The organism is Ferrimonas sediminum, from assembly GCF_900100175.1.
GTDB lineage: Bacteria > Pseudomonadota > Gammaproteobacteria > Enterobacterales > Shewanellaceae > Ferrimonas > Ferrimonas sediminum.
Map to the genome: position 1 here is coordinate 288,357 of NZ_FNEM01000002.1, position 56,695 is coordinate 345,051.

Annotated in this window: 52 protein-coding genes (1 of these 52 running past the window's edge); 37 read left to right on the forward strand and 15 right to left on the reverse strand. The window is 59.7% G+C overall.

The window, feature by feature from the left end; genetic code table 11:
* The 6 genes from gltB to BLT77_RS03585 all read left to right on the forward strand — a co-directional run.
* A protein-coding gene (gene gltB, locus BLT77_RS03560) for a glutamate synthase large subunit (protein WP_090362162.1) crosses the window boundary here: on the forward strand, positions 1 to 77 show its end. The gene continues 4,375 nt to the left of window position 1, outside the view; the window shows 77 of its 4,452 coding nt (coding positions 4,376–4,452); its start codon lies beyond the left edge, outside the window; its stop codon occupies positions 75 to 77.
* Between the two features lie 9 nt (positions 78 to 86).
* Positions 87 to 1,505 carry an FAD-dependent oxidoreductase gene (locus BLT77_RS03565; protein WP_090362166.1) on the forward strand — a complete coding sequence of 473 codons (1,419 nt, stop codon included), beginning with the start codon at positions 87 to 89 and terminating at the stop codon, positions 1,503 to 1,505.
* A 97-nt stretch (positions 1,506 to 1,602) separates the two neighbouring features.
* Positions 1,603 to 2,301, forward strand: a complete 699-nt coding sequence (gene mtnN, locus BLT77_RS03570) for a 5'-methylthioadenosine/S-adenosylhomocysteine nucleosidase (protein ID WP_090362170.1) — start codon at positions 1,603 to 1,605, stop codon at positions 2,299 to 2,301.
* Positions 2,301 to 3,263 (forward strand): cobalamin biosynthesis protein CobD/CbiB, encoded by a 963-nt coding sequence (locus tag BLT77_RS03575; RefSeq protein ID WP_090362177.1) that lies wholly within the window; start codon positions 2,301 to 2,303, stop codon positions 3,261 to 3,263. The genes mtnN and BLT77_RS03575 overlap by 1 nt, the downstream gene beginning before the upstream one ends.
* Before the next feature lie 138 nt (positions 3,264 to 3,401).
* Positions 3,402 to 4,031, forward strand: a complete 630-nt coding sequence (locus tag BLT77_RS03580) for a trimeric intracellular cation channel family protein (RefSeq protein ID WP_218126893.1) — start codon at positions 3,402 to 3,404, stop codon at positions 4,029 to 4,031.
* A 22-nt stretch (positions 4,032 to 4,053) separates the two neighbouring features.
* On the forward strand, positions 4,054 to 4,575 hold the full coding sequence (locus BLT77_RS03585; protein ID WP_245709852.1) for a nuclear transport factor 2 family protein: 522 nt from the start codon (positions 4,054 to 4,056) through the stop codon (positions 4,573 to 4,575).
* Between the two features lies 1 nt (position 4,576).
* Here the strand turns inward: BLT77_RS03585 and BLT77_RS03590 are convergent, their stop codons facing one another.
* Positions 4,577 to 4,963: a hypothetical protein gene (locus tag BLT77_RS03590; RefSeq protein ID WP_143026548.1), complete on the reverse strand. Its 387-nt coding sequence runs from the start codon at positions 4,961 to 4,963 to the stop codon at positions 4,577 to 4,579.
* A gap of 103 nt (positions 4,964 to 5,066) precedes the next feature.
* Positions 5,067 to 6,254, reverse strand: coding sequence for a tyrosine--tRNA ligase (gene tyrS, locus BLT77_RS03595; RefSeq protein WP_090362194.1), 1,188 nt, complete (start codon positions 6,252 to 6,254; stop codon positions 5,067 to 5,069).
* A gap of 183 nt (positions 6,255 to 6,437) precedes the next feature.
* On the opposite strand from tyrS, the gene BLT77_RS03600 reads away from it, so the two are divergent.
* The 5 genes from BLT77_RS03600 to BLT77_RS03620 all read left to right on the forward strand — a co-directional run bounded on the left by BLT77_RS03600 (position 6,438) and on the right by BLT77_RS03620 (position 12,625).
* Positions 6,438 to 7,724: a peptidoglycan DD-metalloendopeptidase family protein gene (locus BLT77_RS03600; protein WP_425431714.1), complete on the forward strand. Its 1,287-nt coding sequence runs from the start codon at positions 6,438 to 6,440 to the stop codon at positions 7,722 to 7,724.
* The gene (locus tag BLT77_RS03605; RefSeq protein WP_090362201.1) at positions 7,721 to 8,821 is read left to right on the forward strand and encodes an anhydro-N-acetylmuramic acid kinase; all 1,101 of its coding nucleotides are present in this window, start codon (positions 7,721 to 7,723) and stop codon (positions 8,819 to 8,821) included. Before BLT77_RS03600 ends, BLT77_RS03605 begins: the two co-directional genes overlap by 4 nt.
* A 41-nt stretch (positions 8,822 to 8,862) precedes the next feature.
* Entirely contained in the window at positions 8,863 to 9,258 is a 396-nt protein-coding gene (locus BLT77_RS03610; protein WP_090362205.1) for a hypothetical protein, read from the forward strand.
* 280 nt (positions 9,259 to 9,538) lie between these two features.
* Entirely contained in the window at positions 9,539 to 9,802 is a 264-nt protein-coding gene (locus tag BLT77_RS03615; RefSeq protein ID WP_090362208.1) for a hypothetical protein, read from the forward strand.
* 15 nt (positions 9,803 to 9,817) lie between these two features.
* Positions 9,818 to 12,625, forward strand: coding sequence for an immune inhibitor A domain-containing protein (locus BLT77_RS03620; RefSeq protein ID WP_090362212.1), 2,808 nt, complete (start codon positions 9,818 to 9,820; stop codon positions 12,623 to 12,625).
* A 198-nt stretch (positions 12,626 to 12,823) separates the two neighbouring features.
* Here the strand turns inward: BLT77_RS03620 and BLT77_RS03625 are convergent, their stop codons facing one another.
* The 4 genes from BLT77_RS03625 to BLT77_RS03640 all read right to left on the reverse strand — a co-directional run bounded on the left by BLT77_RS03625 (position 12,824) and on the right by BLT77_RS03640 (position 18,354).
* Positions 12,824 to 15,952, reverse strand: a complete 3,129-nt coding sequence (locus BLT77_RS03625; RefSeq protein WP_090362216.1) for an efflux RND transporter permease subunit — start codon at positions 15,950 to 15,952, stop codon at positions 12,824 to 12,826.
* Positions 15,949 to 17,055, reverse strand: coding sequence for an efflux RND transporter periplasmic adaptor subunit (locus BLT77_RS03630; protein WP_245709853.1), 1,107 nt, complete (start codon positions 17,053 to 17,055; stop codon positions 15,949 to 15,951). Before BLT77_RS03630 ends, BLT77_RS03625 begins: the two co-directional genes overlap by 4 nt.
* A gap of 129 nt (positions 17,056 to 17,184) precedes the next feature.
* A complete protein-coding gene (gene erpA, locus BLT77_RS03635; RefSeq protein WP_028114507.1) occupies positions 17,185 to 17,535 on the reverse strand; it encodes an iron-sulfur cluster insertion protein ErpA in 351 nt (116 codons plus the stop codon).
* Between the two features lie 54 nt (positions 17,536 to 17,589).
* On the reverse strand, positions 17,590 to 18,354 hold the full coding sequence (locus BLT77_RS03640; protein WP_090362221.1) for a DUF6776 family protein: 765 nt from the start codon (positions 18,352 to 18,354) through the stop codon (positions 17,590 to 17,592).
* Between the two features lie 56 nt (positions 18,355 to 18,410).
* Between BLT77_RS03640 and BLT77_RS03645 the strand changes: the two genes are divergently transcribed.
* Complete coding sequence (locus BLT77_RS03645) at positions 18,411 to 20,075, forward strand: chloride channel protein (RefSeq protein ID WP_090362226.1); 1,665 nt, start codon at positions 18,411 to 18,413, stop codon at positions 20,073 to 20,075.
* Between the two features lie 231 nt (positions 20,076 to 20,306).
* Positions 20,307 to 21,593 carry a glutamate-1-semialdehyde 2,1-aminomutase gene (gene hemL, locus BLT77_RS03655; RefSeq protein ID WP_090362233.1) on the forward strand — a complete coding sequence of 429 codons (1,287 nt, stop codon included), beginning with the start codon at positions 20,307 to 20,309 and terminating at the stop codon, positions 21,591 to 21,593.
* Positions 21,594 to 21,667: 74 nt separating this feature from the next.
* Here the strand turns inward: hemL and dbpA are convergent, their stop codons facing one another.
* On the reverse strand, positions 21,668 to 23,047 hold the full coding sequence (gene dbpA, locus BLT77_RS03660; RefSeq protein WP_090362236.1) for an ATP-dependent RNA helicase DbpA: 1,380 nt from the start codon (positions 23,045 to 23,047) through the stop codon (positions 21,668 to 21,670).
* 175 nt (positions 23,048 to 23,222) lie between these two features.
* Here dbpA and BLT77_RS20165 point away from each other — a divergent pair, with 175 nt between their 5' ends.
* The 5 genes from BLT77_RS20165 (at position 23,223) to BLT77_RS03680 (ending at position 28,322) form a co-directional block, all read left to right on the forward strand.
* Entirely contained in the window at positions 23,223 to 23,360 is a 138-nt protein-coding gene (locus tag BLT77_RS20165; RefSeq protein WP_176819171.1) for a hypothetical protein, read from the forward strand.
* 72 nt (positions 23,361 to 23,432) lie between these two features.
* Positions 23,433 to 24,356 carry an aspartate carbamoyltransferase gene (gene pyrB, locus BLT77_RS03665; RefSeq protein ID WP_090362240.1) on the forward strand — a complete coding sequence of 308 codons (924 nt, stop codon included), beginning with the start codon at positions 23,433 to 23,435 and terminating at the stop codon, positions 24,354 to 24,356.
* A 2-nt stretch (positions 24,357 to 24,358) separates the two neighbouring features.
* Positions 24,359 to 24,820 carry an aspartate carbamoyltransferase regulatory subunit gene (pyrI, locus tag BLT77_RS03670; RefSeq protein WP_090362245.1) on the forward strand — a complete coding sequence of 154 codons (462 nt, stop codon included), beginning with the start codon at positions 24,359 to 24,361 and terminating at the stop codon, positions 24,818 to 24,820.
* Between the two features lie 292 nt (positions 24,821 to 25,112).
* Positions 25,113 to 25,490 (forward strand): hypothetical protein, encoded by a 378-nt coding sequence (locus BLT77_RS03675; protein WP_090362249.1) that lies wholly within the window; start codon positions 25,113 to 25,115, stop codon positions 25,488 to 25,490.
* A gap of 1,233 nt (positions 25,491 to 26,723) precedes the next feature.
* Positions 26,724 to 28,322, forward strand: a complete 1,599-nt coding sequence (locus BLT77_RS03680) for an Ig-like domain-containing protein (RefSeq protein ID WP_090362252.1) — start codon at positions 26,724 to 26,726, stop codon at positions 28,320 to 28,322.
* A 419-nt stretch (positions 28,323 to 28,741) separates the two neighbouring features.
* Here BLT77_RS03680 and BLT77_RS03690 read toward each other — a convergent pair whose 3' ends face one another.
* The 3 genes from BLT77_RS03690 to gshA form a co-directional block, all read right to left on the reverse strand.
* Entirely contained in the window at positions 28,742 to 29,554 is an 813-nt protein-coding gene (locus BLT77_RS03690; protein WP_090362255.1) for a DUF2797 domain-containing protein, read from the reverse strand.
* Positions 29,555 to 29,662: 108 nt separating this feature from the next.
* Positions 29,663 to 29,938, reverse strand: a complete 276-nt coding sequence (locus tag BLT77_RS03695; RefSeq protein ID WP_090362258.1) for a YihD family protein — start codon at positions 29,936 to 29,938, stop codon at positions 29,663 to 29,665.
* Between the two features lie 162 nt (positions 29,939 to 30,100).
* Positions 30,101 to 31,699 carry a glutamate--cysteine ligase gene (gene gshA / locus BLT77_RS03700; RefSeq protein ID WP_090362262.1) on the reverse strand — a complete coding sequence of 533 codons (1,599 nt, stop codon included), beginning with the start codon at positions 31,697 to 31,699 and terminating at the stop codon, positions 30,101 to 30,103.
* Positions 31,700 to 32,234: 535 nt separating this feature from the next.
* On the opposite strand from gshA, the gene BLT77_RS03705 reads away from it, so the two are divergent.
* Positions 32,235 to 33,524 (forward strand): NAD(P)/FAD-dependent oxidoreductase, encoded by a 1,290-nt coding sequence (locus BLT77_RS03705; protein WP_090362266.1) that lies wholly within the window; start codon positions 32,235 to 32,237, stop codon positions 33,522 to 33,524.
* A 15-nt stretch (positions 33,525 to 33,539) separates the two neighbouring features.
* Here the strand turns inward: BLT77_RS03705 and BLT77_RS03710 are convergent, their stop codons facing one another.
* On the reverse strand, positions 33,540 to 34,409 hold the full coding sequence (locus tag BLT77_RS03710) for a LysR family transcriptional regulator (protein WP_090362271.1): 870 nt from the start codon (positions 34,407 to 34,409) through the stop codon (positions 33,540 to 33,542).
* Positions 34,410 to 34,655: 246 nt separating this feature from the next.
* Here BLT77_RS03710 and BLT77_RS03715 point away from each other — a divergent pair, with 246 nt between their 5' ends.
* From BLT77_RS03715 to rsmS, 7 genes are all read left to right on the forward strand, one after another.
* Complete coding sequence (locus tag BLT77_RS03715; protein WP_090362278.1) at positions 34,656 to 35,786, forward strand: S-(hydroxymethyl)glutathione dehydrogenase/class III alcohol dehydrogenase; 1,131 nt, start codon at positions 34,656 to 34,658, stop codon at positions 35,784 to 35,786.
* Between the two features lie 48 nt (positions 35,787 to 35,834).
* Positions 35,835 to 36,674 carry an S-formylglutathione hydrolase gene (fghA, locus tag BLT77_RS03720; RefSeq protein WP_090362282.1) on the forward strand — a complete coding sequence of 280 codons (840 nt, stop codon included), beginning with the start codon at positions 35,835 to 35,837 and terminating at the stop codon, positions 36,672 to 36,674.
* Positions 36,675 to 36,790: 116 nt separating this feature from the next.
* On the forward strand, positions 36,791 to 37,195 hold the full coding sequence (locus BLT77_RS03725; protein ID WP_090362284.1) for a thiol-disulfide oxidoreductase DCC family protein: 405 nt from the start codon (positions 36,791 to 36,793) through the stop codon (positions 37,193 to 37,195).
* The gene (locus BLT77_RS03730) at positions 37,192 to 37,917 is read left to right on the forward strand and encodes an SDR family NAD(P)-dependent oxidoreductase (protein WP_090362287.1); all 726 of its coding nucleotides are present in this window, start codon (positions 37,192 to 37,194) and stop codon (positions 37,915 to 37,917) included. Before BLT77_RS03725 ends, BLT77_RS03730 begins: the two co-directional genes overlap by 4 nt.
* A gap of 260 nt (positions 37,918 to 38,177) precedes the next feature.
* Complete coding sequence (locus tag BLT77_RS03735) at positions 38,178 to 39,476, forward strand: BamA/TamA family outer membrane protein (RefSeq protein WP_090362290.1); 1,299 nt, start codon at positions 38,178 to 38,180, stop codon at positions 39,474 to 39,476.
* A 159-nt stretch (positions 39,477 to 39,635) separates the two neighbouring features.
* A complete protein-coding gene (locus BLT77_RS03740) occupies positions 39,636 to 40,025 on the forward strand; it encodes a hypothetical protein (protein ID WP_090362293.1) in 390 nt (129 codons plus the stop codon).
* A 202-nt stretch (positions 40,026 to 40,227) separates the two neighbouring features.
* Positions 40,228 to 40,377, forward strand: a complete 150-nt coding sequence (gene rsmS / locus BLT77_RS03745) for a pleiotropic regulatory protein RsmS (protein WP_090362296.1) — start codon at positions 40,228 to 40,230, stop codon at positions 40,375 to 40,377.
* Here the strand turns inward: rsmS and mrcB are convergent.
* Positions 40,374 to 42,773 (reverse strand): penicillin-binding protein 1B, encoded by a 2,400-nt coding sequence (mrcB, locus tag BLT77_RS03750; RefSeq protein ID WP_090362300.1) that lies wholly within the window; start codon positions 42,771 to 42,773, stop codon positions 40,374 to 40,376. The two genes, rsmS and mrcB, sit on opposite strands and share 4 nt — an antisense overlap.
* On the reverse strand, positions 42,774 to 45,236 hold the full coding sequence (hrpB, locus tag BLT77_RS03755; protein ID WP_245709855.1) for an ATP-dependent helicase HrpB: 2,463 nt from the start codon (positions 45,234 to 45,236) through the stop codon (positions 42,774 to 42,776).
* A gap of 135 nt (positions 45,237 to 45,371) precedes the next feature.
* On the opposite strand from hrpB, the gene thpR reads away from it, so the two are divergent.
* Positions 45,372 to 45,896, forward strand: coding sequence for an RNA 2',3'-cyclic phosphodiesterase (gene thpR, locus BLT77_RS03760; protein ID WP_090362671.1), 525 nt, complete (start codon positions 45,372 to 45,374; stop codon positions 45,894 to 45,896).
* A 123-nt stretch (positions 45,897 to 46,019) separates the two neighbouring features.
* The gene (locus BLT77_RS03765; protein WP_090362303.1) at positions 46,020 to 46,886 is read left to right on the forward strand and encodes a GGDEF domain-containing protein; all 867 of its coding nucleotides are present in this window, start codon (positions 46,020 to 46,022) and stop codon (positions 46,884 to 46,886) included.
* Between the two features lie 59 nt (positions 46,887 to 46,945).
* Here the strand turns inward: BLT77_RS03765 and pepB are convergent, their stop codons facing one another.
* Entirely contained in the window at positions 46,946 to 48,217 is a 1,272-nt protein-coding gene (pepB, locus tag BLT77_RS03770) for an aminopeptidase PepB (RefSeq protein ID WP_090362306.1), read from the reverse strand.
* A 94-nt stretch (positions 48,218 to 48,311) separates the two neighbouring features.
* Here pepB and BLT77_RS20170 point away from each other — a divergent pair, with 94 nt between their 5' ends.
* The 9 genes from BLT77_RS20170 (at position 48,312) to panD (ending at position 55,631) form a co-directional block, all read left to right on the forward strand.
* Positions 48,312 to 48,956 (forward strand): NAD(P)H-binding protein, encoded by a 645-nt coding sequence (locus BLT77_RS20170; protein WP_090362309.1) that lies wholly within the window; start codon positions 48,312 to 48,314, stop codon positions 48,954 to 48,956.
* Positions 48,957 to 48,981: 25 nt separating this feature from the next.
* Entirely contained in the window at positions 48,982 to 49,692 is a 711-nt protein-coding gene (gene sfsA, locus BLT77_RS03780) for a DNA/RNA nuclease SfsA (protein WP_090362312.1), read from the forward strand.
* Positions 49,693 to 49,852: 160 nt separating this feature from the next.
* Positions 49,853 to 50,299: an RNA polymerase-binding protein DksA gene (gene dksA, locus BLT77_RS03785; RefSeq protein WP_090362317.1), complete on the forward strand. Its 447-nt coding sequence runs from the start codon at positions 49,853 to 49,855 to the stop codon at positions 50,297 to 50,299.
* A gap of 120 nt (positions 50,300 to 50,419) precedes the next feature.
* Positions 50,420 to 51,307, forward strand: coding sequence for a tRNA glutamyl-Q(34) synthetase GluQRS (gluQRS, locus tag BLT77_RS03790; protein ID WP_090362323.1), 888 nt, complete (start codon positions 50,420 to 50,422; stop codon positions 51,305 to 51,307).
* A 48-nt stretch (positions 51,308 to 51,355) separates the two neighbouring features.
* Positions 51,356 to 52,816, forward strand: a complete 1,461-nt coding sequence (gene pcnB, locus BLT77_RS03795) for a polynucleotide adenylyltransferase PcnB (RefSeq protein ID WP_090362326.1) — start codon at positions 51,356 to 51,358, stop codon at positions 52,814 to 52,816.
* On the forward strand, positions 52,816 to 53,334 hold the full coding sequence (gene folK / locus BLT77_RS03800; RefSeq protein ID WP_090362329.1) for a 2-amino-4-hydroxy-6-hydroxymethyldihydropteridine diphosphokinase: 519 nt from the start codon (positions 52,816 to 52,818) through the stop codon (positions 53,332 to 53,334). The genes pcnB and folK overlap by 1 nt, the downstream gene beginning before the upstream one ends.
* A 78-nt stretch (positions 53,335 to 53,412) precedes the next feature.
* A complete protein-coding gene (panB, locus tag BLT77_RS03805; RefSeq protein ID WP_090362331.1) occupies positions 53,413 to 54,207 on the forward strand; it encodes a 3-methyl-2-oxobutanoate hydroxymethyltransferase in 795 nt (264 codons plus the stop codon).
* 11 nt (positions 54,208 to 54,218) lie between these two features.
* Entirely contained in the window at positions 54,219 to 55,070 is an 852-nt protein-coding gene (gene panC / locus BLT77_RS03810; RefSeq protein ID WP_090362336.1) for a pantoate--beta-alanine ligase, read from the forward strand.
* Positions 55,071 to 55,250: 180 nt separating this feature from the next.
* Positions 55,251 to 55,631: an aspartate 1-decarboxylase gene (gene panD, locus BLT77_RS03815; protein ID WP_090362339.1), complete on the forward strand. Its 381-nt coding sequence runs from the start codon at positions 55,251 to 55,253 to the stop codon at positions 55,629 to 55,631.
* A 310-nt stretch (positions 55,632 to 55,941) separates the two neighbouring features.
* On the opposite strand, the gene trmB is transcribed toward panD, so the two are convergent.
* Positions 55,942 to 56,664, reverse strand: coding sequence for a tRNA (guanine(46)-N(7))-methyltransferase TrmB (gene trmB / locus BLT77_RS03820; protein WP_090362342.1), 723 nt, complete (start codon positions 56,662 to 56,664; stop codon positions 55,942 to 55,944).
* Between the last annotated feature and the right edge of the window lie 31 nt (positions 56,665 to 56,695).

A 56,695-nucleotide genomic window follows, 5' to 3' on the forward strand; every position in this document is an offset into this window, starting at 1 on the left:
TTAAACCCAAAGCCAGCCAGCTCGGCGAGCTGATGGCGTTGGAACAGAGCCAGCAACTTCAGGTCAAGGCCAGCTAAGGAGAGAAAATGAGCAACGTATTTCAATTTCTTGAGGTAGAGCGCCACGACCCACAGAAGCGTGAGCTGGACAGCCGCACTCAGGAGTTCGTCGAGATCTACCGTCCGTTCGAGGACACTCAGGCGGCGGAACAGGCGGATCGCTGCCTGGACTGCGGCAACCCCTACTGCGAATGGAAGTGCCCGGTTCACAACTACATTCCGGACTGGCTGAAGCTGGTGAAGCAGGGGCGCATTCTCGAAGCGGCGGAGCTGTCGCATCAGACCAACACCCTGCCGGAGATGTGCGGCCGGGTCTGCCCACAGGATCGCCTCTGTGAAGGCGCCTGCACCCTCAATGACGAATTTGGCGCCGTCACCATCGGCAATGTCGAGAAGTACATCGCCGACACCGCCATCGCCATGGGCTGGCGCCCGGATCTCAGCAACGTCGAGGCCCGACCGGAAAAGGTAGCCATCATCGGTGCCGGTCCCGCCGGACTGGGCTGTGCCGATGTGCTGGCCCGCAACGGCATTCAGGCCACGGTATTTGACCGCCAGCCGGAGATCGGCGGCCTGCTGACCTTCGGCATTCCCAATTTCAAGCTGGAAAAATCGGTAGTGCGCCAGCGCCGTACCCTGCTGGAGGGGATGGGCATCGAGTTTCGCCTCGGCGTCGATATCGGCACCGACCTGCCGTTCCAGCAGTTGCTGGACGAATACGATGCGGTATTCCTCGGGATGGGCACCTACACACCGATGAAGGCCAACCTCAGCGGCGAGGATGCCCTCGGCGTGTACCAGGCCCTGCCCTACCTGATCGCCAATACCAGCCAGGTTGAAGACTACCCCTGTGAACACGACTACGTGGATCTGAACGGCAAGCAGGTGGTGGTACTTGGAGGGGGGGACACCGCCATGGACTGCGTTCGCACCGCGGTACGTCAGGGCGCCAGCACAGTAAGCTGTGCCTATCGCCGCGATGAAGCCAACATGCCCGGCTCCCGCCGTGAGGTGACCAACGCCCGCGAAGAGGGGGTGGAGTTCCTGTTCAATCGCATGCCCCTGGCCATCGAAACCGACGAACAGGGCCAGGTCACCGGCGTGCGCTGCTGCCACACCGAGCTCGGTGAAGCGGATGAGCAGGGCCGTCGCCGACCGCAGCCGGTACCGGACTCCGAACACGTGCTGGCGGCCGATGCGGTCCTGATCGCCTTTGGCTTCCAACCCAGCCCGGCGCCCTGGTTTGGCGAATTCGGCATCATGACCGACGACTGGGGTCGGGTTCGCGCCCCCGGTCAAGGCAAATATGCCTTCCAGACCAGTCACCCCAAGGTGTTCGCCGGCGGTGACATGGTTCGCGGCTCGGATCTGGTGGTCACCGCCATCGATGAAGGCCGCCACGGTGCCACCGGCATCCTCGACATGCTGGATGACCGCCACCAGTAAGCCCAAACAACGCCCTGCCCAGCAGGGCGTTTTTTTGCATCCCCGACGCTTGTGGTAAACTGCCCGCCACACTCCCCTAGAGCCAAGATTGCCCACCATGAAAATTGGAATTATCGGCGCCATGGAGCAGGAAGTTGCCCTGCTGCGTAGCCAGATTCAGGACCTGCAGGTCATCACCCTCGCCAACATCGAATTCTACTCCGGCACCCTCAACGGCACCGACGTCGTTGTCACCCGTTCCGGCATTGGCAAGGTGACCGCGGCCATCGCCACCACCCTGCTGATTGAACGCTTCGCACCGGACGCGGTGATCAACACCGGCTCCGCCGGCGGCTTCGCTCAAGAACTGGCCATCGGCGACGTGGTGATCTCCAGCGAAGTGCGCTACCACGATGTCGACGTCACCGCCTTTGGCTATGAGATGGGGCAACTGCCCAGCCAACCTGCCGCCTTCCTGCCAGACGCCCGTCTGGTGGACGTGGCCAAGGCCAGCATCGCCCGCGTCGGCGAGGTGCAGGCCATTGAGGGCCTGATCTGTACCGGCGACAGCTTTATTGCCGATCCGGAGCGCACCACCGTGATGCTGTCTCACTTCCCGGCCATGGCCGCCTGTGAGATGGAAGCCGGCGCCATCGCCCAGACCTGTCACCAGTTTTCCCTGCCCTTCGTGGTGATTCGGGCCATCTCCGACAACGCCAACGACGATTCCGCCGTAGACTTTGACAGCTTCATCGTCAAGGCCGGCGAGCACTCCGCCAAGGTCGTAATGGCGATGCTGGAACAGCTGAACCACTGATGGAACAGGCGTTGGGGCCCTTTTATCATTGGTTGATGCCGCCGCTGATTATGGCGGCAGCACTGTTGATAAACCGGATGCTGCCCGGCTCCTGGCTGCTGGCACCGCGGCTGCATCAGGTCGCCGATGCCCTGGCGGCCAAGGTCAACCGCCCACAGCGTGCGCCCTCCCAGCAACGCCTTGCCGGCAGCATCGCCACCGCATTGATGGTGCTGCCCCCGGTGGCCCTGCTGGCCGCCGCCATGAGTCTGGCCGCCTACCCCGGGGCGCTGCAGTGCCTGCTGATCGCCCTGTGCCTGCCCGGCGATCAGCAGCGTCAGCAACACCGGTTACTGGTGGCCCAGTTGCACGGCGGACTGAAACAACGGGCGCGGCAAACGCTGGCCCCCTTTACGGTACGCCAGACCGACTCGCTCAGTGAGGTCGGCCTGTGCAAAGCCAGCATAGAGAGTCGCCTGATTCAGGAAGCCGGCACCACCTTCAGTTGGTTGCTGTATTACCCCTTGCTGGGGTTTGAAGCGGCCCTTACGGTATGGCTGATCAATCAGCTGGCCCGGCAATGGCTGCCCTGGCGGCCCCAATACCGGAACTTTGGCCACCTCTGCCATACTCTGGCGTCAGTTCTGTCGATCCCGGTCAATGCCCTGCTGGCCTTTACCCTTAGCCTGTATGGCAATACCCTCAACTGTTGGAAAGCCCTGACTGGCCCCCGCACGCCGGTACTGGAATCCCGGCACTGGCTGACCACCGCCATGGCCTATCACCTCAATGTTCAGCTCGGTGGCCCCTTGCTGATCGACAACCAGCGACTGGAGCGCCCCCGGGTCGGCCCGGCCTATACGCCGACCACCGCCACCATACTTCAGGCCGACCGTCTGATTCAGTTCGCCCGCTGGCTGTGGGTCGCCCTGCTGGTGCTGTCCACCAGTGCCGTCGCCATGATTCAGGCCGGTGCCTGGTAAACCAAGTCCGCGTTCTGCGGCATTTCTGCTCGAGCCGAGCCCGTCTTTGGTATTACAATAGCGCCGGCTTCGGCTGGCGATAATGCCTGGCCGTGGCCCGATTTGTGTCAGCACTCATTTATGGAACAGACCACCACAGTGACCGAGTTTGTCTACTACGCCGATATGTTCGGCACCGCCGTGTTTGCCATCTCCGGCGCGCTGGCCGCCGGCCGGTTGCGCATGGATCCCTTCGGCGTGACCGTTCTAGCCGCCGTGACCGCCATCGGCGGCGGCACCATTCGTGACACCATTTTGGGGGCGCAGCCGGTATTCTGGATCACCGACACCACCTACATCTGGGTGGTGTTGCTCACCGCGCTGATGGTGATGCTGCTGGTGCGCTGCCCCCGACGCCTGTCGGGAAAATGGTTCCAGCTCGCCGACGCCTTCGGCCTGGCCCTGTTTACCGTCATCGGCGCCCAGAAAGCCCTGGCCTACGGCGCCTCTCCGCTGATTGCGGTAATGATGGGTGTGATGACCGGTGTGGTGGGCGGCATGATTCGCGACGTGCTGTGCCGCGAGATCCCGCTGGTATTACGCAAAGAGATCTACGCCACCGCTTCCATTGTCGGTGGGATTTTGTATACCATCAGCCTTGAGTATCAGGTCGCTCAGGTACCGGCGATGATCATCGCCATGGTCGGCGCCTTGGCCATTCGGGTGTCCGCCATCTACTGGCGCCTGTCTCTGCCCGCGTTTGAACTCAACGGCGACCATCACGACTAATGCACGCACAATGGGGAAAAGGATGCTGAAATTCGGAATTATGCTACTGGCGCTGGTCAGTGCACCACTGTGGGCCGCCGGCGCCGACATCGTTCCGGAACAGAATCCAGCCGTCGCCGCCCCGCAACTCGAGGTACCGGCGCCGATTCTATTGGCGCAGGACTACATCAAGGCCCTGACCCACCGCGACTATAACAGGTTGTCACGTTTCTACAGCCGGGAGACCAAGTTTAACGATCGCACCGCCAGCAAGACCATCACCGGCGGCGGCGACATCCTGACCTTTCTGCGCCGCATCCACGTCTACACCCTCGACTACAGCTTTGAGCCGGACCACGTGTTTCACTCCGGCAATCTGGTGGTGATGATCGGTACCTACCGCTACAAATCCAGAGGAGACCTGTTTGGCAAACCGGGGCAGACCATCGAGCTGACCATTCCCGGTGTCACAACCCTGGACCTGGACATGGAGGAGAGGGAGATCAAGAGTCACGTCGATCTGCTGGATTACGACACCATGCGCGACCAACTGGCCAACCAGTAAGCTAACCGCGCCGGCTCAGCCAGCCCCCGAGCCCAACCCCCAACACCTGCGCCAACAACGCCGACGGCTGAGACCAGATCCAGGCGGCCAGATGCCAATGGGTGCCCACCCAGGCCGGCAGAATCAGATACGACAGAGTGGCGGCGCCGACAAGCAGCCACAGGGAGGCCTCCGGCGTTCCTAACCGGAAGCTGAGCCACGCCAGCACCAACCATACCGGCAGATACGCCAGCGCCGCATCCAGAGCCACCGACAGTGCGTACACTCCGGTAGCCGGCAGCCACTGGCTGAGCTCATGGGTCAGCATCAACAACGGCAGCATCAGTGCCATCGCCACTACCCCCAACACCCAGCCTGTCAGCACGGTTTGCCAGGGTCTTATCGTCATGGTGATTCCCCCTGACCCAGTTATACCCCAGCCAGGAGCAGGGGTCTTGCCCTGTCATAAAAAAAGCCGCCCTAAGGCGGCTTGATGCAGAGTTCAGCCTGAATTACTTCAGGGTGATGCGGGCGAACTTGCGCTTACCCACCTGATACACGGCAGTGCCAGCCGCCGGCACCCACTTGGTGTCGTCCAGCTTGTCGCCGTCGATCTTCACTGCGCCCTGACGGATCATACGCAGCGCATCACTGGTGGATCCCACCAGGTTCGCTTCCTTGAGCAGGTTGGCAATGGCCATACCGGCATCGAAGCTCAGCTCCGGCATCTCATCGGGGATGGCGTTTTTCTGGAACCGCTGAATGAAATCCTGGTGCGCCGCTTCCGCCGCCGCCTCGTCGTGGAAGCGGGCGATGATCTCCTTGGCCAGGGTGATCTTGATGTCGCGCGGGTTGGCACCGTTGGCCATGTCGCGCTTGAACTGCTCGATCTCCTCCAGTGGGCGGAAGGACAGCAACTCGTAGTAGTTCCACATCAGCTCATCGGAGATGGACATGATTTTACCGAACATCTCGTTGGCTGGATCCGACACGCCGATGTAGTTGTGGGCGGACTTGGACATCTTCTTGACCCCGTCCAGACCCACCAGCAGTGGCATGGTGATCACGGTCTGAGGGCGCTGGCCCTCCTCTTTCTGCAGCTCACGGCCCATCAGCAGGTTAAACTTCTGATCGGTTCCGCCCAGTTCCACGTCCGCTTCCAGCGCCACCGAATCCCAACCCTGCAACAGCGGGTACATAAACTCGTGAATGGCGATGGCCTGTCCGCTGCCATAGCGCTTCTTAAAATCGTCACGCTCCAGCATGCGGGCCACGGTCTGCTTGGATGCCAGGCGCAGCATCCCCGCCGAGCCCAGCTCGTTCAACCAGCTGGAGTTGAACTCGATGCGGGTTTTGGCCGGATCCAGAATTTTGAACACCTGCTCCTTGTAGGTTTCGGCGTTGGCCAGCACCTGCTCCTGGGTCAGCGGCGGCCGGGTGCTGTTTTTACCGGAAGGATCGCCCACCATGCCGGTGAAATCACCGATCAGGAAGATCACCTCGTGGCCCAGTTCCTGGAACTGGCGCAGTTTGTTCAGAATAACGGTGTGGCCAAGGTGGATGTCCGGAGCGGTGGGGTCGGCGCCCAGCTTCACCTTCAGGGGCTGCCCTGTTTTCAGTTTTTCAATCAGGTCCTGTTCTACCAGGATCTCCTCGGTTCCGCGGCGAATCTCCGCCAGCGCCCGTTCCAACTCAGTCATCAAGCCCACTCCGAAGGTGTTACAACATACAATAAAGGCAGTCATGTTACTGGTTAGGCAGAACAAAGGAAAGAGTGTAGACTTACCCGTCCGGTTGGAATCTGCGCCTTTGGCATTCAGGTCCTCTCGTTTTACTATGACAGACAGATGAATAGAACAAACACACGCCAACAACCGAGCAAATTGGGGCCGTTGATTTCTGTGCTCAGGGTACTGCCCACCCCGCATAAAATCGGCCTGTTTGCCCTTTCGTTGCTGACTCTGCTGCTGTTGTCGCTGCCTTCGGCCAGTGACCTGGCGGCGGAGTTCATTGAGCCTCTTCCCGTTAATCAGCGGTTGCCCCTGGCACTGGAGGTTCAGTCCGCCCAGGCACAGCCCCTGCAGCCCAGGCTCAACTGGCAGTCGTTCACGGTGCAGTCCGGAGACAGCCTGGCCCTGCTGTTTGATCGTGCCGGACTCAGTCCCCAGCAGCTGTACCGCATTACCCAACTGCCCATCGCCGGCAAACGCCTGCCCAGAGTGATGCCTGGCCAGGTGATCGAGTTGGGCCGGGACAGCCAGGGTGAGTTGAAGCACCTGCGCTACGCCATGGACAACAAGCAGACCCTGCAGGTGGAACAACAGCAACAGGGACTGGCCGAGTGGGTAGAAACCAAGGAGGTGGAGCTGCGCACCGCCTACGCCAGTGCCACCATCGAGTCCAATTTCTGGAACGCCGCCGTCAGCGCCGGCATGAGCCCCAACCAGATCATGAGTCTGGCCGGCATCTTTGGCTGGGACATCGATTTTGCCCTGGACATTCGCGCCGGCGATCGCTTCAGCGTCCTGTATGAGCAGGAGTTCATCGACGGCCACTTCGCCGCCGACGGCAAGATCGTCGCCGCCGAGTTCACCAACCAGGGCGACACCTTCCGGGCGGTCCGTCACACCGACGGCAACTTCTACTCCGACAAAGGCAAGGCGATGCGAAAAGCCTTCCTGCGGGCTCCGGTCCAGTTCAACTACGTCAGCTCCAACTTCAACCCCCGCCGCCTGCACCCGGTCACCAAGCGGGTTCGCCCCCACAATGGCACCGACTACGTTGCGCCGGTGGGCACCCCGATCATGGCCGCCGGTGACGGCAAGGTCATTCAGTCCGCCTACAACAACCTCAATGGCAACTACGTGTTCATTCAGCATGGCGGCAAGTACGTCACCAAGTACCTGCACCTTAAAAAGCGCAAAGTGAAGCAGGGGCAACGGGTCAAACAGGGCCAGACCATTGGCCTGCTGGGCTCCACCGGCCGGGTCACCGGCGCCCACCTGCACTATGAATTCCTGGTCAATGGCGTCCATCGCAACCCACGTAAAGTCAAACTGCCAGAGGCCGCCGACATCGCCAGAAAGGATCGGGCCGCATTCCTTGCCTATGCTAAGGAACAGTTACACACTCTGGAACACCGTCAGCAGATCATGGTAGCGATGCAATGACCCGATACATCGGCTTAATGTCCGGCACCAGCATGGACGGCATTGATGCCGTACTGGTGGAGTTTAATGGCCGGCGCCCCACCCTGGTCGCCAGCCACAGCCACGAGTATGACCCGCACCTGCTGGAGCAGTTGCACCGCCTGTGCAGCACCGGCAACGACGAAATTAACCGTCTGGGCCAAATCGATCGCCAGGTCGGCAAAGCCTTTGCCGAAGCCACCAACGCCTTGATGACCAAGGCCGGTATCAGTGCTGACAGCGTCCGCGCCATCGGCAGCCACGGCCAGACCATCCGCCATATGCCGGACGGCCCCCATGGCTTCAGCCTGCAGATTGGCGACCCCAACACCCTGGCCGTCGACACCGGCATCGACGTGGTGGCGGATTTTCGCCGTAAAGACGTTGCCCTGGGTGGCCAGGGCGCGCCGCTGGTGCCCGCCTTTCACCAGGCGATGTTCGGTGGCAACCAGCCCAGAGTCATCGCCAACATCGGTGGCATCGCCAACATCACCTGGTTGCCGGGAAACGCCGATCAGGTGCTGGGGTACGACACCGGTCCGGGCAACACCCTGATGGACGCCTGGGTGCGGCAGCACAATCAGCAGGCGTTTGACCAGGATGGTCAACTGGCCGCCGCCGGCACCATCAAAACCGAGTTACTGAAGCGGCTGCTCAGCCACCCCTACTTCAGCCAGCCAGCGCCAAAAAGCACCGGCCGCGAGCTGTTTAACCAAGCCTGGCTCAACTACCAGCTGGAACCCTTTATGAACGCCCGCGCCGAAGACGTGCAGGCAACCCTGCTGGCCTTCACGGTGGAAACCCTGGCGGCGGAGATTGCCCAGCTGAGTCAGGATGCCAACGTGTATCTGTGCGGCGGCGGCGCCTTTAACGGCCACCTGGTCAAGCAGCTGTCCCGGGCCCTGCCCCACCACCGCATCGACAGCACCGATGCCCTGGGCGTGCCGCCACAGTGGGTGGAAGGGATGGCCTTTGCCTGGCTGGCTCATTGTCATCTGCACGGCATTCCCGGCAATCTGCCAGCCGTGACCGGCGCCAGCCGCACAGCCATTCTGGGCACCCTGACCCCGGCCGGATAAGCTACACTCAGCAACACGCTGTCCGACACTCAGGAGTGCCCATGCTACGCTTTTCCCGTCCACTGAACCTGTGCCTGTGTGCCGGTGTGTCACTGTCACTCTGTGGTTGCGGTACCCTGCTGCACCCGGAGCGGCAGGGCCAGAAAAATGGCCAACTGGATCCCGCCATTGTACTGCTGGATGCTCTGGGGCTGGTGCTGTTCATCATTCCGGGCATCGTCGCCTTTGGCATCGACTTCCACAACGGCACCATCTACCTGCCCGCCAGTACGGCTGGCCAGCGCCATTTCGAGCCGAACCAGCTCACTCCGGCGCAACTCGACGCCCTGCTCAGTGATCAACTGGGCCAACCGGTTTCGCTGCAGGATCCGGCACTGGTGCGGCTCCCCCAGTCCAGTCCGCAACAGCTTCAACAACAGCTTCAGCGCTTTCGGTGACCGCAAGCCGGTGTCGGGGGCACGGGTCCCCGATACTACCACCTCCGCCTGCACTTACTCTTTTGTCATTGAATTTATTAAAGTTATCACTAGTTTTATCCCTAAAAAACAGATAACGCATTGATATGCAACGTTTTAAGTTTTACTAAACTGTGAAACAATTGTTAATCCTGCTGAATAATCATAAAAATCGGTCAAGGTCTGATCGGCTGGCCGCCGCAGGATCTCCTTCTCAGGCCAGCCTTTTAAATTATAAAAAACTAATGTATGGGCTCCTATTATGAAATTGCACTGGATTGCCCTGGGTGTTGTGCTCGCCGGCTGCGCCGCCGACCCCCAGCCTACGACCAGGCCGTTAAAGCCACCACCGGAGTGTCGGCAGGGGAGTGCCCCCATTATCGACACGCAAAAGCTGATCACCCTGCTGATCGAAACCGGCAAGATCACCGAGCAGATGACACCGGAGCAGATCGACGCCGCCGTGGCCAGCTACATTAGAGATAAAAACGATCGCTGCGGACCGTACACCCAACCCAAGATGTAATTACAGGGACAGTTAATGAAAATACTCACCTTCACCAGCGTCGCATTGCTGGCGTCCAGTTTGCTGCCGGCGGCCCTGGCCGCCCCGATTCAGCCTCACCCGTCGGATCCCGGGGTCATCAACCACGAACGCATCGAGTACTGGCTGAAAAAGCGGGGCGAACTGCAGGCCGATGCGGATCAGGCCACCATTGAGCAGCGACTGCAGCACTTTACCCGCAAAGCCTTCACCCCGCCGCAACGCTTCGATGGCCTGCAGCTGCGCTCCCGTTTCCACAGCACCGATCGCAAAGGCCTGCAGGTTCGGGCAATGACGCTGCCTGGCTATGCCGACGCCCAGACCAAAACCGTGAAAGTGCTGGGGATCCTGATCGATTTTCCCGACCTGAAGCACGACGCCAATCGACTGCAGCCCGGCGACAGCGGCATGTACTACCCCAGCTACCCGGTCAGCCATTACCAGAACCTGCTGTTCTCAGCCTCTGGTTTCAGCGGCCCCGATGGCCAGACCCTGCAATCCGGACGCCAGTTCTACGGCGAAGAGTCCGGCAACAGCTTTATCTTTGATGGCCAGGTATTCGGCTGGCTGACCGCCGACAACAACGCCGCCCATTACGGTGGCAACGCCGGTGACCAGGACAACGATCAGGCCGTACCGGACCTGGTGATGGAAGCGGTCACCAAGCTGGTGGCCTCCGGCCAGGTCGATCTGGCGGAGTTTGACAAAGAAGACCAGTACGACCTCGATAACGACGGCAACCTCAACGAACCGGACGGCATCATCGATCACATCATGCTGTTCCACTCCAGCATCGGCGAAGAGGCCGGCGGCGGGGTTCTCGGCGCCGACGCCATCTGGTCACACCGGTTCTTTGTGTTCGACAACAACTACCAACCGGTGGACATTCCCGGCAGTAACTACAAGGTCTACGGCTACACGGTCCAGCCCATCGACGCCGCCGCCGGCGTCTGTACCCATGAATTTGGTCACGACCTGGGCCTGCCGGACGAATACGATACCGGCTATTCCAGCCACGGCTCGCCGGTGGGCAGCTGGTCGCTGATGTCCGGCGGCAGCTGGACCGGCAACCCGGCCGGCAGCGAGCCCTCCTCCATGAGCGCCTATGCCCGCGATTACCTGCAGACCACCTATGGCGGCCGCTGGATCAACGCCACCGAGGTAGACCTGAGCGACCTGGGCAACGCGCCGCAGAGTCACAACCTGGTCAGCGCCATCAACCACGATGCCGTCAACCAGCTGAAGATTACCCTGCCGCCGACACCGGAAGCGTTCACCCCCCCCTACAGCGGCAGCTACCAGTATTACTCCGGCAGCGGCAATCAACTGACCAACAGCGCGCAGCTGCAACTGACACTGCCCGCCGGCAACGACATTCGCTGGTCGATGAAGGCGCACTGGGGCATCGAAACCGATTACGACTACCTGCAACTGCGGGTCAACGGCACGCCCGTCGATGCCGGCCACAGCAACACCGACAACCCCTATTACGCCGGCCTCGGTCCCTACTATAGCGGCAACTCCACCGCCGTCGCCGGCGCCGAAGGGGATCAGGGCTGGGTCACCCTGGAGGCGGATCTCAGTGACTACGCCGGTCAGACTGTCACCCTGAGCCTGCATTACATCACCGACACCGCCGTGGCCGAGTACGGCTTTGTGGCCGACGACATCAAGGTCTCCGCCAATGGCACCCCGCTGTTCAGCGCCGGAGGCGAACAGCAGGGGGAGCTGACCCTCAACGGCTTTATCCGCACCGACGACACCAAACCCGGCGCCGATCGCGGCTACTTCGTGCAACTGCGCCAGTTCAGCGGCAACGATCGCGGCCTGGCCGAAACCCGCTACAACCCCGGGGTGCTGATGTGGCACTACAATGCCGGTTACAGCGACAACAACGTTGGCACCCACCCCGGCTACGGCTTTACCGGCGTGGTCGATGCCGATCAGGTGCTGATCCCCAACGCCGGCAGCGCCACCCAGATTCAGGATGCCACCTTCAGCATCTACCCCCAGAAAAACAACAGCAATGACAGCCACTTGGACGCCATCAGCATCTTCGACGACAGCCTGGACTACAGCGCGCCTGAACAGCCTCAATCCGGCCTGGTGTTGCCCGAACTGGGTCTGGTGATGACGGTCACCGAACAGGCGCCTGACTTTGCCACCGCAACGGTAACTCTGCAACGAACCACCCCGGACCCCATCAGCGGCGTGGTGGCGAGCAGCATCGATGGCGCCAGCGTCAGCCTCAGCGCCGAACTCAGCGGCGGCGTTGCCCCGTTCAGCTACAGCTGGGATCTGGGCAACGGCAGCAGCAGCACCGAGGCCGCGCCTCAGGTCACCTACGCCAACAGCGGCGATTACACCGTGGTGCTGACCGCCACCGATGCTGTGGGAACCGTGTTCCAGCAGCAACAGCAGGTCAGCGTGGTGGTGCCACTGGTGATCACCCTGCAAGCCAGCAGTGACGATCTGCTGGTCAACCTCAGCGCCGACATCCGCGGCGGGGCCACCGAACACACCCTGGCCTGGAGCATGGGTGACGATAGCGGTTATACCCAGAACACCGTCAGCCACAGCTACGCCGAGGCGGGCACCTACACCGTCACCCTGACGGTAACCGACGCCCTGGGGCAGGTGGCCACGCAATCCACCTCGGTGACCGTTACCGCCCCGGACAGCGGCAGTGGCGGCAGCACGCCGGATCCAGAGCCACCGGTGGCCAGCGGTGGTGGCGGGGGCGGTAGCCTGGGGTGGTTCACCCTGCTGATGCTGCCTCTGATGGGCCGGCGCCTGCGTCGCTGATCGCACCCCGCTTCTGTAACAAGCCTCCGTCCGCGGAGGCTTTTTTGTGCCCATGATGCGATAGAAGGGACAAAGCGCCGGTCCCGCCGCTCCAGACTCCGCCGGGGCCAGACGCCCCACCGTGGACCTAACTCCGGCTGAAAGGTGCATTAAAAAAGGCAGCCAACGCTGCCTTTTTGAAGAATCACACAGCGGGCGTCACGTTGACGCCGCCTGGGCCATCAAGCGCTGCTCCTGGGCCATCAGCCGTCGCTCCTGACGGCGGGCACGAATCGCCAGCAGCGACGGAGTCAGTACCAGAGTCAGCACGGTGGCAAACGCCAGGCCTCCGGCCACCGCCGTCGCCAACTGCGACCACCACTGGGTGGATGGCCCCCCCACCTCGACGTAGCGATTGATCAGGTCGATGTTGGTCTCCAGCACCATCGGCATCAAGCCTAAGATGGTGGTAATGGTGGTCAGCATCACCGGCCTCAGTCGCTGGGCGCCGGTGCGCAGAATCGCCTCCCGGTACCTCAACCCCTGGGCTCGGAGCACATTAAAGGTATCGATGAGTACGATGTTGTTGTTGACCACAATCCCCGCCAGTGAGATCACGCCGATGCCGGACATGACGATGCCAAAGGGCTTGCCGGTCACCAGCAGTCCCAGCAACACGCCCATGGTGGACAACAGCACCGCCGTCAGGATCAAAAATGCCTGATAGAAGCTGTTGAACTGGGTCACCAGAATGATGGCCATCACGAACAGGGCGATGATGAAGGCGTTGACCAGAAAGCCCTGGGACTCCTGCTGCTCCTCGTTCTCGCCGGTAAAGCGATAACTGACCCGGTTGTCGGTGAGCAATGGCGCCAGGGTTTGCTGCAACTCCGGCAGCGCGTCGGTGAGCAGCACGCCGGGGGCCATGTCCGCCTTGATGGTCATCACCCGGTGGCCATCGATGCGGCGGATGGAGTCCACCTTCGGGGCCGCCACCCGCTCGACGAAGTTGCTCACCGGCACCTGGCCGTACTGGGTTTTCACCCGCAGGCTGTCCAGCCTGAGGATGTGACGCTTGTCCTCGGGGAAACGCACCCGAATGTCCAGTTCATCATCGGCATCATCCGGACGATACTCGCCAATCTTCAGACCGGAGGTCACAAACTGCACCGTGTTGCCCAGCAGGGTGGCATCGGCACCGAAGCGGGCGGCGTTGTCGCGATCCACCTTCAGTTGCCACTCGATACCCGGCTTGGAGCCGGTGTCTTCGATGTTGATGAAACGGCCGTCCTCCTCCAATGTTCGACGCACGGTGCGCACCGCCTCATTCAGCGCCGCGGGGATCTTGGAGGACAACTCCAGTTGCAGCGCCTTGCCGGTAGGGGGGCCGTTCTCATCTTTTCGAAGCTCATACTCGATGCCCGCCAACGGGGCGAGTCGCCCATGGATCTCCTCGATCACCTCATCCGCCGCTACCCGCTCGTCCCAGTCCAACAGGTTGAGGCGAATGTAGCCGGCCCGATCTTCCCCTCCGGTGCGGCTGTAGAGGGTCTCAAGGCTGTCCATTCCCAGCAGTCTCTGCTCCACATCACGCATGATCCCATCCTTCTCATCGATGGACAGATCGCCATAGGCGTGCACATACAGGTTCAGTCCCGGCGGCTCCACATCGGGGAAAAACTCCACCCCGGCACCGAACTTGACGTAGCTGCCGACAATGGCCGCCAGCACCAGCAACACCGCCAGCAACACCTTCCACGGGTGGCTGATGGCCACCGCCAGGGTACGGATGTAGGTACCGGTAAAGCCGGACAGCGAAGTCAACTCCCCCTCTTCGGCCAGGCGCTGATTCTCCCTCTGAGTCGGGGTCATCGGCAACGGCTTACCAAACAGGCTGCCCATGGCCGGCACAAACACCAGTGCCATCACCAGCGAGGCGGTCAGGGTGGCGATCAGGGTCATGGGCAGATACTTCATGAACTCACCCATGATCCCGGGCCAGAACAGCAGTGGCGCAAACGCCGCCAGGGTGGTGGCGGTGGAGGCGATGATGGGCCAGGCCATGCGCTGGGCCGCTTCCAGATAGGCGGTGCGCCGATCGGCGCCGTCGGTCATGCGCCGGTCGGCGTACTCGGTGACCACGATGGCGCCGTCCACCAGCATGCCCACCGCCATGATCAACGCAAACAGCACCACCATGTTGACCGTCAACCCGAACACCGCCAGCACCAGCAAGCCGGTCAGGAAGGAGCCCGGAATCGCCAGCCCCACCAGGCCGGCACTGCGCATCCCCAGGGCGGCAATGACGACAATGACCACCAGCAAAACCGCCGAGGCGACGTTGTTCTGCAGATCCGACAGCATCTGTTCCACGTCTTCGGATCGATCACCGGTAAAGGTGACCTGCAGCGATGCCGGCCACTGCTCACTGGCCTTGGCCATCACCGCCTTGACCTTGGCCACGGTGGCGATGATGTTTTCACCGGGGCGCTTTTTCACCTCCAGCGAGATCGCCTTGTTGCCATCGAGCCGGGCGTAGGAGTTGGGGTCTTTAAAGGCACGGCGTACCGTGGCCACGTCACCAAAGGTGATCACCTGCTCCCCCTGCACCTTGATGGGCATCTCCATCACGTCCTTGATGGTTTCAAATACCGATGGCACTTTCACCGCAAAGCGGCCGCGGCCGGTGTCCATGGTACCGGCGGGAACCAGCCGGTTGTTGCGGGACAGCAGGTTGAAGATGTCGTTCTGATCCAGCTGATAGCTCTCCATCAGCAGCGGGTCCACCAGGATCTCGACGATGTCGTCGCGATCGCCGCCAATCTCCACCTCCAGCACCTCGGGAAACGACTCCAGCTTGTCCCGCAGCGCCTTGGCGATCTGCACCAGGGTCCGCTCCGGAATCGGTCCGGACAGGGTCACCGTCAACACCGGGTTTTCCTCAGCCATGGTGACTTCGTGCACCTCGGGCTCTTCGGTGTCCGACGGCAACTTGGCTTTGGCCAGCGTCACCCGATCCCGTACGTCCGCCAGCGCCTGTTTCGGATTCAGACCGGCCTCAAACTCCAGCACGATGGAGGCGTGCCCCTCGGAGGCGGTAGAGCGCATCTCGTCCACCCCTTCGATGGAACGCAGCTCGGTCTCCATCGGCCGCACCAGCATCCGCTCGGCGTCTTCCGGCGAGATGCCGTCGTGAACAATGGAGACGTAGATGATGGGGATGGTGATGTCCGGTTCCGACTCCTTGGGGATCTGTACATAGGTGACCGCCCCGGCCAGCAGCAGCATCACAAACACCATCAGCACCGGTCGGACCCGGCTCAGCAATCCGGCCAGCAGGGTACTCATGCGCCGTCCCCCTGGTCGTACACCACCTCAACCGGGTCGCCGTCTCGAACGAAGCCCTGGCCCTGAGTGATGATCTCCACCTGCTTGCCCACGCCGCCGGTCCACACCCCTTCGGCATCGGCCATCACCACCTCGATGGGGATGAACTTCACCTGGCCATTCTCAACGGATTTGACCCCCAGGTTGCCGGCTTCATCCAGCGCCAGCAGCGCCGGGCTGACTTTAATGGCGTAGTGACTCTCCAGCGGCAACGACAGCTCGGCACTCTTGCCGGCCCACAGGCTGCCATCGGCGTTATCGAACGCCACTTCGATGTCGAAGGTGTTGGTACCGCCATGGGACACCGTAGCGATATAACGCACCGTACCTTGCGCGGTACGGCCATCGACAAAGCGGGCACTGGCGGCCTGCCCCAGGCTCAGCTGGGCGATGTCGCTTTCGGTGACATTGGCTTTCACTATCAGAGGGTCGAGGTCCGCCAGCTCACCCACGGGATCGCCGACGCCGACGTAATCCCCCTGTTCCACCATCCGTTGGTGGAACACGCCGGTAAACGGCGCCCGAATCTGGGTATGATCCAACGCCAGCTGCAGCCGCTTCAGCTCCGCCCGGGCCAGCTCCAGGGCACTGAGGTTTTGCGCCAGCTGTGATTTGCCCTGCAGACCCTGTGTGGCAAGTTTGCTGGCGGCCTGATAGTCGAGCTCCCGCTGCGCCAGCACCGCCTCTGCACTCTGCAACTGCTCCGGCAGATCCCGGGCATCCAGCTCGATCAGCAGCTGGCCCTCGCCAACCTGGGCACCGCGTTTGGCATGCACCTTCATCACCCGTCCGCCGATCTCCGCCGCAATCCGGGTCATGCGATCCGGTTCGGTACGGCCGTACAGCTGCACCTCCCGGGTGACCTCGGACGAGGTGATGCGCTTGACCGTCACCCGGGTCACAGGCACCCCGCTCTTGGCCTCCTCAGCGGTGGCCGGCGCTTCGGCAGCGGCGTTACCGAATTGGCCGGAAGCCACCCAGAGAATCAGAAACACACTGATGGTGCTGGCGATAAAATAGGGGTGACGGTACCAGCGCCGGGCTGGTGGGGTAATCTTGTTCACAAGTGAGTAACTCCTTTTACGTCGACGCTACAAGGTTACGTGAAAGCGGCGGACGGAAAAAGGGAACCCACATCCCCTGAAACAAAAAAGGCACCTCAAAGGTGCCTTTTTGCAATCGGACGGTCGTGATCAGATGGAGAACGACGCGCCACAGCCACAGGTAGTGGTGGCGTTGGGGTTGTTCACAAAGAAGCGGCTGCCTTCCAGCCCTTCGGTGTAATCCACCATACCGCCGACCAGATACTGCAGGCTCATGGCATCGACGATCAGGGTCACGCCCTCTTTGTCGATGGTGGTATCTCCGTCATTCACCTTCTCATCGAAGGTAAAACCGTACTGAAAACCGCTGCATCCACCGCCGGTGACGTAGACCCGCAATTTCAGATTAGGATTCTCTTCCTCCTCCAGCAGCCCCTTCACCTTAATGGCGGCGGCATCGGAGAATTGGATCGGCATTGCTTGTTCTGCTGCAGCTGTCATGCGTACCTCTAAAACTTCTGTCTGCGCGGATTATCTAATACCCGACTGTTAGGTTCAAGTTTTGTCCGTTTCCGATGTCGGCGGCATCTCATCGCTGGCCGGTTGAGTCAGCACCGCAAACTCATACACCTGCTCGGTCGAGGTCGCCTTCTGGCCTCCGCCGGAGGCGGTTTTCACCTTAACCGTCAGCCGTTCCGGGACAAAGTTTTCCGGCAGATTAAAACTGCCTTCCAGCTCCTGAAAATAGCGGAACGAGAACTTAAGCCGATCCCGGTCAGCCCCAAGCCGTTCGAGATTGAGGGTGGCGGGGCTGCCGTTCTGACTGCCGGCCAGCAGCATCGACGCCCGCCCCTTGGCAAACCGCTTGCGCTTCTTCTGCTGGGTCAGTACCAGCTTGTAACGGAAGTGGCCGGGACTGTGGCTGTTCTCCACCGCCACTTCGTGAATCACCACCCCGTCGGCATTTTGCTCCGGCGCCATGATGTTACGATAAAAGGTCAGTTCGGTTTCCGTCTGGGCCAACTGCTGACGCAACTGCGCCATCATGGCGATGGTATCCGCCTGGGAGCGGCGCTCGGTGTCCAGCTCGATCTCCAGCGCCGCGTGGGATTCGGTCAACACGCGAATCCGCTCCTTTTGCAGCCGCTCCGCCACCTCGGCGTTATCCTGTTGCTGCTGCAGCGTCAGCCGCTGCGGCCAGGACAACAGGTAGCCGACGGCCACCGCCCCTAGGATGATCGCCATCAAAACCAGGCCTCTGGGGCTGAACTGGCGCTCAAATTGTTTGAGACCGTGCCAACGATGTTTCCAATTCTGCATAGTGAAACAAACTTTTTGTTGTTAGACTTTAGTCACTTGAAATCGCTTTCAATATTATGTTCCGGAACAGCAACCTAACGCTCTCTCAGGCAAAGCTCAGCATCCACCTGTGCCTGCTTGGCCTGCTTGTGGGCCTGGCGGCGGGTGTTCTGCTGCTGCTGTTTCGGGTCGTCATCGATCTGGGCCAGGGCCTTATCCTCGACAGCCCGGACGATTTTAGCGGCCTGCCGCCACAATGGCGAGCGCTTCTGCCCATTGCCGGTGCGGCGGGGATCGCAATTATCGCCGCCGTTACCGCCAGTAAATACCGCCGCCTGGGCATCGCCTACGTCATTCACCGCATTAAACTGCATTACGGGCGCCTGCCCCTGGGCAGCGCCATGAACCAATTTTTCAGCGCCGTCATCGCCCTGGCCAGCGGCTTCTCCGTCGGCCGTGAAGGCCCGGCGGTGCACCTGGGCGCCACCGTTGCCACCGGTTTTGCCCGTCGCTGGAAACTGCCGGACAACGCCCTGTCGATTCTCGCCTCTTGTGGCATAGCGGCCGGCATCAGCGCCACCTTTAATTCGCCTCTGGCGGCGGTGCTGTTTGTGCTGGAGGTGGTACTGAGGGAATACCGCATTCACAGCTTCCTGCCAATCCTGATCGCCTCGGTCACCGGCAGCGTGGTCACCCAGAGTGTGTTCGGCAACACCCACCTCTACGGCCACTTCGCCATGGACGTGATTCCGCTGGCCCAGTATCCGTTGCTGCTGGGCACCGGTTTGATCATCGGCTGCGTCGCCGCCGGGTTCAGCCATGGCCTGCTGACCATCACCGAAACCACCCGCCGCTGGCCGTTGACCCTAAAGCTGTTGCTGGCCGGCGCCTGCACCGCCGCCATTGGCCTGCAACTGCCCCAGGCTCTGGGTACCGAGCACGCCGCCGTTTCCATCGCCCTCAGTGACAACCCGGGGCTGTGGCTCCTACTGGCGCTGCTCGGCGCCAAGATCCTCGCCACCTGGGTGGCCATCGGGCTGGGGATTCCCGGCGGCATCATCGGCCCGCTGTACGGCATCGGTGCCGTGCTGGGTAGCCTCATCGCCTGGGGCATGACGCCGCTGTTTCCACAGATGCAGGCCTACATTCCGCTGTATGCCGTGCTGGGGATGACCGCCATGATGGGGGTCTGTCTGCACGCCCCCATGGCCGCACTGCTGGCCCTGCTGGAGCTGACTCAGGACGCCAGCATCATTCTGCCCTCGCTGCTGGTTACCCTGCCCGCCTACCTGCTGGCCTACAGCGTGTTCGGTTCCCGCTCCATCTTCCTGCGGCAACTGGACGCCATGGGGCTGGAATACCGGGTCTCGCCCACCGAGTTGGGGCTGCAAAAAACCGGCGTCATGGCCATCGCCGATCGTCAGTTTGTGATCGGTACGCCCAGGCAGACCGATGAACAGCTGCTGCAACTGATGAACGACGCCCACCAACAGCGTCTGCTGTTGAGGCTGCCCCAGGGGTGTGAGCTGGTAACCCTGCACGCCAACTACGACGACGACACGCCGCTGACCCGCACCGAAGCCTTTGGCCTGCCGATGACCGCCACCCTGGCCGAGGTACACAAGCTGCTTAACCGCAACCGTCAGAAGGCGGTGTACATCTTCGATGAGCGCCCAGAGCACCCGGTGGGCATCATCACCTGGTCAATGCTCAGGCAGGAGATACGGGCACGGCGATTTTAGAATGACTAATGACGCAACTGTGATGGCCGTCCTTGCCAACAATGGTCACAAAATGCCACCCTGCTTCGATCCGCTAGGGAACTGTATTCAGGCGGCATTTGTCGATACCATGCACACAGTTTCCAGACGCATTCAGGAGTTCGCCCGGCCAGCGCCGGAACGGACTCCGGCAGTACACTTAATTACTCATTACCGGGTGTGCCTCGGCCACCCAACCCAGGAAGGATAACGATGAATCGCTCCGAATCCCTGTTCGAACAGGCTCAAAAAACCATCCCAGGTGGTGTGAACTCTCCCGTACGCGCCTTTAAAGGCGTGGGCGGTACTCCGGTATTTATCGAGCGCGCCGATGGCGCCTACCTGTACGACGTCGACGGCAAGCAGTACGTCGATTACGTCGGCTCCTGGGGCCCCATGATTCTGGGTCACAACCACAGCGCCATCCGCGAAGCGGTGGTGAAAGCGGCCGAGAATGGCCTGTCTTTCGGCGCACCAACCGCCTCCGAAGTGGAGATGGCCGAGCTGGTGTGTGACATCCTGCCTCACGTTGAGCAGGTGCGCATGGTTAACTCAGGTACCGAAGCCACCATGAGCGCCCTGCGCCTGGCCCGCGGCTTCACCGGCCGTGACAAGTTCATCAAGTTCGAAGGCTGCTACCATGGCCACGCCGACTGCCTGCTGGTAAAAGCCGGTTCCGGCATGCTGACCTTTGGTGAGCCTACCAGCCCCGGCGTCCCCGCTGACTTCGCCAAGCACACCCTGACCGCCACCTACAACGACCTGGAGTCGGTAAAGGCGCTGTTCGAGTCCAACCCTGGCCAGATCTCCTCCATCATTCTGGAGCCGGTTGCCGGCAACATGAACTGCATCCCTCCGGTGGAAGGCTTCCTGGAAGGTCTGCGCGCCCTGTGTGACGAGCACGGTGCCCTGCTGATCATCGATGAGGTAATGACCGGTTTCCGCGTATCCCTGACCGGTGCCCATGGCCATTACGGCGTCAAACCCGATCTGCTGTGCCTGGGTAAGGTGATCGGTGGTGGCATGCCGGTGGGCGCCTTTGGCGGCCGCGCCGACGTGATGCAGTACCTGGCCCCGGCGGGTCCGGTATACCAGGCCGGCACCCTGTCCGGTAACCCCATCGCCATGGCGGCCGGCATGGCGCAGCTGAACCTGTTGCGTGAGCCCGGCATCTACGAAGCCCTGGCCGCCAAGACCGAGAAGCTGGCGCTGGGCCTGAAAGCCGCCGCCGACAAAGCCGGTGTGCCGATGAGCGTCAACTACGTTGGCGCCATGTTCGGGGTCTTCTTCACCACAGAAGAGAAAGTGACCCGCTACCAGCAGGTGACCCAGTGCAACATGGAACAGTTCAACGCCTTCTTCCACGGCATGCTGGAGGAAGGGGTGAACCTGGCTCCGTCCGCCTATGAAGCCGGCTTCCTGTCCCTGGCTCACAGCGATGCCGACATCGACGCCACCATCGCCGCCGCCGAGCGGGTACTGGCCAAGATCGCCGCCTAAGCCGCGACCACAGAAACAAAAAGGGCAGCCTAGGCTGCCCTTTTTTTGTGCCCGTTACCGAGCGTCATGATGGCTCAGCGGTGCATGCGCACGATCAGGTTGCGGCCCTTGATCTTATCCCCCTGCAGCACCTGCAGCGCTTCTTTGGCCCACTGTCGCTCGATGGCCACGTAGGAGAGTCGATCGGCAATCTCAATCTTGCCCACCGCCTTGCCCGGAATCTGTTTCTTCGCGGTCAGAGCGCCGAGAATGTCACCGGCACGCAACTTACTCTTACGGCCGGCACCGATGGACAGGGTGACCATCGGCGGCACCAGATCGATGCGGGCCGGCACGCTCAGCTTGGCGAACGGCAGGCGGGGAATTGGCTGTCCCTGCAGCGCTTCGATCTCCTCTACCCGGTGCAGCTCTCCGCCGGCGGCCAGGCTGATGGCTCGTCCCTTGCTGCCGGCCCGGCCGGTGCGGCCGATGCGGTGCACGTGCACCTCGCTCTCGAAGGCGATGTCGTAGTTCACCACCAGAGACAGATCCTTGATATCCAGCCCGCGAGCGGCCACGTCGGTGGCCACCAACACCGACACACTCTTACTGGCAAAGCGTACCAGGGTCTGATCCCGCTCACGCTGATCCCGATCGCCGTGCAGCGCCACCACGTACACGCCGGCATCTTCCAGCACTTCGGCCACCTGCTGACAGGCGCGGCGGGTGTTGCAGAACACCACGGTGGACTCCGGTTGATACTGGGCCAGCACCGCCAGCAGCGCCTGGTCTTTCTGGGCCGGGGCCACCTCCACCAACCGCTGCTCAATCTTCTCCTGGGCTTCACTGCCTTCGACGGTCACCATCAGCGGATCGCTCTGAACCCGACGGGTCATGGCATCGATCTGTTCCGGGTAGGTGGCAGAGAACAGCAGCGTCTGACGTCGTTGCGGCAACAACTCCAGAATGGCGTCGATGTCGGCCTCAAAGCCCATGTCCAGCATGCGATCGGCCTCATCGAAAACCAGGGTGTTCAGTGGCTTAAGCCGGATTCGGCCGCTTTTCATGTGCTTCAGAATTCGACCCGGGGTGCCGACAATGACGTGGGCACCGTGGTCCAGCGAGCCCATCTGCGGCCCCATGGGCACACCGCCACTGAGGGTCAGCACCTTGACGTTAGGGATGGCCCGCGCCAGGCGACGAATCTCTTTGGTCACCTGATCCGCCAGCTCGCGGGTGGGGCACAACACCATTGCCTGAGTCCCCTGAACCGACAGATCCAGTTTATTCAGCAGCCCAAGGCCAAAGGCCACGGTCTTGCCGCTGCCGGTTTTGGCCTTGGCCACCACATCCTGACCCGCCAGAATCGCCGGTAGGGACTGTGACTGGATCGGCGTCATGGCACTAAAGCCCAGTTGTGACAGGTTATCCAGGCAGGCGCCGGACAGAGGCAGAGAAGAGAAAGCGGTGGACATATCGGTACTCCATGGTCTTCAGTGGCAAACGGCCACAAACGCTGCCATGGGAGTGAACCGATGGCAAAAGGGCGGCGACTATAGCACCCTTTGCCCACAGAGTGTACTGCCGATGCTGTCGATACCACCGGTCACCAGAATCACCACTCTTGCGCCCCCCCTGTCGACTCCCCTTATGGCTGTGATTCGGGTCCTGGAAGATCCGGCGAAGCGCACCATCACCAAGCCGGCCGGCAAACCCGCCATGAACCCCATTACCGCCCATAAAACCAGCGTTTTTTACCCTCAACCTGTAGGCGAACCGGCGTCGTAATGCTACAATTTCGTTCCGGCTGTGTCTGGCCCGCAGACACATTCGGTGAATGCCGAAACCTAGGGATTCAGCATGACAAACCCTCTGTATAATAAGAACATCGTCTCAATTGCGGATCTGTCCCGCAGTGAGCTGGAACTGATCGTTTCCACTGCTCAATCCATTAAAACCACCCCCAGGCCACAACTGCTGGCCGGCAAAGTGATCGCCAGCTGCTTCTTTGAAGCCTCCACCCGCACCCGGCTGTCGTTTGAAACCGCGGTACAGCGCCTTGGCGGCTCCGTCATCGGCTTTGACTCCGGCGGCAATACCTCGCTGGCCCAGAAAGGGGAAACCCTGGCCGACTCGGTGAAAGTCATCTCCTCCTACAGTGATGCCTTTTTCATGCGCCACCCCCAGGAGGGCGCCGCGCGGCTGGCCAGCGAGTACTCCAGTGTGCCGGTGATCAACGGCGGTGACGGTGCCAACCAGCACCCGACCCAGACCCTGCTGGATCTGTTTACCATCTACGAAACCCAGGGCTCGCTTCAGGGCCTGAAGGTCGCCTTCGTCGGTGACCTGAAATACGGCCGCACCGTCCACTCCCTGGCTCAGGCGCTGTCCCTGTTTGACTGTGAGTTTTTCTTTGTCGCCCCGGATCCGTTACGGATGCCGGACTACCTGTGCGAAGAGCTCAGTGACGCCGGCATTCGGTTCACCCATGTGAACGATCTCGAACAGGTGCTGCCGCAACTGGATGTGCTGTACATGACCCGGGTCCAGAAAGAGCGTTTCGACCCCACCGAATACCAGCACATGAAGTCCAAGTACGTGCTGTCAGCTGGCATGCTGGGTGGAGTGAAAGACAATCTGAAAATTCTGCACCCGCTGCCACGGATAGACGAGATCACCACCGACGTCGACGCCACCCCTTATGCCTACTACTTCCAGCAGGCTGAGAACGGTGTCTATGCCCGCCAGGCGCTGTTGGCCCTGGTTTTGTCTGAGGAGCTGTAATCATGGCGAAAAACAAACTGAAAGTGGAAGCCATTGAGCGCGGCACCGTCATCGACCATATCCCCGCCGGCATGGGCGTGCGTATTCTCAAGTTCTTCCAACTGACCGACAAAAACGAACGCATTACCGTCGGCCTGAACCTGCGCAGTGGCGACGAGGCCAAAAAGGATCTGATCAAGGTGGAGAACACCGTGTTCACCGTCGAGCAGGCCAACCAGCTGGCGTTGTTTGCCAGCGAGGCCACCATCAACGAGATTCGCGACTTTGCGGTGGTCAATAAATACTCGGTGCAACTGCCCGAGTCCATCGACGGGGTATTGCGCTGCCCCAACAGCAACTGCATCACCCACCACGAGCCGGCCGCCACCCGCTTCTACGTAAAGCAGAAACCCAGACAGACGGATCTCAAGTGTCACTTCTGTGAAAAGAGCTTCCATACCACCCTGTTCAGTGAACTGAACTGATGCCCCTGCGGTTACTCCACCGGCGATGGTGATGTAACCGCATTTCCACCAGTTTGCCACCAGCCTGATTACCCCTCATACCGGATCCGTTCATTCTGTAATTTTCCCTGACCGGGCAGCGAAAACGCCGGCGCCGGGTTCCCTGTGGCGATCGGGGCCGTTCAATTGCAGGCCGCCGTTGGAATTCTGCCTCAAACTGGGCTAGAGTAGCGCCGCTAAAACTGCGGCATCCGCCGCCCATTGCTGTCCACATCCGGCAGCGCCCCTTCTGCTGTAGATAAGAGAGACAGAGATGAAAATTACCGCCGTTGCCGAATTCCCGAAACCGGAAGTCAAGCGTCACCACAAGCCCCGCCACCTGAAGAAGCTGGCCATCGGTGAGTTCGCCTCCACCTGCGTCCACATCCGTTTCGACGGCGACATTGCGCTGTTCGAAAAGCTGGACGAAGCGGTATTCAACGCCGCCAACGACACCGTCGGTACCTTCCTGGCTTACTTCAACAACCAGTACCACGTGGCCATCCACTTCTTTACGGCTGAAGCCAGTATCGAAGAGCAGGCGGCGCGCATCGCGGCACTGATTGAGGAGACGCTGGGCAGCAAGCCTGAGCTGACCATCTTTGCCGGTGACGAAAACTACGGCGACTGGGATGCCACCTTCCAGGGGTAAGGCCTCCGGTCTCTTAACAAAGCCGCCGATGGCGGCTTTTTTTTGGCTGTGTCTAAGTTAATTGTTGAAGTCCTTTAATCAGAGTACCTCTCCGCTTTTGGAGCTCAGGTAAGAAACTGCATCAATTCACACTGTTGCTTCATCATATTAAGGAGCTGTCGCCAAATCAGCGCCAACAGCTACTCAATACTCTTCGCATTGATGGCTCCTCTGCTAGCGCATTTCTAATCGAAAATCATCCGGATAGCTGTCCCCATTGTCACTCTTCCAGTTGCGCCCTAGGGGTTCAAGCCATGGACTCCCTCGATATCGATGCAACTCCTGTGACAAAACCTTCAACCCATTAACCGGCATCGCTTGCGAAAGAGGGAGCATTGGCTGACTTATGTCCATCATGAAATTTCAGACACTTCCAACCAGCAGTGAGGCCAAAACTTCCTTGTAGGGAACAAATCTCTTCATGAGAATAATTTTCACCGAATTCCTGGATACTCCCTAATTAACAACCACTTGCAAAAACAGAGCTTTTCATTCCAATCTGGATGATGTTTTTGGAGTTGTAGCTTCCAGATGCAACCGTCGTTGACCAACGCCCCACGAGTTCAGTAGGTCATGATCGAATTCATTGCTAATAAAACCTACCCTCAGTTTTACCCTCTCCGTTAAGCTAGAAAAAGCATATAAAAGGTTTTTGTATTGAAGCCACCATGAAACAACACTTACTAGCAGTAAGTGTTGCGACTCACGTTAATTTAGTTGAACATTACAGTTTAAATAAATTACCCAATTGCTTGCATAATGCTTTAATACATTAACTTTAAATGCTTTGGCAAATCGGTTAGTGGCGCGAGTCGCATTTCTCTTTGCTGCTGCACGGCATGCAAAACACATCGTTTTCGGTAAAAAAATCCATTCCCCCCCCTTGTATTTGCGACGTATGCCACCATTGATTTTGTTGCTATTGCGTTGCCTGGAATCTACTTTTTTGCCGATATAAAGAAAACGTATCAAGCAATCAACAAAACACTGAAATTCAATCATTTATTTTTATGAGACATTACTCTCAAATATAGATTGCTTTTACTCACACTTCCGTAGTGCGGTTCGAAATTGGCAACTTTCGGTATCGAATGAACCTGTCAACCAAGGTGCTTGGCATTATATTTCTTTGTGAGCAATATGTGTCGCTTCAATAACGGAGCGGCACGGTTATCATTACCACATGGAAAAATAATGAAAAGAAAACGTGAAATAACATCGCCTGCAAAAACACTTGTGGCAGCAATGCTCATTAGTGTTTTGTCTGCTTGCGATAGCGGAAGTGGAGACTCATCTTCACCGCAACCATCAAATGCCGCGCCAATAGCCAACCCTGTTGAAGCAATGGCGACTATGGGAAGTCGGGTGCTAATTGATGCTCTTGAGAATGACCTGGATTCTGATGGTGATGAGTTGACCATCGAGGCCGTTAGCGTCATGAAAGGTGCTGGCAACGTTTCCATCCATAACAACAAGATCATGTTTGACCCTGTTGAGATTGGAACGGCAATTCTGAGCTACTCAATCTCAGATGGTAACGGTGGCAAGGCCACTTCAACCGTGACTGTTGTGGTTTCCGCACAAGAGCTTGCTTATGTTGGATCTCAGGCTTGTCTGTCATGCCATACGGATAAAGAGAGCTACTTGGAAACAGGCCATAATTACAAGCTTGTTAAGGTCAACGGCAAAGAGCCTGAGTACCCGTTTACGTCAATCTCTGGCTCTGTTGAGCTTCTTGATGTGAATAGCTCGCTTGGCAACCCAACAAGCTGGGACGATATCAGCTATGTTGTTGGCGGCTATCTTCGTCGCGCCTACTTCCTTGACCAGAATGGCTACATGCTGACCGGGAAGAGGGCGAGCGTAAACAGCGTCCCTAAAGGCGAGACGGTCACGATCGACCGAATGAATGCTTGGAATCCTGATGCCCCAGCTGATTCAAAGCAGTTCGATTACTGCGCTCGATGCCACACAACAGGATGGAAGGATTACACCTCTGGTCATGGTGATGAGCGTAACCTGAATCGCCAAGATGATATGCCCGGCATGGCAGGGACCTTCGCGCTTACTGGCGTTCAGTGCGAAGCTTGTCACGGAGCCGGCCTCGCTCACATTAAAAGCCCATCTAAAGACAACATCGTTAAGATTGCTGAGCCACGTACTGTTGACGATTACAACTCTGAAACTATGGGCTTTGGCAAGGCGATAGCATGTACCGAGTGTCACACAACAGACGATGCAGTTCGCCGCTATCCTGACTACGTCTCTCCGCACGATCAGGAGTTCGGTGGAGATAGCCAGAATGCACGTTTGGCAACTGATACCCACTTTGGACCTGAGGGCCGCAAGGATGGCCGTGGTGGTCGCCATGCTGCATCTACGTTGCTAGGTGTTGATCCTGATACCGGGATCGCCATGGGCAAGAAGCAACACTTTAACTGTTCCACTTGCCACAACCCTCATAAATCCAAGCACTACGATGATAAACCAGGTCATGAAGATGCCTTGGCTCGCGAGTGTACTGACTGCCATAAGCAGGAGTTCAATAACGCGCCTGGAAGCAACATTGCATCTGCTGCACATGAGTTCATGGCAAAGTGTACCGATTGCCACATGCCCGGAGAGTCACACCTGTTCAAGATCGACCTTGACGGTGCCAAAGACGATCCGCGCCATTTCTCAGCTGACGGAGACTATCAAAAGCCATGGCTGAGAGCCTGGGATAGCTGCTCAGAGTGTCATGCGGATGATTATGACGAGCGCGCTAAGAGAATCGGTACGATTCACAAATAACACATCAACTCATCATTGAACTGTGCCAAAGCCAGCGACTAACCCCCGCTGGCTTTTTTTGACCCTGTTTCCGGGCGTTATTGTTCAAATCCCAGGGAGCCACCTGGCTGTTCGTTGATCTGATCCCGTGACCATCAATCTGGGAGCAACGTCATGGGCAAGTCGAAAGGAAGAATCATCAACTGACCGAAGTACCACAACGCACTGGTTCAACGTGGCTCTCTCACCTTCTGGTGGGTGAGCAAGCGGGCCAACACGGTTGAAATCAAGTACCGTCGTCCCATGTGGCCCAACTGGTTATCGATGCCACCGGGCTTAAGGTGTACGGCGAGGGCGAATGGAAGACACGCAAGCATGGCAGGCAGAATAAAAAAACGCCGGCCCCACTGGGCCGGCGTCCTATACGATGGATCTCAGGCTCAACAACTGACCCGCACCTCGTAGCCGGTGAACTTGCGAATGTTGATGACCCCGGTATCGAAGATCAGATACTGGCCCTTTATCCCCATCAGAATGCCGGTCACCCGCGGCGTCTTATCGAAGTTGTGTGACGCTACCTTGACCGGAAACTGCTTTACCGGGAACTCAATGGCGACGATCGATTCATCCAGTACCTCGTAGGCGTCATCACCGAACTCGGCACGAATCTGAGCCAGTTTAGTCTCAATCTTTGGCAACAGAGCGCGTGCCTGCGCTTTGAGGTCCAGGTTGTCGTTGTTGCCCTTGAGCATCGCCCGCCAGTTGGTCTTATCGTTGATGAACTCACCCAATGCCACCTCCACCAACCCGGAGATATGGCGACTGCGGACCCGAATGATCGGCAGCCCCTGGGTGGCGCCCTGGTCGATCCAGCGTGTCGGCAGTTGAGTATGCCGGGTGATCCCCACCTTCAGGCCCGAGGTGTTGGACAGGTAGACGTAATGGGGCACCATGCAATGGGCCTCTCCCCACTGTGGCTCTCGACAGGTACCTGCGGCAAAATGGCAGGTCTCCGGCTTCATGATACACATATCGCAGCGCGCCAGTTTCTTCATGCAAGGGAAACAATGCCCCTGGGAGTAACTCTTGTTGGTCTTGCGACCACAGGCATCGCAGAAGATGTTGCCTGTGTGTTCCAGGGTCAACGGCTGGCCAATAATGCCATTTAATGGCAGGGCTTCCTCGCCCACCAACAGGGTGTAGTCGACGTCGCCCGCCAGCCGGCTGCGCATCTTTTTCAGGGTTCCTTGCATACTGATTTCTTCTGTCACGGACAATAGGGGGAGTGTAACAACTCCCGGAGCCAGCCCAAACAAAAACGGCCGCTCGAAAGCCGCCGTAGAGATGAAGCCGGATTGGTGTTATTCGTCGTCGATGCCACGGGCCTTAAGAATCGCCCCTTTCCAATCGAAGTCGTCGACGTAATCTTTCTTGATCCCGGGGATCATGGTGTCCTTGCTGGTGTCCCCCATCTTCAGCTGGTAGATCAACATGTCGTCGGTCAGCTCAGACAGGGGGCCGTCAAAACCGGCCTGTTCGGCCACCTTTTGCAGCATCTGTACCAGATTCAGCTCCTGATCTTTCTGCCACACTGGTTCCAGCAACTCCAGCAACTCTTCAATACGATGGCACGCCATGGGGTCTCCCTCTGTTCCCGTTTTCAGGCATCATATCCTGCCAAACTGTGATCTCAAGGGCTTTTTGCACTGACAAAATTCATCCGAGCCTGAATCCTGTCCATGGCGTGCTGTCCGGTGCCATTGAGGGGGGTGGCTGCATCGAATGGCGGCTGAACACCATCAGCCAAAGGCCGACAGCCGGGCCGCCATGAACGCATCAAAATCCACTGCATCATTACGCTCAAGCTGGGCCTGACGGCGCCGGGATCGCTCTGCCATCTGATCAAATCCAGCCATCGCCACGGCCGACAGGGGCCGGCTGCAAAAATAACGGCGATGATCGATCGCCTGTTGCAGCATCATCTCTGCAAACTCCTGCCCTTCTTCCACCCTGGCCATGATCATGCCTGATGGTGTCAGGGTGCTATCGTGCACTTTCGCCAGCTGGGCATTGACCGCACGGCGGTGCTCCGTCGCCACGCAGGCGCCTGCGGACTGGTGCATTTGGGCCCTGTCGAGCAACGTCGCCGAGGCGTAGACCCTTTCCAGCAGCTGCCTCGCAGCAACCTGAAACGGCATCCGCTGCCCATTCATTGTCAAGCAGAGATCCGGATTCCGACCCTCAAGTAACACCCTATTCCGGTTCTCCGCCAGCTCCTGCAGCTCCCACTCCGACAACGGCGGGCTGTCAGACAGTAAACAGTACATCAGCCAGGCATCCAGAAACCGAATCTGCGGTTCGTCAATGCCCAGCGGCAGGAAGGGGTTGATGTCGAGCAATCGCAGCTCTATGTATTCCACCCCTTGTCGATTCAAGGCCTGGATCACCGGCTCGCCCGATGGCGGCACGCACTTGGGCCGGGCATCGCTGTACAGTTCATTGTCCAGCTGCAAAATACCGCTGCTCAACTGTCGATACTCCCGCCCAACCCGGACGCCCATTGCCTCATAATCAGGATGAGTGCGCGTCATCGCCTCAATTAAACCCTGGCGGTAGGGCTGCAGGCCATCGAGGCTGATGTTCAACGCCTGCTGAGTCCGGCTCTGGTACCCCAGTCCACTGAGTCTCAACGAGGTCGCAAACGGCAACCCCAGAGTGTGTTTCCCCATCGACCGTAATCGATGCGTTGACGACACAAAACTGCGATCCATCACCGGCGAGGCACCAAACAGGTAGCAGAGCAGCCAGGCGTGGCGACGCAGGTTACGCAACAGACCAAAATAGCGCTCGGTTCTCAATGTTGCGCTACAGCCCTGATGCGGCCACAGCTGTCCGGCCAGTGGCCAGAATCCATCGGGCAATGAAAAGTTGTAGTGAATTCCGGATATTGATTGCATCCTGGCACCGTAACGCTGCCTCAATCCTTCGCGATACACCTGCTTCCAACGGCCCTCGTTAGAGGCACCATAACGGGCTATAGGGATCTCGTCGTCCGTTTGCATCGGGCAAGGCATGCTGGAAGGCCAGAGATACTCTTCCCCCATCTGTGAAGCCACAACACGGTGCAGTTGATCCAGGCTGTCCAGCCCCTCCCGCACCCGCTGGGCAACAGGCGTAATGAACTCCAGCTGAGCCTCTGAGTAATCCGTAGTGATGCAAGGGTGGGTCAATGCCGCCCCCAGCGCCGCAGGATGTCCAGTTGGCGCCACTCTGGCAAGGGAAGTTACCCGCAGTCCCTCTTTCTCGATGCCACGCCGGAGTCGGGTCAAAATTCCGCCAAATGCCGCTGTGGACAGTTTATTCAGACGAAGTTGGTATGAATCGGACACGGTGTCCATCCTTAATATAGAGAGAATACAGAAAAAGCAGAAGCTAAAGGGTTACTTCTTTAAGCGACACGAACCAAGAGGGTAATCAAGAATCCAGACGATGGTGGTTATCAACAAATATCAGCAACAACCTAATTTAAATCAACCGCCCCACTCTATTCATGATACTGGAAATAAATTAAACAACTAGCACGCCCAGCCGCAATTCAGCTTTACCAGTCAGCAACAATCATCCCGACCCACCTTGAAGCCACGCCTGCACACGCCTACCCACGATCGCCCAAGCCATTTAGAAACAGGCAAATTATTACCAAACAGAAAAAGTCATTTTATATTTAATGCCATTGCCGGCGCTTTAGAAACTTCTATAATGACAGCCATTCTATTTAAGAACGGAATAAATGAAACCCAATTGTGGTTTTTAATTTCACTCTGGCTTTAGGCTGGCAAGGGTTTATTCCTAACAGGGTTATAGGCAACTCGTTATTGCCGGTTAATCACGACAACTTAATCATTCATTATCGCTTATCATCTGGAGTACTCTATGACCAACATCGTGGTTGTCGGCGGCGGCGCCGGCGGCATGGAATTACTGGGTAAAATCGGTCGAAGGCTGGGAAAGCGCGGCCAGGCAAACATCACCCTGGTGGACATCAGCAGCCACCACATCTGGAAGCCCCTGTTACATGAACTGGCGGCAGGCAGCCTCGATGAAGGCCTGAACGCCGTCGACTACCGGGTGCATGCCGCCCAGAATGGCTACCACTTCGAGCAGGGGGCACTCACAGGTATCGACCGGCAACGGCGCACCATCACTCTGGCTCCGATGACCAACGACGACGGCGAGCAGGTGCTGCCCACCCGCCACATCGACTACGACTACCTGGTGCTGGGTATCGGTGCCGTCACCAACGATTTCGGCATCGACGGCGTTAAAGCCCATTGCGACTTTCTCGATCTGACCGATCAAGCCATGGCGCTGCGACAGAAAATCCTCAATCGATTCCTGCAGCACGCCAAACAGGCCGAGCACTCTCACTTCGACATTACCATCGTCGGTGCAGGTGCAACCGGCACAGAGATGGCTGCAGAGATGCATCATGTGGCTGACACACTCAGCGGCTACGGTTATGACATTGGCGAGGACCTGCTGAGGGTTAACCTGGTGGAAGCCGCCGATCGGATCATGCCGGCGCTGACCAAGCCCTGCCTGCAAGACGCCGTCGAGCGGCAACTGAACGACCTGGGCATCAATATGATGACCCAAACCCGGGTCACCTCGGTCAGTGCCGATGGCCTGCAAACCGCTTCCGGCCAGTTCATTAAATCGGACATGATGATCTGGGCCGCCGGGGTCAAAGGACCGGAGGTGTTATCGACCCTGGATCTGCAACTGAACCAGGCGAACCAGTTACTGGTTCACCCCAACTGTCAGACGACAACCGACCCGCGCATATTCGCATTTGGCGATTGTGCCGCCTGCCCGCAGCCCGATGGCAGCTACACCCCGCCCCGGGGACAAACTGCCCGGCAGATGGCGCTGATGGTCGGAGACAACCTGATTCGCTTACTCAAGGACGACGATGCCGAACTCAAGGAGTACCTGTACAAAGATCTGGGCGCATTCGTCAATCTGTCCCGATTTACCACCGTCGGAAACCTGTTCTCATTTTTGGGAGGAGGCCTGGCCGTCCGTGGCTGCCCGGCCCGATTCGTGTACACCTCACTGTACCGGCGCCACATGCTGGCTCTGCATGGCTTACCGAAAGGCCTGCTGCTGCTGGCACTCAATGGCATGCAGCGCTGGCTCAGACCACAGCTGAAACTGTGGTAACCCTGCGGGCGGCCCTCAGGCCAACTGTTCGGCCAGGTAATCCACCAACAACCTGACTTTGGGCGACAGGTGACGGTTATGGGGGTACAGCGCCCAGATACCGTCATCCTGCTCGTTAAAATGATCCAGCACCGACACCAGTTCTCCGCTATCCAGATGGCGCTGAACGTAGTAATCCGGCAACTGCACCAACCCCAGCCCTTTGCGGGCAGCATCGGCCAACGCCTGGCCGCTGTTACAACTCAGGTTACCCCTGACCCTGATGCTCCTGGGCTTGCCCGCCTCCTGAAAGCGCCAGAACTCCAACGTGCCCACCAGGCAGTTGTGGTGTTCCAGCTCCGACAGAGAATGTGGCACCCCCTGCGCCGCCAGGTACTCAGGGGCCGCACACACATACTGGGTGCGGCCACTCAACCGTTTGGCCATCATGCTGGAGTCTTCCAGCTTTCCGAGACGCACCGCCAGATCAAAGCCCTCCTCCACCAGATCGATCTTCTGGTTGGACAGGTGCAGCTGCACCTCCAGCTCCGGATACTTCAGGGCAAAATCGTTCACCAGAGGGGCGATGGTGCGCTCGCCATAGGTCACCGGGGCGGTAATTCTCAACCGGCCCCGGGGCGAGCTTTGCAGATTGCTGATGGCCCGCTCCGCCTCTTCGAGGCCATCCATCACCTGACGGCAGTGCTGATAATACACCCGCCCGACGTCGGTCAGAGACACCTTCCGGGTCGTACGGTAAAACAGTTTGGCCGCCAGCCTGGCCTCCAGTGCGGTGATCTGCCGGCTGACCTGAGCGGTAGAGATCCCCAGACGTTTACCGGCGGCAGTAAAACTCTCGGTCTCTGATACCGCCACAAATTCACTGACTCCACTCCAATCAGACATTACCACTCCCCTTTCCAACCTTGACGCCCCATCGGTGCCCAACACATAACTTCTCTGTCTCGACCTCGAGCAGGAAGCTAATCTTACCTGACAACTCCGGCCGGTCAGCCGCTCAATTATTACCAGCAGGTAAAAGTAATTTACCTTAGTGGCCGATTATCAACAAATCAGAACCAAATATAATGCTCAACATCGAAACGGCGCCAACCGGCGTCCCTAATACAATGATGAAAACAGGAAACGTTAATGACTGCACAAATCATTAAATCCAAGGCCGCCGTTGCCTGGGCCGTTGGTGAACCCCTCTCCATGGAAACCGTTGACGTAATGCCGCCGCAAAAAGGCGAAGTACGGGTCAAGATGATTGCCACCGGCGTCTGCCACACCGATGCCTTTACTCTGTCCGGTGACGATCCTGAAGGGATCTTCCCCTGCATTCTGGGCCACGAAGGCGGCGGCATTGTCGAGTCTGTCGGCGAAGGCGTCACCAGCGTCAAAGTCGGGGATCATGTGATTCCGCTGTACACCCCCGAGTGTGGTGAGTGTAAGTTCTGCAAATCCGGAAAAACCAACCTGTGCCAGAAAATTCGCGAAACCCAGGGTAAGGGCCTGATGCCCGACGGCACCACACGCTTCTCCAAAGACGGTCAACCCATCTACCACTACATGGGCACCTCAACCTTCTCCGAATACACCGTATTGCCGGAGATCTCCCTGGCCAAGGTCAACCCCCAGGCGCCACTGGAGGAGGTGTGCCTGTTGGGCTGCGGTGTCACTACCGGCATGGGCGCGGTCATGAACACGGCCAAGGTGGAAGCCGGCGCCACCGTGGCCATCTTTGGCCTGGGCGGCATCGGTCTGTCTGCCATCATTGGTGCCACCATGGCCAAAGCCAGCCGCATCATCGCCATCGACATCAATGAGAGCAAGTTCGAACTGGCCCGCAAACTGGGTGCCACCGATTGCATCAACCCGCAGCAGTACGACAAACCGATTCAGGAGGTGATCGTTGAGCTCACCGACGGCGGCGTCGACTACTCCTTTGAATGCATCGGCAACGTCAATGTGATGCGCAGCGCCCTGGAGTGCTGCCACAAAGGCTGGGGTGAGTCGGTGGTCATCGGCGTCGCCGGTGCCGGCCAGGAGATCTCGACCCGCCCCTTCCAGCTGGTGACCGGCCGGGTGTGGCGCGGCTCCGCCTTCGGCGGCGTGAAGGGTCGCTCCGAGCTGCCCGAGTACGTTGAACGCTACCTCAATGGCGAGTTCAAGCTGGATGATTTCATCACCCACACCATGGGGCTGGAGGAGGTCAACACCGCGTTTGACCTGATGCACCAGGGCAAAAGCATCCGTACCGTGATCCATTTCGACAAATAATCCACCGGATCCCGGCCTCAGGCCGGGATCCTGCCACAGGATACCCAGATGACGTTAGAGAACATCAGTATCAACAAGAGCTTCAGCGGCTGGCACAAGCAATACAGCCACCACTCCGACAGCCTCAACTGTCCGATGCGATTCGCCATCTTTCTGCCGCCGCAAGCCAGCAATGACCAGCGGGTACCGGTGCTGTACTGGCTGTCCGGCCTGACCTGCAGCGACGAAAACTTCATGCAGAAAGCCGGGGCTCAGCGTCTGGCCGCCGAACTGGGGATCGCCATTGTCGCCCCGGACACCAGCCCTCGCGGCGACAAGGTGCCCGACGATGACGGCTACGATCTCGGCCAGGGAGCCGGGTTCTATGTCAACGCCACCCAGGCGCCGTGGCACCGCCACTACCGCATGTACGACTATCTGGTGGAAGAGTTACCCGCTCTGATTGAAGCCACCTTCCCGGTCAGCGATCGCCGCGCCATCGCCGGCCACTCTATGGGTGGCCATGGTGCGCTGATGATTGGCCTGAGAAACCCCGGTCGCTATCGCTCCATGTCGGCCTTCAGCCCCATCAGCAACCCCAGTGTCTGCCCCTGGGGACAGAAAGCCTTCAGCGCCTACCTGGGCAGTGACACCGCCGCCTGGCGCCAGTACGACACCAGCCTGCTGATGCGCGACGCCCCCGAGGGCCCACCGGCCTTAGTGGATCAAGGCGCCAGCGACCCCTATCTGGCCGAACAGCTTCAGCCGCAAGCGTTGCAAGCGGCCGCACAGGCCAGCGGCTACCCACTGCAACTGAACCTGCGCGAAGGCTACGATCACAGCTACTATTTCATCGCCAGCTTCATCGACCAGCACCTGCGTTTTCACGCCACCCACCTGCAGGACTGATCCGCTATCCCCTCCCACCATCACGGCACTCGCCGTGGTGGTGGCGGCATGATCCCTTGCGATCCCAACCGCCCGCCTGTACGTATTGGTTGCATCACCCTGATGCGGAAGCCTGCATGACCTTTACTCTGTTTATCGATGACCGTTGCCCCCTATGCAGCCATGAAGTCAGCCTGCTGCGCCAGCGCGACCCTCTGGGGCGGCTGCGTTTTGTGTCCATCTACGACAGCGACTGGCATTCGGAGTTTCCCCAGATCGACCCGATGCGATGCCTGCAGGTACTGCATGCAGTGAACGAACGCGGCCAGGTGATAACCGGTCTGGACGTCACCGTTGGCGCCTGGCAGCGAGTGGGGCGGGGGCACCTGGTCAGTTGGTTGCGCTGGCCGCTGATACGGACCCTGTCCGACTGGGGCTACCTGCGCTTTGCCAAACACCGCCACCGCATCTCCGCCTGGTTGATGGACGCGCCCCACTGCGACGGCGGCCAGTGTTCCCTGCCTCCGAAGTCGCGCCGATGACGCTTCACCTGATTGCCGGTGCCGGCGGCGGCCTCGGACAGGCACTGACCGACCACTGTCTGACGCAGTCGTCACAGCAGGTGGTGGCGGTCAGCCGCCAGGCCGCCCCCGGGCTTTGCCCCGTATCCCACCCCAGATTAACCCGCCTTCAATGCGACAACAGCGTCAACGCCATCGCGGCGGTTATGGAAACATTGATGCCACGGCGGCAACAACTGGCGCGGGTCACCCTCTGTAACGGCCGGTTGCACGATAACAATCTGTCACCGGAAAAATGCATCGAAAAACTCGAACAGACGTCCCTTTCCGCCCTGTTTCACAGCAATACCGTAGTGCCGGCCCTGTGGCTGTCACAGCTACTGCCCCTGTTGCAGCGCAGTCCGCACTGCATCGTCACCGTACTCAGCGCCCGGGTCGGCAGCATCGGCGATAACCGCCTCGGAGGCTGGTACAGTTACCGCGCCAGCAAAGCGGCTCTGAATCAGATCCTGCAAACCGCGGCAGTGGAAGCGGGCCGCCGCGCTAAAGGGGTCAAACTGGTGGCCTACCATCCCGGTACGGTCGACACTCCGCTGTCGAGGCCATTTCAATCCCGGCTGGCACCGGGGCAACTGCTCAGCCCACAACGGGCAGCCCGGCGACTGATGCAGGTCACTGAGAACCTGGTTGCCGACGGCACGCTCAGTTACCTGGACTGGCGCGGTGAGCCGATTCCCTGGTAACCCCGTTGCGAACCGCTCCCACCATGGCCATTCCGGCTTTTGCTTTCAGCAACCAGACAACCCCTACTCAGCCCGAGCCATCAAATTAACAAAAACTCATGCGCATTTTTTACTATTGCTAAAAATACTGGTACAACGAGGCTGCAGCCGGGAATCACTGCGTCACCGCTCATCAACCGTTACACTCGCTCACAAGAGCATTACGGTTTTTCGACGCTAAAAACGGTACCCTCGGCGCCAACATTGCCAAAGGACGTTCCATGTACCGCACCACACTCTTTGCCCTGACCCTGATCGCCGGCCCCGGTTGGGCCGCCGACAGTGCCCAACCGCCTTCCGACAGCCCCGACGGTGGCGGCGCCGTCCACGATACCTCGGGCGGCAGCGCCGGCACCGAAGGGCAAAGTCGCAATGCGGTTGTTCCCTTTGTGTTTTCCTCCTCCAGCATGGGCTTTACCGGTGCCGCCGCCGGCAGTTTCCAGGGGCTGCTGCAACCTCAATCACAGATCGTCGGCGTCGGCGCCTACTCCAACAACGACAGTTACGTCGCCTTTCTCGGCATCTATAACCTGACCTTCAGCGACAGTAGCCGCTGGTTTGTGGATCTGGAAGCCATCAACGCCACCTTCAAGGAATCCCAGGTCTACGTCGACGGTGCTCCCGGGTTCGACGGCGGCGCCGGTGGCCACGGCTCCGATGAGAACAACTTTGTCCTCGGTCAGGAAGATCAACAACGCTACGCCGCCAGCTTCCGCTACGTGCTGCCCTTTGGCGCCGGGGAAAACCGCCCGTTTCGACTGCGCCAGGCCTTTGGCCCGGAACCGATGCTGCCCGTCGACCAGCAGTTGGATGGCGAATCGCCACTGGCCCTGTCCAGCATCACCATCAAACCCTTCTACGAATCGCGACAGATCGCCGATGGCGACCAGGAGGAGACCGGGGGCATCGCTCTGAGACTGGACATGGACGCCCGCAACTATGTGCCCTCTCCCAGTCGCGGCTATCGATTCGAGTTTGACCTGCAACGGGACTGGGGCAGCGGCGACCGCAGCAGCTACACCAGCTGGCAGGCCCAGTACGCCCACTACCTCAACCTGGGAAGCAACAGCTGGAGCCAGCAGCAGACCCTGTCGCTGACCGCCTATCTGGCCGACGTCCCCACCTGGGACAGCGGCAGCGAAGGCAAGGAGCACCGCCCGCCCTGGTTTGCCCAATCCAAACTGGGGGGCTGGGATCGACTGCGGGGATACCAGTCGGATCGCTTTCACGACCGCAACGCCATCTACTACGGGGCAGAATATCGCAGCGTCCCCACCTGGCAGCCTCAGGGCAGCATCCCCTTCATTGACCGCTACTATTTCCCCTGGTGGCAGTTCGCCGCTTACGTCGGCGTTGGCCGGGTCCATGATGAGTTCGACCTGTCGACCCTGCACCAGGAGATGAACTGGAGCGCCGGTTTCGGCATCCGCTTCTGGGTCGAAAACGTGCTGGCGAGGCTGGACATTGCCTATGGCGCGGAGGGCAATCAGGTGCGGGTGGTGGTCAATCAGCCCTTCTGAGTCCCCGTCAGCCGCCCCCTGCCGGGGCGGCCGCACAGCCATACCGCGGATTGATCGTGTCGGTCAAAAAGCATGGGATTCGAAGATTATTTGTACGCACGGGGTGACATCAGGCTACACTGGCCAATCATCATTAATTATCTGAATGGAATCAGGATTATGTATCTCTTTATCTATGTCGTCATCCTCATTGCCATCGGCCTCGGCAACAAGGCACTGCAATCATTTTCCGGCCATTACGACCTGCTGAGCCTGCTGGCTGACTTGCCACTGATTCTGTTTACCTACTTTGGTCTCATCGCCCTCTGGGGGCGCGCCAGACATGGCCGCTACCTGACGGCCACCTTCTGGAAAGGCTACTTCCTGGCCCTCATGGTCAGCATTGTAGTCCTGCCCTTTGTGCAACCGGAATTGCAGCAACTCATGACAGAATCCGGCCCCCTGCAGATGGTGCTGGCCTATGGGGTGATGTCGGCCATCATGTTGCCCTATTACTGGGGACTGTACCGCTACGCCTTCCGCTCGCCCCAGCTATGGCAGCAGCGATGACCCCCCCAATACCTGTCGTCAGGCTCGAGTCAGGCCGCGCCATCGACGGCCATCAGGGGGGACTGGCAACGGCCGGCAACGAGGGGAGTGGGATCTGATACAAAAACGCGTGCTGTGCGTGCGCCGAAAATACGGCAGCGGGCTACACCCGCTGCCACCAACATCGTACACTGTGGCTCCCGATTAACACTGCGAGGCCATCATGTCTCTGGAACACGCCCCCGACGAAGTCAAACTGGCGGTGGATCTGATCTACCTGCTGGAGTCCAACGAAGTGGATCCTGCCACGGCGCTAAAAGCCCTGGCCATCGTCCAGAAAGATCTGCAGGCCAAGCTGGCCGTCGACGACTAAAAGCCGAACACCCGCTCCAGCCAGTTTTTCTCCCGGCTGCCGCCGGCGCAGCCGGAGGGATCCGGCCAGCTGCTGGCATCGGCGGGCAAACGGACCGCGCCAGTGCAGTCCGATGCCACCGCCTGGCCACGGACATTGAAGTAGCCCTGCACAGTACCGTCGGGTGGCGTCAGCACCAGCGACAAGGGATCGCGCTGCTGCAGATAACGCCGGTACAGCGGCAGCGCCGCACTGGAGCCGTAAAGGTTGGCGGCACTGTTGTCGTCCCGCCCCACCCAGGTAATCACCACATCGCGGTCATCGAAGCCGGCAAACCAGGCATCGCGTCCATTGGAGGTGGTGCCGGTCTTTCCTGCCAGCGTCACATCCGGATAGGTCTGTTTCAGGCGCCGGCCGGTGCCCCGCTCCACCACCTGAGTCAACAGGTAGTTGGTCAGGTAGCTGGCCTGGGGCGACAGCACGTGTGTCACCTTCTCCTTGTGTTCAGCCAGAGGCTGGTTGTCCTCATCCAGTACGGCTTTGACGCTGTACAGCTGTCGGTAGCGGCCGCCATCAGCCAGGGTCTGATACAGCTGGGCCAGTTGCAGGGGGCTGGCTTCCATGGATCCCAATAACATCGACGGTCGTGGCTGCAGCGGCAACGGCCAGCCGGCCTTTTGCAGGGTGTCATTGACCGCGTCCAGGCCCACCGCCATCCCCAGGTTCACCGTCGGCACGTTATAGGAGCGCACCAGACCGTCCGCCAACGACACTTCACCGCGGTACTGTTTATCGTCATTCTTGGGGGCCCAGACACTGCCGCCGCTGCTCTTTAGTTTGATGGGCTGATCCTTGATACGGCTGGCCAGATGGTAGCGCTGAGGCTCCGCCAGGGCGGTCAGGTACACAAAGGGCTTCACCAGTGAGCCGATGGGACGAATGGCGTCCGTCGCCCGGTTAAAGCCTTTGAAGTCGGGATCTTTGTCCCCCACCATCGCCAGAATCCCGGCCTGGTAGCGATCCACCACCACCATGGCGGCCTGCAGGCGGGGATCATTGCGGTCCTGACTCAAGCGGGTCACCCCCTTCTCCACCGCCTGCTCGGCGGAGCGCTGGGCCAGGGGATCCAGGGTGGTGTAGACCTTAAGGCCGGATCGTTTCAGAGTCTGCGGCCCATAGCGACTGGCAAGCTCCTGGCGCACCTGCTGCATAAACGCGGGTAACCGATGTCGCTGTCTGGATTTGGGATCCCGGACTCCCATGCCCTGAGACGCCGCCAGCTGATACTGATCTTTACCGATCATTCCCTGCTCCAGCATCAACCTCAACACCAGGTCCCGTCGCTTCAGGGTGCGCTCGGGATAGCGCCAGGGGTTGTAGTAGGAAGGCCCCTTGATGATCGCCACCAGAGTGGCCTGCTGGGCAATGGTCAGCTCCTCGATGGGCCGGTGGAAGTAAAAGCGGGCGGCCAGGCCGACCCCGTGCACACCGATGCTGCCATCCTGGCCCATGTACACCTCATTGAGGTAGGCCTCCAGAATCGTGTCTTTATCGTAGCGGTAGTCGATGATCAGCGCCATCAGCGCCTCACGAATCTTTCGCCACAGAGTCCGATCCCGGGTCAGAAAAAAGTTCTTCGCCAGCTGCTGAGTCAGGGTACTGCCCCCCTGCACCGTCCGCCCGGCCTTGATATTAACCAGCAGAGCCCGGGCGATGGCCAGCGGGGCCACTCCATGATGGTGATAGAAGTCCTGATCTTCGGTGCGCAGCAGGGCATCCACCAGGCTTTCAGGAATCCGCTCTCTGGGCACAAACAACCGGTCTTCCCGATCCCCGGCGACGATGCGATCCATCAGCAACGCTTCCAGGTGCACAAACCCCAGATCCCGACCGTCACTGGATCGCTGCAACCGGGTAACCCGGTTATCGGAGAAAGTGATAAACACCCGCTGGGCTGGCTCATAGCCACTGGGCCCATCGTAGGCCCGTTTGTACAGTTCCACTTTATGGCTGGCGACCGCAAACTCGCCTTCGCGGCGGGGGCTGCCGGTATTGCGGTAGCCCAGCAGCGCCAACTCCTGCTTTAACTGAGCATGAGTAATGGGCGCACCGGGGTAGATGGCCATGGGCCGGGCAAAGATCTGCGCCGGCAGGTGCCAGCGCTGGCCCTCAAACTTGTCGGCAATGATCTGATCCAGGTAGACGCAGTAGGCGGCGGTGATCCCCCCAAGCACCATCAGCGACACCAGGGTCAGCAGCCCCAGGCGCTTGCTCCAGCTGCGCCCCTGGGTGCGGCGGCGTTGAGCACTGCGGCGCTTGCCCGCAGTGGCCTTGGCTTTTGCGGTCGATTTGGCCGGCCGTTTGCGGGCCGGGGCGCGGGCGGGCCGTTTGCCGCCATTGCTGGGTTGCTTGGCCATCTACTGCTGCTGCATCCTTTTCTTGGTTAATCGGGTGGCCTGAGTCCGGGCCGGGTCGTCTGGCCACAGATGCCGGGGATAACGGCCTTTCATCTCCTTCTTGACCTCACTCCAGGCCCCATTCCAGAAAGCGGCCAGATCTTCGGTGACCTGTAACGGCCGCCGCGCCGGTGACAGCAGCTCCAGGGTGACCGGCAGCCGGCCGTTGGCCAGCATCGGCGTGCTGGCCTCACCATACATCTCCTGCACCCGCACCGACAGCTTAACGCCGTGATCGTGGTACTCCAGCTTGATTTTGCTGCCGGTCGGCACCTGCCAATGGGTCGGCAGCAGGGCGTCCAGCTGTTGCTGCTGACTCCAGTCCAGCTGGTTGCGTACGATGCTGCCCAGATCCAGTGACTTTAGCTGAGACAGTTTTTTCAGCCCGCTCAGATAGGGCGCTAACCACTGTTCCAGGGTCGCCAGCAGAGCCTCATCGTCCAGGTTCGGCCACGCCATCTCCGGCATCGTCTGTCGCGCCAGGCGCAGACGCAAACGCCACTGCTGCAGCGACTCGGTCCACGGCAGACAGGCCATCCCCCGCTGACGCACCGCCTCAGTCAGCGCCTGAACGTAGTCCTGATCGCTGACGTCGGTCAGTGGCTGGGTTTGGATCACCAGCGCGCCCAGGCACAGCTGCTTCTCGGCCACCAGTTCACCGGTTTTGGCGTCCAGGTGCTGGCGCCGCTGCCAAATCAGCAGATGGGGCAACTTCTGCTCAAGCTCTGTCAACGCCACCTCCGCGGCCAGGTGCACCAAGGCATCGCCCTGGCCCTGGCGCTCGGACAGCTGCGCCGCCACCAGCAACTGCCGTCGCCCCTGCCAGGGGTCGTCCTGAGGCAGGGCGGCGCCACTGCCGCCACTGAGTTGATATCGACCGCCGTTGCCTCGAGGCAGGCCGATGCGATCCGGATAGGCCAGCGCCAGCAGCAGGCCGCAGTACTGGCTGCTGGCCATCCGGGTGCCACAATTGAGCTGCCGCCGCCATTTGTCACGCTGGGGCTTACCGGCTCCCGACAACTTGCCGAGGCGCAGTTCAATGTCGACGCCGGGGTTGCGGCCACGAAGGGGATCCCCCTCCTCCAGCAGTGCCGCCAGCTCACATGCCAGCGCCTGCAGACCGTCGATGCCCAATTCGCCGGACTTGATCAGCATGTGGCCCAAACGCGGATCGCTACCCAGGGCGTGCACTCGCCGGCCCATGGTGGTCAGGCGATGCTCGGCGTCCACCAATTCCAGCTGTTGCAGCAGAGTCCAGGCGCGGCTCATGGCGACCGCCGGAGGCGGCGTCAGCCACAGCAACTCCGTGGCCTGTCGACAGCCCCAGGCGGCCAGCTCCAGTGCCAGGGAAGTCAAATCGGCCTGGCTGATCTCAGGTGCATCGGCCTCCGCCAGCCCCTGTTGCATCGATTCACTCCACATTCGCACGCAATGACCCGCCATCAGGCGCCCGGCACGGCCACTGCGCTGCGCTGCCGAAGACTGGCTGATACGGGCGGTCTCCAGCCGGCTGATGCCGGACTTCAGGTTGTAGCGGGCCACCCGCTGCCAACCGGCATCCACCACCACCGAGATCCCCTCGATGGTCAGGCTGGACTCGGCGATGTTGGTGGCCAACACCACTTTACGGCGCCCTTTTTGCGCTGGCTGAATCGCCCGATCCTGTTGTTGCGGGGACAACTGACCGTACAGGGGACACAGGTCCACCTCCTCATCCACCCGCTCCTGCAGCAGGGTGAGCGCCCGGCGAATCTCGCCCTGCCCAGGCAGAAACACCAACAGATTGCCAGACCGCTGGCTGAGCTGCCGTTGTACCTGATTTACGGTGTCCGTTAGCCACTGGTGCCCCTGAGGCACCGATTGATACTCCAGGGTCACCGGAAAACTGCGCCCTTCACTGGCGACCAGCCTGGCGTCCGGCAGGCAGCGCTGAAACGGCTGTCCCTCCAGAGTCGCAGACATCAGCATCACCGTCAGATCCTCACGCAGCCCCCCCTGCACCTCCAGCGCCAGGACCAGGGCCAGATCCGTTGCCAGATGTCGCTCATGGACCTCGTCAAACAGCACCATCGCCACGCCGTCCAATTCCGGATCACTCTGAATCTGTCGGGTCAGCACCCCTTCGGTGACGATCTCCAGCCGGGTTGCGGCACTGACCCGGGTCTCCCCCCGCACCCGCAGGCCCACGGTCTGTCCGACAGACTCACCCAACTGGGCAGCGAGGTAACGGGCAATGGCCCGGGCGGCGATGCGCCGCGGCTCCAAAAGAATGATGCGGCCATCGATCTCCGGCCAGCTCAGCATCGCCAGAGGCAAGGCGGTGGATTTACCCGCACCGGTGGGGGCCTGAAGGATAATCTGATTGCCGCCGGCTAGGGCCTGGCGAAGGGGAACATAGACCTGTTCAATGGGCAGTGTGGACAAGGGACAACGGCATCCTGACGGTAACAAAGGGATCAGTGTACCGCCGCACCGCCAACAGGCCAATAGCCCGACCGGGTCGCAATCGGCTTCACAGGGGAATATACTGAAAACAGTCTTTTTTCCCGCGAGTGCGACATGGCTGAACGGCTGTTTTTTGCCATTCCGGTTGGCATCAGTCACCAGATGGCCCTGATCAAACATCAAACCCACCTGGGCGACATCGGCCGGGTGGTACCCTCGACTCACTTCCACCTGACACTGGCGTTTCTGGGGCAGGTGACCCACGCCCAAAAGCAGGCTCTGTTGCAACGCTGGCAGGATCTGACGGTACCCGAACTGCATCTGACTCTGGACCGTTATCTGCATTTTGAGCGTGCCGGCGTAGTGTGCCTGGGGTGCAGCGATACCCCCATTGCCCTGAACAGGCTGGCTCAGCAGCTACGACGAGACGCAGCCCGCCATGGTCTGCATGCCCACCGTGCGCCATTTCGCCCCCACGTCACCCTATTCCGCAACGTGCACGGTGCCATCGAGTTGCCCGAGCCGAATCCCGTCACTCTGCCTTTAAATGAGGTACAACTGGTTCGATCCTACCGTGAAATGGGTAAGCTGGTGTACAGCCCGCTGATGCGCTGGCGCAATGTCAGTTCCCCCTCATGATCACACTCTGATAACCTCGAACCACCCTTTGCCAACTCCTGTGAACCACCTAACAGAATCAGACACTTAAATTCCAGATTATAGTTCCATGACCGGCAGTATTGCTGATGGAAGGGCCCAAGCATGGACACGCATTTTTTCTGGTTCGGAAACCTGATGGTATTGCTAGGCATCGCCCTGCTCGCCGCTGCCACGATAAAGGTCACCGCGTTGTTGAAACGCCTGCCAAATCGGGAACTGCACTACCACTGGCAGTTCTTAAGGGTGCTGATCCTGATGTTTATCTTCGGCTACGCCGGCTTCAGCCTGCTGCACTGGGGCAACTACCACGACGGCTCCAGCATGATCGTGCCCACGATCTTTTTCGGTGGCGCCCTGTTTGTCCTGTGGGTGTGCACCCTCTCCCTGCGCACCACCAAGGTGGTACAAACCGTGTATCACCTGCAAAAGGAGGCGATCACCGATCCGCTGATGAAGATCTTCAATCGCCGCTACCTGGATAGACGGTTGCAGGAGGAGGTGCTGATCTGCCGAACCGGCAATCGGCCCCTGACCTTGATGATGCTGGACATCGATCACTTCAAACTGGTCAATGACCGCTACGGCCACCCGGTGGGCGACGAAGTGCTCAAGGCGCTGGGACAGTTACTGATGCGGCATACCCGCCACGCTGACGTGGTGGCGCGTTATGGCGGCGAAGAGGTGGTGGTGCTGCTGCCCAACACCTGTGGCAACGAAGCCCATGTTCTGGCTCGGCGACTGCACCAGGAAGTCGCACAACTGACCGTGCCGCTGCCCGAATTAAACCGGCCCCCGAGACCGCCGTTAACGTTTTCGGTCTGCATCGGCGTGGCCGGCTGTAACGCCAGCAATGCCGATGCCAACCAGTTGCTGGCCGCCGCCGACATGGCGCTGTACCAGGCTAAACAGAACGGGCGCAACCGGGTCGAGTGCTGTCCGGACCTACGCCTGGCCGCCAACACCAGTTAGCGCGACCAACATTAAAGCGCCCCGCACTGGGCGAGGCGCTCTTTCTCTACGGGATCGGCTTATTTGAGCAGTTGAGCCAGGGTCAACATGCCGACGGCGGTTGCCCCTTCAGACCACATGCCGTTGCTGCTGTCGGCGTAACAGGCGGCCAGGTCGAAGTGCAGCCAGCCATTTTCCGGCTCACCGGCGAAACGGCTTAAGAAGCCGGCGGCGTTGGATGCCCCGCCGGTGCCGCCGCCTTTCTGGGCCCGGCTGTTGGCGGTGTCGGCAAACGCCGACGGACATTTGGCCTGATGGAATTTGGCCAGTGGCAAGCGCCACAGCCCTTCATCCACTTCCGCGGCCGCCGCCAGGGCATCGTTGCAGGCGCCATCATGCAGGCCAAACAAGCCGTTGTAGTCATCACCCAGGGCCACCATCACCGCACCGGTCAGGGTCGCCGCATTGATGATGCGCTTGGCCCCGGCCTCATTGGCCGCCAACAGACCATCGGCCAGAACCAGGCGGCCTTCGGCGTCGGTATTGACGATCTCAACACTGGTGCCGTTCTTGTAAGTCAGGATGTCACCCAGCTTATAGGCGTGACCGGAGATCAGGTTCTCGGCACAGCACAGGAACAGCTTGACCCGCTTATCCAGGCCATTGGCAATCGCCAGGTGCAGGGCCGATGCCACCGTGGCCGCTCCGCCCATGTCGCACTTCATCGCGACCATGGAGGCGCTGGGCTTGATGCTGTAACCACCGGAGTCAAAGGTGATGCCTTTGCCTACCAACGCCACCTCGACCGGAGCATCGGCATCGCCGGTGGGGTTGTAATCCAGCTCCAGCATCACCGGAGGCCGCTCTGAGCCACGACCCACTCCGTGAATGCCGACCCAGCCCGCCGCCAGCAGGGCTTCACCGACCCATTGCTTGGAGCTGACTTTGTCCGGCGCCAGTTCGGTCAGTTTTTCCGCGACCCGATCCGCCAGCACTTCCGGACTCAGATCTTCCGGCGTCATATTGACCAGCTCCCGCAGCCAGGTGGCGGACTGCCACTGGCGAGCCAACTGGGCGTCATCATTGAGCCACTGAATTTCGGCATCCAGCTTGGCGGTCTGAAAGCCGCCGCCAAATTGCCACTGCAGTGCGGCGGTCCAATGGTCGCCACAGAGGCAAACCGATCGAATTCCCTGTGAACTTAACTTACGGGCAGCGGCCTGCACCTGGCGGCCATGATCGCCGTCACTCAGGTGGATGGAGGCGGTGTCACCGTCAAAGGAAACGCTGGCGTCTCCCCAGTGAGCCGCGGCGCTGTCGTGAGTCAGAACCACTTTCATAACCTTGCTCATGCTGTATTCCCTTTCATTTTGTTATTCAACGCAGTGTATCATTGCAACTCTTCGGGCGTCACCATCGCCCGCCCCGGTCAACAAGGAGATTGCCATGACCCAGACTGCCATCGTCATTGGTGCCACCGGCGTAGTGGGCCGTGCTCTGGTGGAGCAACTGGCGGCCACCCCGGCCGTCGACCGCATCGTCACCCTGACCCGGCGACCAGTGCCCCATGACAGCCACAAGGTAGTCAACCAGGTGGTGGAGTTCGACCATCTCGACCGCTACCGCCAGTGGTTTCAGGGGCAATGGCTGTTTTCCTGCCTCGGCACCACGCTCAAACAGGCCGGCAGCCTCGATGGCCAACGAAGAGTCGATCTGGACTACCAATACCAGGCGGCGCAGTTAGCGGCTGCCAACGGCGTCGACCACTATCTGCTGGTCTCCTCCAGCGGCGCCGATGCCGACTCCGGAAACGCCTACCTGAAAATGAAAGGACAGCTGGAGCAACGGATTCGAGCACTGCCATTTAATCGTATCAGCGTATTTCAGCCCAGCCTGCTGCTGGGAGAGCGGCACGATTTCCGTCCGGCGGAGCGCCTGGGAGCCCTGCTGATGCCCCTTCTGTGTCTGTTACCCGGTCTGCGGCGATACCGCCCCATTCCCGGCACCCAGGTGGCCGCCAAGATGGTGGCAGTGAGCCAGCAACCCGGCCATCCGTTGCAAACCTACCGCCTCGACCAACTGTTCGATTGATTTCGAACCTATTTAGGGATCCCAGATGAAATACCCTCAGCCGCTGCAATCCGCCACCCTGATCAAACGCTATAAACGCTTCCTGGCGGACGTTACCCTCGACAACGGCGATGTGATGACCCTGCATTGCGCCAACACCGGTGCCATGACCGGTTGTGCCGAACCGGGCGACACCGTCTGGTACTCCACCTCAAACAACCCCAAACGCAAATACCCCTGCAGCTGGGAGCTGACCCAGACCCGGGACGGCCACTTTATCGGCATCAATACCGCCACCGCCAACACCCTGGCCGCCGAAGCCATCGAACAGGGAGTACTGGACGCCCTCGGCGGTTACGATCGCATTCAGCGGGAAGTCCGCTACGGCGAAGAGAACAGCCGCATCGACTTGCTTCTCAGCGGCAACCACAACCCTCTGTGCTACGTAGAAGTTAAAAGCTGCACCCTGTTGCAGCAACAACAAGGCTATTTCCCTGACGCCGTCACCACTCGAGGGCAAAAACACCTACGGGAACTGATGCAGATGGTAGATCAAGGTCACAGGGCCGTACTGCTGTTTCTGGTGCAACATAGCGGTATTGACTCAGTCTCCCCAGCGGATCACATCGACCCCGCCTATGCGACCCTATGCCGGGAAGCCATGGACAAAGGGGTGGAATTCCTCGCCGTCGGGACTGAGATCTCGCCACAGGGAATAACTGTGATGGGCTCATTACCCGTGAAACCCAGGGTTTGAGTATTGCTTGTCAGCAGCTCATATTGGTGATATACGGGTAGAGAGGAACGGCTATAGAGTGAAATTTTGGGTGGCGATTGCGAAAGCGACTGCTATCTGCTATAGATACCGCCACTTTTCGAGGACCGCCTCGCGCTTGGACATAACAGGAGACGCGTGTATGCCGGAGGGCAAAGCGAAAAAGATCGGTGTACTAGCCTATGCCAACGTAGAACCTTACCGTGAAGAAGCCGGTGAGGAGTATATGAATGACAAGCAGCAAGTGCACTTCAAGAAGATTCTTGAAGGCTGGCGCACCATGCTGCGAGAAGAGGTAGACCGCACGTTAAACCATATGCAAGACGAAGCTGCCAACTTCCCTGATCCGGTAGACCGCGCTGCCCAGGAAGAGGAATTCAGTCTTGAACTTCGCACCCGGGATCGTGAGCGTAAGCTGATCAAGAAGATCGAGAAGACGCTGGTGAAAATCGAAGAGGATGACTTCGGTTTCTGCGACTCTTGTGGCATTGAAATCGGCATTCGACGCCTGGAAGCCCGACCAACGGCTGACCTGTGCATTGACTGCAAGACACTGGCCGAAATCAAAGAGAAACAGATGGCTGGCTAGCATCGTACAGAACGGGAGCTGCGGCTCCCGTTTTCAATTCCATACCAATGGGATTAGTGTGGCTGGCGTCGGGCCGTCTTCATTAATCCCATTGGTATTTTTGTTTGTGCATTCGACACCATGACTGATTACATCGGGCGTTTTGCCCCCTCCCCCTCCGGTCCCCTTCACTTTGGATCTCTGGTGGCCGCCCTGGGCAGCTGGCTGCGTGCCCGCAGTCAACAGGGGCAATGGCTGCTGCGGGTAGAGGACATCGATCCTCCCCGGGAAGTCGCGGGCGCCGCCGACGACATCCTGCACACCCTGGAGGGCTTTGGCCTGCACTGGGACGGCTCAGTGCTGTATCAGAGCGATCGCCACCATGCCTATGACCGCACCCTGGACTGGCTTCGCCACAACGGGCTGGCGTACCACTGCGATTGTACCCGCAAACGAATTCGAAGCCTGGGCGGCCATTACGACGGCCATTGCCGGCAACGCCACCTCGCCGGCACCAACTGCGCGACCCGGTTTCGCAACCTGAGCCCCACCGAACAATTTGACGACCGCCTGTTGGGTCCCATTCACACCGACCCCGCCTTTGCCGGCGAGGATTTCATCATTCACCGCCGCGACGGCCTGTACGCCTACCAGCTGGCGGTGGTGGTGGACGACGCGTTTCAAGGCATCACCGAGGTAGTACGGGGCAACGACCTGTTGGACACCACGGTACGTCAGCTCAGTCTGTTCCAGGCTCTGGGTCTGACCGCACCGGATTACCTGCACCTGCCCCTGGCGGTACAGTCTGACGGCAATAAGCTGTCCAAACAAAACCACGCGCCGGCCATCGATCCCGGCCAGCCCGGCTCCACCCTGAGCCGGGCGCTGGCGTTTTTGGGCCTGCCGCTGCCCGCCACACTGGTCGGCGCCCCGGTCGAGGAACAACTGCTGTGGGCCACCGACGCCTTCTCCTTAGGGGCGCTGCCACAGCAACGGCAGATCGAAATCGGCCCGGAATCGGGCAAATAGGCCGGCTCCAGGGCCAACAAGCGGGCTTAAATTGGACTAAGCCCCCTTATGGCTTATCATTTCAGCAGTGATGCGGTATTATTGCGCGCCGCACACACTCTCTTTTTTACAGCCTTAATCCAGTCGAGGTGTACCATTCTTAAGCGTCTGACAAAACTGGCGAAAAAACTTGTTAATCGGGAACAAGCGATCCAGTTAGAACCCGAGCTCCAGGTTTACCCCCGCAAATCCCATGGGGTGTCCCGCTCAGACATCAGTGAAAATGCGCTCAAAGTGTTATACCGACTGCATAAAGCCGGCTATGAGGCCTACCTGGTGGGCGGCGGTGTCCGGGACCTGCTGCTGCGCCATCAGCCGAAAGACTTTGACGTGGCCACCAACGCCACCCCAGAACAGGTTCGTCGCCTGTTCCGCAACTGTCGGTTAGTGGGCCGCCGCTTCCGGCTGGCCCACATCCTGTTTGGCCGTGACGTCATCGAGGTTGCCACCCTAAGGGGCCACCACGAAGAGGAGAGCAAGCACGCCAAGAAGGATGACAGCGGCCGCCTGCTGCGTGACAACGTCTATGGCAGCATCGATGAAGACGCCGAACGCCGCGACTTCACTGTCAACGGTCTCTACTATGACATCAGCGACTTCTCCATCCGCGATTATTTCGGCGGCATGGAGGATCTGGAAGCCCGGCGCCTGCGCCTGATTGGTGATCCCACCAAGCGCTACAGCGAGGATCCGGTTCGAATGCTGCGGGCGGTGCGTTTTGCCACCAAGCTGGACTTCGACCTGGATCCCAGCGTCTCCAAGCCGATCCACAAGATGGCACCGCTGCTGAGCGACATTCCGGCGGCGCGACTGTTTGAGGAAACCCTGAAGCTGTTTATGTCCGGCAAGGGTCTGGATAACTTCCGCATGATGCGTGAATACGGCCTGTTTGCGCCGATGTTCCCCATGCAGGACAGCCTGCTCAACAAGGAAGACGGCCAAAAGGTAGAAACCCTGATCGAAGCGGTGCTCAAAAATACCGACCAACGGGTGAACGCCGATAAACCGGTCACCCCGGCGTTCCTGTACGCCGCCATGCTGTGGTACCCGCTGCAGAAGTTGATGACCGAACGCACCAGCCGCGGTGTCAGTGAATACGATGCCATGATGGGCGCCTGCTCCGAGGTGGTCAGCCAGCAGAGCAAGACCATCTCCATGCCCCGACGCTTTTCCACCCCGGCCCAGGAGATCTGGCAACTGCAGATCCGCCTGGACAAACGCGCCGGAGCCCGGGCGTTCCGCATCTTCGAGCACCCCCGTTTCCGTGCCGCCTACGACTTCCTGGTACTGCGTGGCGAAGCCGAAGGGGGCGAGGTGGCCGAACTGGCACGCTGGTGGACCCAGTTTGTCGACGCCGATGACCAGGGGCGCCGCCTGATGGTGCGCAACCTGGGTTCAGGCGGAGGCCAGCGCCGACGTCGTCGGCCTCGCAAGCGTAAGCCGGCGGCGGCCAAATCCAGCGACAGCTGATGCCCAGCCGTTGTCACATCGCCCTGGGAAGCAACCTGGGGCCGAGCGTCGATCACCTGCACGCCGCCATCCGTGCCATTCACGGCCTGGGCGGTACCCGGGTGATCGCCAGCTCTTCGCTGTACACCAGCCCGCCGATGGCGGGCATGAAACAGCCGGACTACACCAACGCGGTCATCGCCATTGATACCACCCTGGACGCCCTTGAGTTGCTGGATGCCCTGCAGGAGATCGAGCAGGCTCAAGGTCGGGAGCGACACCTGCGCTGGGGCGCCCGCACCCTGGATCTCGACATCATCAGCTACGGCCACCAATGCCTCAACCTACCCCGGCTGACGGTACCCCATTATGGCGTCGCCGAACGGGCCTTTGTGTTGCTGCCCCTGTTTGAGATCGCGCCCCATTACCAGTTTGCCGACGGTCGACAGCTCACCAGCCTGCTGGCGGCCTGCCCCCCTCAGTCGCTGACGCAGGTGCCGGACTCGATACCCGATTTAAGTGGCACAAGCCAGGCTTAAGGTGCAACCCATTTGCAACTCGGCCGCCATTAGAATATAAACTGCGATCCAACTACGTGTCTTAATTGAGCCGTTCACATGAAAGCAATCACCACCGCAACCCTCAAAAAGTGGAAGCAAGAGGGTAAGAAATTCGCTTCCCTAACCGCCTACGACGCCAGTTTCGCGTCCACCTTCGAAGCCGCCGGTGTACCGGTAATGCTGGTCGGTGACAGCCTGGGCATGGTACTTCAGGGCAACAGCGACACCCTTCCGGTAACGGTCGAACAGATCGCCTACCACACCCGTTGCGTTCGCGCCGGGGCCCAGAAGGCGTTGGTGATCGCCGACATGCCGTTCATGAGTTACGCCACCCGGGAGCAGGCCTTCGCCAGCGCCGCCACCCTGATGCAGGCCGGCGCCCAGATGGTGAAACTGGAAGGGGGCGACTGGCTGCTGGATACCGTCAAAGGCCTGACTGAACGCGGCATCCCGGTATGTGCCCACCTGGGACTCACCCCACAATCGGTGCACCAGTTTGGTGGCTTTAAGGTTCAGGGCCGCGACAATCAGGCGGCCCAGCAGATGCTGGAACAAGCCCAGAGAATGGAACAAGCCGGCGCCAGTCTGCTGGTACTGGAGTGCATCCCCAGTCAGTTGGCCCGCCACATCACCGAACACCTGAATATCCCGGTGATCGGCATCGGCGCCGGTCCGGACACCGACGCCCAGATCCTGGTAATGCACGATGTGCTGGGAATCACCAGTGGCTACATTCCCAAGTTCTCCAAGAATTACATCAATGACCACGGCACCATTCAGGCTGCCGCCAGCGCCTTCGTTCAGGAGGTCGCCGACGGCACCTTCCCTGGCCCAGAGCACGGATTTGAATAAGAGAGCCTAAGATGCAAACCATCAGTGACATTCATCGCCTGCACCAATGCCTGAAGCAGTGGCGCCAGGACGGTGACAGCATCGCCTTTGTCCCCACCATGGGCAACCTTCATGACGGTCACCTGCTGCTGGTCAAAGAGGCCAAACAACGGGCCGACCGGGTGGTGGTCAGCATCTTCGTCAACCCGATGCAGTTTGGGGCCGGCGAGGATCTGGATAACTACCCGCGCACCCTGGAACAGGATCAGCAGTCTCTGGTCGATCTGGGTGCTGACCTGCTGTTTACCCCGACGCCACAACTGCTCTACCCTCAGGGGCTGGAGAACCAGACCTACGTCGAAGTCCCCGGCATCTCCATGCTGTATTGCGGCGAGAGTCGCCCCGGCCATTTTCGCGGCGTTGCCACCGTGGTGTGCAAACTGTTTAACCTGGTGCAACCGGATGTGGCGATCTTTGGCAATAAGGATTATCAGCAATTGGCGATCATTCGCGCCATGGTGCGGGATCTCAATATGCCGGTGGACGTGCTGGGTATCGATACCGTTCGCAACCCGGACGGGCTGGCCCTGAGTTCACGCAACGGCTACCTGAACGCTAGTGAGCGCTTACTCGCACCAAAACTCAAGCAGACTCTGGACTGGATCGCCGAACAACTGCAACAAGGCGCCGACGCCCGGGCTCTGGAGCAGCAGGCTGGAGGCCGCCTCAACGACCATGGCTTCAGCACCGACTACGTTCACATCTGCCACGCCGACACGCTGGAAAAAGCCGATGCCGCCGACCGCCAGCTGGTGGTACTGGCCGCCGCCAAACTCGGCAATACACGGCTGATCGACAACCTGCGGGTGGATCTGACGGCCTGATTTGGCTATAGTGCTTTGGTTAAAATGCTGTGACATTGTCATCACAACAGAATGCATTGAAGGATAAGATCTTTACCGATTCTTCTTCAAAGCGACAATAACGCTGACAAAGTGAAATGCGGCCCGAGCAGGCCGGATCGTGATACCACGGTCTTTTCCAGAAGTAATAGGAATATCTAGATGCAACGAATCATGTTGAAGGGGAAACTGCACCAGGCTCGCGTGACCCACGCCGAACTGGAGTACGAAGGCTCCTGCGCCATTGATCAGGATCTGTTGGACGCCGCAGGCATTCTCGAGTACGAGAAGATCGAGATCTACAACATCGATAATGGTGAGCGCTTCAGTACCTATGCCATCAGTGGCGAGCGCGGCTCCAAGATCATCTCCGTCAACGGCGCTGCTGCCCATAAGGCCAAGCCGCAGGATCGGGTGATCATCTGTGCCTACGTGGTCATGGAAGATGAGGAAGCCAAGGCGCATAAGCCTCAACTGGTGTACCTGAATCAGGACAACGACATCAAAGGCACCGCCAACGTCATTCCGACCCAGGCAGCCTGAATCCTGTCGCGCCGCTCAGCGGCGCCAGGTCTAAGATGTTAAAAATGCGTCGCTTTTGCGGCGCTTTTTTCTATCTGGCACCTACAGCGTTGCCATCATCATCAACGCGCCTTCACTGGCAATCACGACGCCCATGCCAACGCTGATGACCAACCATTTCTGCTGTAACCTGCTCATTACGCTCTCCATTTCGGACCGAACTGAATACACTGCTACATACTGCGAAACTTGTGCCAAAACATTGCTCTATTAAAATCATAGACTTAAAAATAGAAGCTGCCATGAGCCAGCGCACAATTGGTCAAATTCACTAACTGTTGGTCAAGGGTGGCGGCAGCGGCAGGGCAGCCTGCCAGGGCAAGGTAAATCCGCTCAGGTCTGCCCGCAGCTGATACAGGGGCTGACCACTGAGACGGTATTTGCGCTCGAACGGCGTCAGATCGTCACCGGTGGCCGGCAATGGCGTCAGTTGCGAGGAGACACCGGCCAGCTCAAGACCGCGGGCGAACTCCTGCAGGTACACCGGCCAGTTGGATCGCATCTCCAGTTGACCGCCCAGCATCAGCAAGTAGGGAAATGCCGCCGCCCCGTGCCAGCGTCGCTTCAGGTGCGAGGATTTCGGCCAGGGGTTGGGGTACAGCAGATAGTGATGGCTCAGCTGCCAGCCATCGGCCACCGCCAGTCGCCACAGGTCGTTCAGGTCGACCCGGGCCAGCAGGTAGTTGTCCGCTTGCTGACGGTAGGTTTCATGCTTCTCCAGCCGGTGCGCCGACTTGTCCATACCGATAAGCACCGCTTCGGGGTGGCGCCTGGCCAGGTTGGCGCTGCTTTCGCCGACGCCGCAGCAGGAATCAAAGATCAGTGGCCGGCCATCGGCCTCGACCCACTCCTTGAGCCGATAAAAGGTCTCCAGGGTAGCGTCGTGAAACGGTTTGTTGAACGGCGTCGCCAGGTGCTTGAGCACCGTGTCATCCAGACGCTGGTGCAGTCCCTGCTGGTTGGATTCAATGGCGCGGGAATTGGCAATGGTCATAATCGGCTCGGACTAAAAGGGGAGCCCGGGC

What these genes read in the sequence shown, in the direction of transcription:
- BLT77_RS03640 (WP_090362221.1), bottom strand. Translation starts at nt 18,354, where the DNA reads ATGCAGAATTGGAAACATCGTTGGCACGGTCTCAAACAATTTGAGCGC.
- BLT77_RS03565 (WP_090362166.1), top strand. Translation starts at nt 87, where the DNA reads ATGAGCAACGTATTTCAATTTCTTGAGGTAGAGCGCCACGACCCACAG.
- hemL (WP_090362233.1), top strand. Translation starts at nt 20,307, where the DNA reads ATGAATCGCTCCGAATCCCTGTTCGAACAGGCTCAAAAAACCATCCCA.
- sfsA (WP_090362312.1), top strand. Translation starts at nt 48,982, where the DNA reads ATGAAATACCCTCAGCCGCTGCAATCCGCCACCCTGATCAAACGCTAT.
- dksA (WP_090362317.1), top strand. Translation starts at nt 49,853, where the DNA reads ATGCCGGAGGGCAAAGCGAAAAAGATCGGTGTACTAGCCTATGCCAAC.
- BLT77_RS03575 (WP_090362177.1), top strand. Translation starts at nt 2,301, where the DNA reads ATGGAACAGGCGTTGGGGCCCTTTTATCATTGGTTGATGCCGCCGCTG.
- pepB (WP_090362306.1), bottom strand. Translation starts at nt 48,217, where the DNA reads ATGAGCAAGGTTATGAAAGTGGTTCTGACTCACGACAGCGCCGCGGCT.
- BLT77_RS03605 (WP_090362201.1), top strand. Translation starts at nt 7,721, where the DNA reads ATGACCCGATACATCGGCTTAATGTCCGGCACCAGCATGGACGGCATT.
- pyrB (WP_090362240.1), top strand. Translation starts at nt 23,433, where the DNA reads ATGACAAACCCTCTGTATAATAAGAACATCGTCTCAATTGCGGATCTG.
- BLT77_RS20165 (WP_176819171.1), top strand. Translation starts at nt 23,223, where the DNA reads ATGGCTGTGATTCGGGTCCTGGAAGATCCGGCGAAGCGCACCATCACC.
- panC (WP_090362336.1), top strand. Translation starts at nt 54,219, where the DNA reads ATGCAAACCATCAGTGACATTCATCGCCTGCACCAATGCCTGAAGCAG.
- BLT77_RS03765 (WP_090362303.1), top strand. Translation starts at nt 46,020, where the DNA reads ATGGACACGCATTTTTTCTGGTTCGGAAACCTGATGGTATTGCTAGGC.
- tyrS (WP_090362194.1), bottom strand. Translation starts at nt 6,254, where the DNA reads ATGACTGAGTTGGAACGGGCGCTGGCGGAGATTCGCCGCGGAACCGAG.
- BLT77_RS03710 (WP_090362271.1), bottom strand. Translation starts at nt 34,409, where the DNA reads ATGTCTGATTGGAGTGGAGTCAGTGAATTTGTGGCGGTATCAGAGACC.
- BLT77_RS20170 (WP_090362309.1), top strand. Translation starts at nt 48,312, where the DNA reads ATGACCCAGACTGCCATCGTCATTGGTGCCACCGGCGTAGTGGGCCGT.
- BLT77_RS03625 (WP_090362216.1), bottom strand. Translation starts at nt 15,952, where the DNA reads ATGAGTACCCTGCTGGCCGGATTGCTGAGCCGGGTCCGACCGGTGCTG.
- BLT77_RS03725 (WP_090362284.1), top strand. Translation starts at nt 36,791, where the DNA reads ATGACCTTTACTCTGTTTATCGATGACCGTTGCCCCCTATGCAGCCAT.
- BLT77_RS03620 (WP_090362212.1), top strand. Translation starts at nt 9,818, where the DNA reads ATGAAAATACTCACCTTCACCAGCGTCGCATTGCTGGCGTCCAGTTTG.
- trmB (WP_090362342.1), bottom strand. Translation starts at nt 56,664, where the DNA reads ATGACCATTGCCAATTCCCGCGCCATTGAATCCAACCAGCAGGGACTG.
- folK (WP_090362329.1), top strand. Translation starts at nt 52,816, where the DNA reads ATGCCCAGCCGTTGTCACATCGCCCTGGGAAGCAACCTGGGGCCGAGC.
- gluQRS (WP_090362323.1), top strand. Translation starts at nt 50,420, where the DNA reads ATGACTGATTACATCGGGCGTTTTGCCCCCTCCCCCTCCGGTCCCCTT.
- dbpA (WP_090362236.1), bottom strand. Translation starts at nt 23,047, where the DNA reads ATGTCCACCGCTTTCTCTTCTCTGCCTCTGTCCGGCGCCTGCCTGGAT.
- BLT77_RS03690 (WP_090362255.1), bottom strand. Translation starts at nt 29,554, where the DNA reads ATGCAAGGAACCCTGAAAAAGATGCGCAGCCGGCTGGCGGGCGACGTC.
- BLT77_RS03680 (WP_090362252.1), top strand. Translation starts at nt 26,724, where the DNA reads ATGAAAAGAAAACGTGAAATAACATCGCCTGCAAAAACACTTGTGGCA.
- BLT77_RS03615 (WP_090362208.1), top strand. Translation starts at nt 9,539, where the DNA reads ATGAAATTGCACTGGATTGCCCTGGGTGTTGTGCTCGCCGGCTGCGCC.
- BLT77_RS03610 (WP_090362205.1), top strand. Translation starts at nt 8,863, where the DNA reads ATGCTACGCTTTTCCCGTCCACTGAACCTGTGCCTGTGTGCCGGTGTG.
- BLT77_RS03695 (WP_090362258.1), bottom strand. Translation starts at nt 29,938, where the DNA reads ATGGCGTGCCATCGTATTGAAGAGTTGCTGGAGTTGCTGGAACCAGTG.
- BLT77_RS03705 (WP_090362266.1), top strand. Translation starts at nt 32,235, where the DNA reads ATGACCAACATCGTGGTTGTCGGCGGCGGCGCCGGCGGCATGGAATTA.
- rsmS (WP_090362296.1), top strand. Translation starts at nt 40,228, where the DNA reads ATGTCTCTGGAACACGCCCCCGACGAAGTCAAACTGGCGGTGGATCTG.
- BLT77_RS03740 (WP_090362293.1), top strand. Translation starts at nt 39,636, where the DNA reads ATGTATCTCTTTATCTATGTCGTCATCCTCATTGCCATCGGCCTCGGC.
- thpR (WP_090362671.1), top strand. Translation starts at nt 45,372, where the DNA reads ATGGCTGAACGGCTGTTTTTTGCCATTCCGGTTGGCATCAGTCACCAG.
- panD (WP_090362339.1), top strand. Translation starts at nt 55,251, where the DNA reads ATGCAACGAATCATGTTGAAGGGGAAACTGCACCAGGCTCGCGTGACC.
- BLT77_RS03730 (WP_090362287.1), top strand. Translation starts at nt 37,192, where the DNA reads ATGACGCTTCACCTGATTGCCGGTGCCGGCGGCGGCCTCGGACAGGCA.
- panB (WP_090362331.1), top strand. Translation starts at nt 53,413, where the DNA reads ATGAAAGCAATCACCACCGCAACCCTCAAAAAGTGGAAGCAAGAGGGT.
- BLT77_RS03645 (WP_090362226.1), top strand. Translation starts at nt 18,411, where the DNA reads ATGTTCCGGAACAGCAACCTAACGCTCTCTCAGGCAAAGCTCAGCATC.
- gshA (WP_090362262.1), bottom strand. Translation starts at nt 31,699, where the DNA reads ATGGACACCGTGTCCGATTCATACCAACTTCGTCTGAATAAACTGTCC.
- mtnN (WP_090362170.1), top strand. Translation starts at nt 1,603, where the DNA reads ATGAAAATTGGAATTATCGGCGCCATGGAGCAGGAAGTTGCCCTGCTG.
- pcnB (WP_090362326.1), top strand. Translation starts at nt 51,356, where the DNA reads ATGGCTTATCATTTCAGCAGTGATGCGGTATTATTGCGCGCCGCACAC.
- BLT77_RS03735 (WP_090362290.1), top strand. Translation starts at nt 38,178, where the DNA reads ATGTACCGCACCACACTCTTTGCCCTGACCCTGATCGCCGGCCCCGGT.
- erpA (WP_028114507.1), bottom strand. Translation starts at nt 17,535, where the DNA reads ATGACAGCTGCAGCAGAACAAGCAATGCCGATCCAATTCTCCGATGCC.
- BLT77_RS03590 (WP_143026548.1), bottom strand. Translation starts at nt 4,963, where the DNA reads ATGACGATAAGACCCTGGCAAACCGTGCTGACAGGCTGGGTGTTGGGG.
- fghA (WP_090362282.1), top strand. Translation starts at nt 35,835, where the DNA reads ATGACGTTAGAGAACATCAGTATCAACAAGAGCTTCAGCGGCTGGCAC.
- BLT77_RS03585 (WP_245709852.1), top strand. Translation starts at nt 4,054, where the DNA reads ATGCTGAAATTCGGAATTATGCTACTGGCGCTGGTCAGTGCACCACTG.
- mrcB (WP_090362300.1), bottom strand. Translation starts at nt 42,773, where the DNA reads ATGGCCAAGCAACCCAGCAATGGCGGCAAACGGCCCGCCCGCGCCCCG.
- BLT77_RS03675 (WP_090362249.1), top strand. Translation starts at nt 25,113, where the DNA reads ATGAAAATTACCGCCGTTGCCGAATTCCCGAAACCGGAAGTCAAGCGT.
- BLT77_RS03715 (WP_090362278.1), top strand. Translation starts at nt 34,656, where the DNA reads ATGACTGCACAAATCATTAAATCCAAGGCCGCCGTTGCCTGGGCCGTT.
- pyrI (WP_090362245.1), top strand. Translation starts at nt 24,359, where the DNA reads ATGGCGAAAAACAAACTGAAAGTGGAAGCCATTGAGCGCGGCACCGTC.